The organism is Marinobacter segnicrescens, assembly GCF_900111555.1.
In the GTDB taxonomy this organism is placed as follows: domain Bacteria; phylum Pseudomonadota; class Gammaproteobacteria; order Pseudomonadales; family Oleiphilaceae; genus Marinobacter; species Marinobacter segnicrescens.
The window spans coordinates 1-57671 of record NZ_FOHZ01000018.1 but is presented as its reverse complement, the minus strand read 5'-3'; the positions used below and the strand labels follow the sequence as shown (position 1 = coordinate 57671).

Annotated in this window: 54 protein-coding genes, 3 tRNA genes and 1 pseudogene (1 of these 58 running past the window's edge); 16 read left to right on the top strand and 42 right to left on the bottom strand. The window is 57.8% G+C overall.

What is annotated here, in order from left to right; translation table 11 throughout:
* From tolB to aspS, 10 genes are all read right to left on the bottom strand, one after another.
* A protein-coding gene (tolB, locus tag BM036_RS15030; RefSeq protein WP_091853844.1) for a Tol-Pal system beta propeller repeat protein TolB crosses the window boundary here: on the bottom strand, positions 1-1125 show its 5' portion. 174 nt of this gene lie to the left of the window's left edge; 1125 of the gene's 1299 nt are visible here — the first part of the coding sequence; the start codon lies at positions 1123-1125; its stop codon lies off the left edge, out of view.
* Between the two features lie 85 nt (positions 1126-1210).
* Positions 1211-2308, bottom strand: coding sequence for a cell envelope integrity protein TolA (gene tolA, locus BM036_RS15025; RefSeq protein WP_245742665.1), 1098 nt, complete (start codon positions 2306-2308; stop codon positions 1211-1213).
* Positions 2309-2311: 3 nt separating this feature from the next.
* Positions 2312-2764, bottom strand: a complete 453-nt coding sequence (gene tolR, locus BM036_RS15020) for a protein TolR (protein ID WP_091853842.1) — start codon at positions 2762-2764, stop codon at positions 2312-2314.
* Between the two features lie 26 nt (positions 2765-2790).
* Positions 2791-3483 carry a protein TolQ gene (tolQ, locus tag BM036_RS15015; RefSeq protein WP_091853840.1) on the bottom strand — a complete coding sequence of 231 codons (693 nt, stop codon included), beginning with the start codon at positions 3481-3483 and terminating at the stop codon, positions 2791-2793.
* Positions 3484-3486: 3 nt separating this feature from the next.
* Positions 3487-3960 (bottom strand): YbgC/FadM family acyl-CoA thioesterase, encoded by a 474-nt coding sequence (locus BM036_RS15010; protein ID WP_245742663.1) that lies wholly within the window; start codon positions 3958-3960, stop codon positions 3487-3489.
* Positions 3944-4981, bottom strand: a complete 1038-nt coding sequence (gene ruvB / locus BM036_RS15005; RefSeq protein ID WP_091853838.1) for a Holliday junction branch migration DNA helicase RuvB — start codon at positions 4979-4981, stop codon at positions 3944-3946. Before ruvB ends, BM036_RS15010 begins: the two co-directional genes overlap by 17 nt.
* 194 nt (positions 4982-5175) lie before the next feature.
* Positions 5176-5793, bottom strand: a complete 618-nt coding sequence (gene ruvA / locus BM036_RS15000) for a Holliday junction branch migration protein RuvA (RefSeq protein ID WP_091853836.1) — start codon at positions 5791-5793, stop codon at positions 5176-5178.
* A 62-nt stretch (positions 5794-5855) separates the two neighbouring features.
* The gene (gene ruvC, locus BM036_RS14995; protein WP_091853834.1) at positions 5856-6419 is read right to left on the bottom strand and encodes a crossover junction endodeoxyribonuclease RuvC; all 564 of its coding nucleotides are present in this window, start codon (positions 6417-6419) and stop codon (positions 5856-5858) included.
* 44 nt (positions 6420-6463) lie between these two features.
* Positions 6464-7213, bottom strand: coding sequence for a YebC/PmpR family DNA-binding transcriptional regulator (locus BM036_RS14990; RefSeq protein ID WP_091853832.1), 750 nt, complete (start codon positions 7211-7213; stop codon positions 6464-6466).
* Positions 7214-7288: 75 nt separating this feature from the next.
* Positions 7289-9088 carry an aspartate--tRNA ligase gene (gene aspS / locus BM036_RS14985; RefSeq protein ID WP_091853830.1) on the bottom strand — a complete coding sequence of 600 codons (1800 nt, stop codon included), beginning with the start codon at positions 9086-9088 and terminating at the stop codon, positions 7289-7291.
* Positions 9089-9329: 241 nt separating this feature from the next.
* Between aspS and fabR the strand changes: the two genes are divergently transcribed.
* Positions 9330-9959, top strand: a complete 630-nt coding sequence (gene fabR / locus BM036_RS14980; RefSeq protein WP_091853828.1) for an HTH-type transcriptional repressor FabR — start codon at positions 9330-9332, stop codon at positions 9957-9959.
* Between the two features lie 19 nt (positions 9960-9978).
* On the opposite strand, the gene BM036_RS14975 is transcribed toward fabR, so the two are convergent.
* From BM036_RS14975 to traJ, 7 genes are all read right to left on the bottom strand, one after another.
* Positions 9979-10398, bottom strand: a complete 420-nt coding sequence (locus BM036_RS14975) for an HIT domain-containing protein (protein WP_091853826.1) — start codon at positions 10396-10398, stop codon at positions 9979-9981.
* Between the two features lie 8 nt (positions 10399-10406).
* Positions 10407-11750 (bottom strand): UDP-glucose dehydrogenase family protein, encoded by a 1344-nt coding sequence (locus BM036_RS14970; RefSeq protein WP_091853824.1) that lies wholly within the window; start codon positions 11748-11750, stop codon positions 10407-10409.
* 57 nt (positions 11751-11807) lie between these two features.
* Positions 11808-12809 (bottom strand): UDP-glucose 4-epimerase GalE, encoded by a 1002-nt coding sequence (gene galE / locus BM036_RS14965; protein WP_091853822.1) that lies wholly within the window; start codon positions 12807-12809, stop codon positions 11808-11810.
* 27 nt (positions 12810-12836) lie between these two features.
* Positions 12837-13328 (bottom strand): tRNA adenosine(34) deaminase TadA, encoded by a 492-nt coding sequence (gene tadA / locus BM036_RS14960; protein WP_091853820.1) that lies wholly within the window; start codon positions 13326-13328, stop codon positions 12837-12839.
* Between the two features lie 175 nt (positions 13329-13503).
* A complete protein-coding gene (locus BM036_RS14955) occupies positions 13504-16746 on the bottom strand; it encodes a DEAD/DEAH box helicase (RefSeq protein WP_091853818.1) in 3243 nt (1080 codons plus the stop codon).
* On the bottom strand, positions 16743-17540 hold the full coding sequence (locus tag BM036_RS14950) for a hypothetical protein (protein WP_091853816.1): 798 nt from the start codon (positions 17538-17540) through the stop codon (positions 16743-16745). Before BM036_RS14950 ends, BM036_RS14955 begins: the two co-directional genes overlap by 4 nt.
* 657 nt (positions 17541-18197) lie before the next feature.
* On the bottom strand, positions 18198-18575 hold the full coding sequence (gene traJ / locus BM036_RS14945; protein WP_218144819.1) for a conjugal transfer transcriptional regulator TraJ: 378 nt from the start codon (positions 18573-18575) through the stop codon (positions 18198-18200).
* Positions 18576-18683: 108 nt separating this feature from the next.
* Between traJ and BM036_RS14940 the strand changes: the two genes are divergently transcribed.
* Together BM036_RS14940 and BM036_RS14935 are read left to right on the top strand one after the other, a co-directional pair.
* On the top strand, positions 18684-19595 hold the full coding sequence (locus tag BM036_RS14940; protein WP_091853814.1) for a tyrosine-type recombinase/integrase: 912 nt from the start codon (positions 18684-18686) through the stop codon (positions 19593-19595).
* A complete protein-coding gene (locus tag BM036_RS14935; protein WP_091853812.1) occupies positions 19592-20665 on the top strand; it encodes an IS91 family transposase in 1074 nt (357 codons plus the stop codon). Before BM036_RS14940 ends, BM036_RS14935 begins: the two co-directional genes overlap by 4 nt.
* A 256-nt stretch (positions 20666-20921) precedes the next feature.
* Here the strand turns inward: BM036_RS14935 and BM036_RS14930 are convergent, their stop codons facing one another.
* The 3 genes from BM036_RS14930 to BM036_RS14920 form a co-directional block, all read right to left on the bottom strand.
* Positions 20922-21236, bottom strand: coding sequence for an HNH endonuclease (locus BM036_RS14930; protein ID WP_091853810.1), 315 nt, complete (start codon positions 21234-21236; stop codon positions 20922-20924).
* Between the two features lie 106 nt (positions 21237-21342).
* Positions 21343-21921 (bottom strand): hypothetical protein, encoded by a 579-nt coding sequence (locus tag BM036_RS14925; protein ID WP_143066620.1) that lies wholly within the window; start codon positions 21919-21921, stop codon positions 21343-21345.
* A gap of 175 nt (positions 21922-22096) precedes the next feature.
* Positions 22097-24058, bottom strand: a complete 1962-nt coding sequence (locus BM036_RS14920; protein ID WP_091853806.1) for an ATP-dependent nuclease — start codon at positions 24056-24058, stop codon at positions 22097-22099.
* A gap of 1787 nt (positions 24059-25845) precedes the next feature.
* Here BM036_RS14920 and BM036_RS14905 point away from each other — a divergent pair.
* From BM036_RS14905 to BM036_RS14895, 3 genes are all read left to right on the top strand, one after another.
* A complete protein-coding gene (locus BM036_RS14905) occupies positions 25846-26829 on the top strand; it encodes an integron integrase (RefSeq protein WP_091853802.1) in 984 nt (327 codons plus the stop codon).
* A 434-nt stretch (positions 26830-27263) separates the two neighbouring features.
* Positions 27264-27779, top strand: a complete 516-nt coding sequence (locus BM036_RS14900; RefSeq protein WP_177186073.1) for a type VI secretion system amidase effector protein Tae4 — start codon at positions 27264-27266, stop codon at positions 27777-27779.
* Positions 27776-27982 (top strand): hypothetical protein, encoded by a 207-nt coding sequence (locus BM036_RS14895; protein WP_091853798.1) that lies wholly within the window; start codon positions 27776-27778, stop codon positions 27980-27982. Before BM036_RS14900 ends, BM036_RS14895 begins: the two co-directional genes overlap by 4 nt.
* Before the next feature lie 101 nt (positions 27983-28083).
* On the opposite strand, the pseudogene BM036_RS19935 reads toward BM036_RS14895, so the two are convergent.
* Positions 28084-28226, bottom strand: a pseudogene (locus BM036_RS19935) (PrpF domain-containing protein); the annotation flags it as partial.
* 188 nt (positions 28227-28414) lie between these two features.
* Here BM036_RS19935 and BM036_RS14890 point away from each other — a divergent pair.
* Complete coding sequence (locus tag BM036_RS14890) at positions 28415-29416, top strand: hypothetical protein (protein ID WP_143066619.1); 1002 nt, start codon at positions 28415-28417, stop codon at positions 29414-29416.
* A gap of 3 nt (positions 29417-29419) precedes the next feature.
* Positions 29420-29773, top strand: coding sequence for a hypothetical protein (locus tag BM036_RS14885; RefSeq protein ID WP_091853793.1), 354 nt, complete (start codon positions 29420-29422; stop codon positions 29771-29773).
* A 103-nt stretch (positions 29774-29876) separates the two neighbouring features.
* Here the strand turns inward: BM036_RS14885 and prpF are convergent, their stop codons facing one another.
* The 5 genes from prpF to BM036_RS14860 all read right to left on the bottom strand — a co-directional run bounded on the left by prpF (position 29877) and on the right by BM036_RS14860 (position 36754).
* Positions 29877-31055 carry a 2-methylaconitate cis-trans isomerase PrpF gene (gene prpF, locus BM036_RS14880; protein ID WP_091853791.1) on the bottom strand — a complete coding sequence of 393 codons (1179 nt, stop codon included), beginning with the start codon at positions 31053-31055 and terminating at the stop codon, positions 29877-29879.
* A 116-nt stretch (positions 31056-31171) separates the two neighbouring features.
* Positions 31172-33769, bottom strand: coding sequence for a Fe/S-dependent 2-methylisocitrate dehydratase AcnD (gene acnD / locus BM036_RS14875; RefSeq protein WP_091853789.1), 2598 nt, complete (start codon positions 33767-33769; stop codon positions 31172-31174).
* Positions 33770-33981: 212 nt separating this feature from the next.
* A complete protein-coding gene (gene prpC / locus BM036_RS14870; RefSeq protein ID WP_091853787.1) occupies positions 33982-35112 on the bottom strand; it encodes a bifunctional 2-methylcitrate synthase/citrate synthase in 1131 nt (376 codons plus the stop codon).
* Positions 35113-35147: 35 nt separating this feature from the next.
* The gene (prpB, locus tag BM036_RS14865; RefSeq protein WP_091853785.1) at positions 35148-36035 is read right to left on the bottom strand and encodes a methylisocitrate lyase; all 888 of its coding nucleotides are present in this window, start codon (positions 36033-36035) and stop codon (positions 35148-35150) included.
* A gap of 38 nt (positions 36036-36073) precedes the next feature.
* Entirely contained in the window at positions 36074-36754 is a 681-nt protein-coding gene (locus BM036_RS14860) for a GntR family transcriptional regulator (protein WP_091853783.1), read from the bottom strand.
* 311 nt (positions 36755-37065) lie between these two features.
* Here BM036_RS14860 and galU point away from each other — a divergent pair, with 311 nt between their 5' ends.
* Entirely contained in the window at positions 37066-37914 is an 849-nt protein-coding gene (gene galU / locus BM036_RS14855; protein ID WP_091853781.1) for a UTP--glucose-1-phosphate uridylyltransferase GalU, read from the top strand.
* A gap of 19 nt (positions 37915-37933) precedes the next feature.
* Here the strand turns inward: galU and BM036_RS14850 are convergent, their stop codons facing one another.
* A complete protein-coding gene (locus tag BM036_RS14850; protein ID WP_091853779.1) occupies positions 37934-38350 on the bottom strand; it encodes a helix-turn-helix domain-containing protein in 417 nt (138 codons plus the stop codon).
* Positions 38351-38475: 125 nt separating this feature from the next.
* Positions 38476-39192 (bottom strand): enoyl-CoA hydratase-related protein, encoded by a 717-nt coding sequence (locus BM036_RS14845; protein ID WP_177186072.1) that lies wholly within the window; start codon positions 39190-39192, stop codon positions 38476-38478.
* A gap of 183 nt (positions 39193-39375) precedes the next feature.
* On the opposite strand from BM036_RS14845, the gene BM036_RS14840 reads away from it, so the two are divergent.
* Positions 39376-40197 carry a RibD family protein gene (locus tag BM036_RS14840; RefSeq protein ID WP_091853775.1) on the top strand — a complete coding sequence of 274 codons (822 nt, stop codon included), beginning with the start codon at positions 39376-39378 and terminating at the stop codon, positions 40195-40197.
* Here BM036_RS14840 and BM036_RS14835 read toward each other — a convergent pair.
* Genes BM036_RS14835 through BM036_RS14820 form a run of 4 tightly spaced genes read right to left on the bottom strand, consistent with a single transcriptional unit; the run spans position 40145 to position 44405 of the window.
* Positions 40145-41089 (bottom strand): lysylphosphatidylglycerol synthase transmembrane domain-containing protein, encoded by a 945-nt coding sequence (locus BM036_RS14835; RefSeq protein WP_091853772.1) that lies wholly within the window; start codon positions 41087-41089, stop codon positions 40145-40147. The two genes, BM036_RS14840 and BM036_RS14835, sit on opposite strands and share 53 nt — an antisense overlap.
* Complete coding sequence (locus BM036_RS14830; protein ID WP_091853770.1) at positions 41086-43011, bottom strand: glycosyltransferase family 4 protein; 1926 nt, start codon at positions 43009-43011, stop codon at positions 41086-41088. Before BM036_RS14830 ends, BM036_RS14835 begins: the two co-directional genes overlap by 4 nt.
* Entirely contained in the window at positions 42998-43396 is a 399-nt protein-coding gene (locus BM036_RS14825; RefSeq protein WP_091853768.1) for a 6-pyruvoyl trahydropterin synthase family protein, read from the bottom strand. The genes BM036_RS14830 and BM036_RS14825 overlap by 14 nt, the downstream gene beginning before the upstream one ends.
* A gap of 16 nt (positions 43397-43412) precedes the next feature.
* Entirely contained in the window at positions 43413-44405 is a 993-nt protein-coding gene (locus tag BM036_RS14820; protein WP_342714482.1) for a zinc-dependent alcohol dehydrogenase, read from the bottom strand.
* Positions 44406-44515: 110 nt separating this feature from the next.
* On the opposite strand from BM036_RS14820, the gene BM036_RS14815 reads away from it, so the two are divergent.
* From BM036_RS14815 to BM036_RS14800, 4 genes are all read left to right on the top strand, one after another.
* On the top strand, positions 44516-45247 hold the full coding sequence (locus tag BM036_RS14815) for a CDP-alcohol phosphatidyltransferase family protein (protein ID WP_091853766.1): 732 nt from the start codon (positions 44516-44518) through the stop codon (positions 45245-45247).
* Positions 45248-45249: 2 nt separating this feature from the next.
* Positions 45250-45870 (top strand): YceI family protein, encoded by a 621-nt coding sequence (locus BM036_RS14810; RefSeq protein ID WP_091853755.1) that lies wholly within the window; start codon positions 45250-45252, stop codon positions 45868-45870.
* Positions 45871-46018: 148 nt separating this feature from the next.
* Entirely contained in the window at positions 46019-47011 is a 993-nt protein-coding gene (locus tag BM036_RS14805; protein WP_091853753.1) for a DMT family transporter, read from the top strand.
* A gap of 76 nt (positions 47012-47087) precedes the next feature.
* Positions 47088-47164, top strand: a tRNA-Val gene (locus tag BM036_RS14800).
* Between the two features lie 822 nt (positions 47165-47986).
* On the opposite strand, the gene BM036_RS14790 is transcribed toward BM036_RS14800, so the two are convergent.
* From BM036_RS14790 to dapA, 5 genes are all read right to left on the bottom strand, one after another.
* Positions 47987-48994, bottom strand: coding sequence for an NAD-dependent epimerase (locus BM036_RS14790; protein ID WP_091853749.1), 1008 nt, complete (start codon positions 48992-48994; stop codon positions 47987-47989).
* Between the two features lie 102 nt (positions 48995-49096).
* A complete protein-coding gene (locus tag BM036_RS14785) occupies positions 49097-49828 on the bottom strand; it encodes a TIGR04219 family outer membrane beta-barrel protein (RefSeq protein ID WP_091853747.1) in 732 nt (243 codons plus the stop codon).
* 76 nt (positions 49829-49904) lie between these two features.
* Positions 49905-50621: a phosphoribosylaminoimidazolesuccinocarboxamide synthase gene (gene purC / locus BM036_RS14780; RefSeq protein ID WP_091853745.1), complete on the bottom strand. Its 717-nt coding sequence runs from the start codon at positions 50619-50621 to the stop codon at positions 49905-49907.
* A 73-nt stretch (positions 50622-50694) separates the two neighbouring features.
* The gene (gene bamC / locus BM036_RS14775; protein ID WP_091853743.1) at positions 50695-51771 is read right to left on the bottom strand and encodes an outer membrane protein assembly factor BamC; all 1077 of its coding nucleotides are present in this window, start codon (positions 51769-51771) and stop codon (positions 50695-50697) included.
* A complete protein-coding gene (gene dapA / locus BM036_RS14770; protein WP_091853741.1) occupies positions 51772-52650 on the bottom strand; it encodes a 4-hydroxy-tetrahydrodipicolinate synthase in 879 nt (292 codons plus the stop codon).
* Between the two features lie 74 nt (positions 52651-52724).
* Here dapA and BM036_RS14765 point away from each other — a divergent pair, with 74 nt between their 5' ends.
* Complete coding sequence (locus BM036_RS14765; RefSeq protein ID WP_091853850.1) at positions 52725-53195, top strand: peroxiredoxin; 471 nt, start codon at positions 52725-52727, stop codon at positions 53193-53195.
* A 48-nt stretch (positions 53196-53243) separates the two neighbouring features.
* On the opposite strand, the gene BM036_RS14760 is transcribed toward BM036_RS14765, so the two are convergent.
* Together BM036_RS14760 and BM036_RS14755 are read right to left on the bottom strand one after the other, a co-directional pair.
* Positions 53244-54320 carry an AI-2E family transporter gene (locus BM036_RS14760; protein WP_091853739.1) on the bottom strand — a complete coding sequence of 359 codons (1077 nt, stop codon included), beginning with the start codon at positions 54318-54320 and terminating at the stop codon, positions 53244-53246.
* A gap of 9 nt (positions 54321-54329) precedes the next feature.
* A complete protein-coding gene (locus BM036_RS14755; RefSeq protein WP_091853737.1) occupies positions 54330-54563 on the bottom strand; it encodes a sulfurtransferase TusA family protein in 234 nt (77 codons plus the stop codon).
* Between the two features lie 99 nt (positions 54564-54662).
* On the opposite strand from BM036_RS14755, the gene BM036_RS14750 reads away from it, so the two are divergent.
* Positions 54663-56135: a M48 family metalloprotease gene (locus BM036_RS14750; protein ID WP_091853735.1), complete on the top strand. Its 1473-nt coding sequence runs from the start codon at positions 54663-54665 to the stop codon at positions 56133-56135.
* Between the two features lie 70 nt (positions 56136-56205).
* On the opposite strand, the gene nadA is transcribed toward BM036_RS14750, so the two are convergent.
* From nadA to BM036_RS14735, 3 genes are all read right to left on the bottom strand, one after another.
* On the bottom strand, positions 56206-57267 hold the full coding sequence (gene nadA, locus BM036_RS14745; protein WP_091853733.1) for a quinolinate synthase NadA: 1062 nt from the start codon (positions 57265-57267) through the stop codon (positions 56206-56208).
* A 207-nt stretch (positions 57268-57474) separates the two neighbouring features.
* Positions 57475-57550: transfer RNA gene (locus tag BM036_RS14740), tRNA-Lys, on the bottom strand.
* Positions 57551-57595: 45 nt separating this feature from the next.
* Positions 57596-57671: transfer RNA gene (locus BM036_RS14735), tRNA-Lys, on the bottom strand.

Sequence of the window (57671 nt, the reverse complement as noted above, 5' to 3'; positions counted from 1 at the left end):
AGTGCGGGTCAGCACCTGTTCGTTGCCGGTATCCAGTTCCATGCGGGCGATATGAAAGGCGCCCTCACGTTGATGGACATAGTAGAGATACTCGCCATCCGGGCTGAACCTGGCGCCCGCGTTGTAGCGGCCGCCAAAGGTGACTCGCCGCGGCGATGCGTTTTCGCTGTCCTTGATATAGATTTGCGGCCCGCCGGACCGGTCCGAGGTGAAGGCCAGGCCTTCGCCGTCCGGATGCCAGGCACCCTCGGTATCAATGCCCCAGTGATCCGTCAAGCGCGTCAGCGACCGGGAATCAATGTCCAGTTTATATACCTCGGCATTACCGGAACGGGACAGGGTTACCAGCAGTGAACGCCCGTCCGGGGACCAGTCCGGCGCCGAGTTCAGGCCAGGGAATGAGGCGACGGCGCTCCGCTTGCCACTGGCAAGTTCGTGGACGAAGATTTGCGGCTTGCCACTTTCAAAAGAAACGTAGGCGAGTCGCTTGCCGTCCGGCGACCAGTCCGGGGAGAGGATCGGCTCACGACTCTCCAGACGCACACTCGCCCGGCGTCCATCCACATCGCTCACCTGCAGTCGGTAGCGGGGCTTGCCCCCCTGGTCATCCACGGTGACGTAGGCCAGCTTGGTGGAGAACACCCCGGGCTCGCCGGTCAGGGCCTCGTATACCTTGTCACTGATATGGTGCGCCAGCGAACGGATATTGTTCACCGACGTGCTCGATGACTCGCCGAGCAGTCGCCGCTCTCCGTTAACATCAAACAGCTCGTAGCGTGCACGGACCCGGTCCCCCTCCCGGCTGACATTACCCACCAGCAGATATCGCTGACCCAGCATGCGCCAGTCCCGGAAGAAGACATCGTCGCCGCTGGTGGGCAGGCTCAACATACGGTCAGCCGCCAGCGGATCGAATTCACCGGTCATCTCCAGGTTATTACGGATGATGTTGCTTACATTGTCACCCGCCGGAAGGTCACCGGACTGACCAAAGGGCACCACCGCCACCGGTACTGCCTCACCAGCGCCCTTGGTAACACGGATCATCAGCTCTGCCCGGGCGCTGGTGGCCAGCGCCACCAACAATGCCAGCGCCGCCGGTAATGCAATCAGCCTGCGCCACATAACAGGCACCTGTACTGGTTGTCTCATTCTGGCCTCACCATCCTGTCTGCGGTTTTCATTTCGGGGATCCGGCACATCAGCACCGTCAGACCTCCGGTTCAAAGCGGATTGTAAACTGGCGGAAATACCGGTCGAAGGTATCCCGGCTGTCCGGTATCGGGTACCGGTTGATTGCCCTGGCCGCGCTGATGGCCGAGTTGTCAAACGCCCGGTTGCCACTGCTTTCGACGACGTCTACCGACTGAAGTTCACCACTGGGCAAAAGCGTCAGCCTCAGTACCACGCCCATACCCTCACGGGCAGAGGACGGCGGGTACCAGGCGCCGTGCAGCGCGTCCCTGATCAGGGACTCATACCTGGACCTCTCATTGAGCATCTGGGTTTCCCTGGCCCGGGCTGCGGCAGCCTCCTGGCGACGACGTTCTTCCGCTATCCTTGCCTCCTCGGCTTCCCGGGCCATCTGCTCAAGCTGCTGTTCCCGCTGCTTCCTGGCCTCTTCCTGACGCTGGCGCTCAGCCTCTTCCTGTCGGCGACGTTCTTCTTCCTCGCGCTGGCGCTCGGCTTCCTGGCGGCGGCGCTCCTCTTCTTCCTTGCGCTGCTGTTCCTGGCGCTTGCGCTCTTCCTCGGCGCGCCGTTCCGCCTCTTCCCGGGCCTTGCGTTCTTCCTCGGCGCGGCGCTCCGCTTCTTCCTGTGCCTTGCGCTCCTGCTCCGCTTTCTGCCGTGCCTGCTCTTCAGCCTCCGCCTCGGCTTTTTGCCTGGCGGCCTCTTCGGCCTCAAGAGCCTTGCGTTCACGCTCCCGCGCCGCCGCCTCCTGCTGGCGCTGCTGTTCCTGGCGCTCCTGCTCACGCCGGCGAGCTTCTTCCTGCTCCTGCTGGCGCTGCTGTTCCGCAATTCTCCGTTGCTCGGCTTCCTGCTCCTGCTGCCTTTCTTCGGCCGGGTCAGGCTGCTGCTGTTCCGGCTCGGGCTGCGGCGGTGGCGATGTGTTCTCCGCAGGCGGCACAGCTTCCGGGGATACCAGCCGCGCCGAAATGCTGGGTTCCGGCGGCTCTTCCATTGGTGTTATCCAGTGCCAGCTCACCAATGTGATCACCACGATCACACCGTGCAGCAGCAAAGACAGGATGACCGGCGATGTCCACGCCGGACGGCTTTCCTTCAGCTCTTCGCGTCGTGGATCCGTCACTGATTACCCACCTGTCCCGTCAGTCTCTTCCGCTTCGGTTATCAGGCCTACGTTGGTTGCGCCAGCCCGCTGCAATACGGACATTAACCGCACCACGGTTCCGTACTGTACGTTCTGGTCACCCCGCACCAGTACTTCCCGGTTGCTGCGACCAGCCATGATCTTGCTGACCTGCTCCCGTAACCGCTCCAGGGGCATGGGATCGCTGCCCTCATCACCCACCTGAAGGAAATAGGCGCCATTGGCATCTACCGACACCACCACTGACTCGGTTTCCTTCTCGGCCTGTATCGGGTCCGACGTAGTTTCCGGCAAGTCCACCTTGACCCCCTGCGTCAGCATGGGCGCCGTGACCATAAAGATCACCAACAGCACCAGCATGACGTCAATGTACGGCACCACGTTGATCTCGGACATGGGCTTGCGGCGCACGGACTGCATCATTCCGCCTTTCATGTCATACCCTCCTGTCAGCCGGGCCTTCAGCCCTGAGCGGTGCCACCATTGCCGTGAACGCGACGATGAAGGATGCTTGAGAACTCTTCCGCAAAGGTTTCATAGTTCTTCAGTAGGGCGTCTGACATGGCCGAGAACCGGTTGTAGGCAATAACAGCTGGAATAGCAGCGAACAGCCCCATGGCAGTAGCAATCAGCGCCTCGGAAATACCCGGCGCAACCGTAGCCAGTGTGGCCTGCTGGACCGTTGCCAGCCCGCGGAACGAGTTCATGATGCCCCACACAGTACCGAACAGGCCGACATACGGACTGGTGGAACCCACCGTAGCCAGGAATGGCAGATGGGTTTCAAGACGTTCCTGTTCACGGGAGAACGCGACCCTCATGGCGCGCTGGGCACCTTCCATGACGGCGTCGGCATCCCGACTTTGCTGGCGCAGACGCGAGAATTCACGGAAACCGGCCCGGAAAACGGACTCCATGCCGGAATATGGAGTCGGGTTGGCATTCACCTCCCGGTAAAGCTGCCCAAGATCCATGCCGGACCAGAATTGTTCCTCGAACGCCAGCTGGGATCGCTTTGCCTTTCGGAACACCTGGACGCGCTGGAAAATCAGCGCCCAGGAAACCACTGATGCCAGTGCCAGCAACAGCATTACCAGCTGTACCAGCGGGCCCGCCTGGGCAATGAGGTGCCATACAGAGAGTTCTGAATCCACCGTTTACTCCTGATGTGTTTGCAATGATGGCTTTGATGCCAGGTGCTGCTGGAGCAGCTGGCCCAGATCTTCAGGCAACCGACGCGGTCGGCCGCTATCCAGGGCGACGCAGGCAACACGCACGGAAGCTCGGGCCAGTGGCCGTTCCTCACCTTTTCGAGTCACTTTCTGGTCAAACTCCATCCACACCCGGCCAGCGTTCACCAGATCCGCCGTGACCTCAAGCTCGTCATCCAGGTACGCCGGTGCGGCATAGTGAATGGACAGCTTCTGGACCACGTAGCTGATATTGTCGCCCAGCCCGGATCGCAGCCCCACACCACGGTGGCGGACCCACTCGGTACGGGCGCGCTCCATGTAGTGAAGGTACTTCGCGTGGAAGACGATGCCCCCTGCATCTGTGTCCTCAATATAGACACGAATGGGCAAGAAATAGGGTTCCAGTGCCTGTGCCGAGTCATTACTGCTGACCGTCAAGGAGATCCTCCTGGTGTGATGATCGGGGCGTGGTGCCAAAATGCAGATAGGCGCTGCTGGTAACCATCCGCCCGCGGGGCGTGCGCACCATGAACCCCTGCTGAATCAGGAACGGCTCAAGCACATCCTCGATCGTGCCCCGCTCCTCACTAATCGCAGCCGCCAGGCTGTCCACTCCTACCGGGCCGCCATCGAACTTCTCGATCATGGCCAGCAGCAGGCGCCGGTCCATATGGTCAAAGCCTTCGTTGTCCACTTTCAACATATTCAGCGCCTGGTCGGCGATATCGGCGCTGATGGTGCCGTCACCCTTCACCTCGGCGTAGTCCCTTACACGCCTCAACAACCGATTGGCGATGCGCGGCGTGCCACGGGAGCGACGGGCGATTTCATAGGCGCCGGCTTCCTCGATGGCAACCCGGGACAGGGCCGCCGAGCGTAGAACGATAGAGGTAAGGTCACGGGTATTGTAAAACTCCAGCCGCTGGACAATGCCAAAGCGGTCCCGCAAGGGAGAGGTCAACAGCCCCGCGCGGGTGGTGGCGCCCACCAGGGTGAAAGGCGGCAGGTCCAGCTTGATGGAACGGGCGGCAGGCCCCTCCCCGATCATGATATCGAGCTGGTAGTCTTCCATCGCCGGATAGAGCACTTCCTCCACCGCCGCATTCAGGCGATGGATTTCATCGATAAAGAGCACATCCCCCTGCTCCAGGTTGGTCAGGAGGGCGGCCAGGTCGCCAGCCTTTTCCAGCACCGGGCCCGAGGTGGTTTTGATGGCCACGCCCATTTCATTGGCAATAATGTTGGCAAGAGTGGTCTTGCCCAGACCGGGCGGACCGAAGATCAGGGTGTGGTCCAGGGCCTCATCCCGGGCCCGGGCAGCGGAGATAAAGATCTCCATTTGCTCCCGCACTGTGGGTTGGCCCACATAATCTTCCAGGCGATGGGGCCGGATGGCCCGGTCGTAGACTTCTTCCTGAAGTCCGGCCTGGGGAGAAATCAGTCGATCAGATTCAATCATGTAAAGACTCGTTACAGGTTTCCACCATCATACCTGTGTTCGGATGAATTGTTCATCCGCCCTGACCGTCACGTCCGGCGACCGGGACCGGATTCGGTCAACCGTTAACCCGGACACATTGTACGGTCAGTAGTATGCCTGTCACGTTACGCTCTTTACACATTCATTGCGGGGTGCAATCAGTTAGACGGTGGTCAACTGGCAGGAATCATGGCCTTCAGGGCCTGGCGTATCAGCTCTTCCCGGCTCATGCCCTCGGCAGCTACCCGATTGATAGCCCGGGAGGCTTCCTGGGGCTTGTAACCCAACGCAATGAGCGCTGCCTCGGCTTCTTCACCGGCATCCGGTTGCCGCGGCAATGACTTTTCAGCAACGGGGGCAGCACTATTGGGAACGAACTGCCCTTCCAACTGGCCGATCCGGTCGCCCATATCGATCAGCAGCCGCTCGGCGGTCTTTTTGCCCACACCCGGCAGTTTGACCAGGGCGCTGGCGTCCCGCTGCTCGACGCAGCGGATGAACTGGTCCGCTTCCAGGCCGGACAGAATGCCCACTGCCAGTTTGGGACCCACCCCGTTTACCTTGATCAGCAGCCGGAACAGGTCCCGGTCCAGTCGACTGGCAAAGCCATACAGGCTCTGGGCATCCTCACGCACTGCGAAATGGGTATGGAGGGTTACCTCCTGGCCGGACTCCGGCAACTGGAAGAAGGTGCTGTAGGGAATGTCCACTTCATAGCCCAGGCCTGCTGCTTCCACCAGGGCCTGGCCCGGCTGCTTTTCGATCAGGGTACCGCGCAGTCGTCCAATCACCGGTCGTGAACTCCGTTATCAATGTGGGTTAGCCGAATCAGGCGTCAGGGCCCTTGCCAAGGTTAACGCATCCGACCGCCGCGGACACGCCCCCGGGGCGCAACACCCTGTCCAGGCAGTTCGGAGAGTGAACGCCCCCCTCCTGCGAGTCGGGCGACACTCTGGCTCATGTGTGCATGGCACAAAGCGATGGCGAGCGCGTCCGCTGCATCAGCCTGGGGTTTGCGCTCCAGACCGAGGATGGCCTGGACCATGTGCTGAACCTGGGATTTATCCGCCCCACCCTTCCCCACCACCGCCTGTTTGACCTGGCGGGCGGAGTATTCATGCACTGGCAGGCCTGAATTGGCCGCACTCACAATGGCGACGCCCCGGGCCTGACCCAGTTTGAGGGCCGAATCAGGATTACGGGCCATGAAAACCTGCTCAATGGCAAACTCGTCGGGGCGGAATTCGGCAATGAGGGTGGCCAGGCCCTGGAAAATCACCTGCAGGCGTTCCGCCATGGGCCGTTCACCCATACGGATACAGCCGCTATCGAGGTAGTCGGTATGGCGACCGGTTACTCGTATGATGCCGTAACCGGTAATCCGGGACCCGGGATCCACACCGAGAATAATCGCCATCTGCCACTGCCTCTGTGTGTCAATTGAACCGGCTTGCTGCAGGTTCAGCCGTGGAGTTCCTGCAACACCTCATCGGAGAACTCGGCATTGGACCAGACGTTTTGCACGTCATCCAGGTCTTCCAGCAGGTCAATCAGCTTGAGGTTGGATTCGGTGCCACCCCGGTCCAGTTCCACCGAGGTACTCGGCACCATGGTCACTTCGGCATTGTCCGGCTCAAGTCCCGCTTCCACCAGGGCTTCTTTCACATCCAGGTAGTTTTCCGGTGTAGTTCGCACCTCAAAGGAGCCGTCGCCCTGCTCGACGATGTCCTCCGCACCGGCCTCCAGCGCCACTTCCATCAACTGCTCTTCACTGGTGCCCGGAGCGTAGCTGAGGATGCCCAGCTTGCTGAACAGGAAGGCCACCGAGCCATCGGTACCCAGATTACCACCAAACTTGTTGAACGCGTGGCGAACCTCTGCCACGGTGCGGTTGCGATTATCGGTCATGGCCTCCACGTAGATGGCGACGCCACCAGGGCCATAACCTTCATACGTGAGCTCTTCGTAGTTATCGTCATCCGCTCCACCTGCACCCCGCTCAATCGCGCGCTCGATGGTGTCTTTCTTCATATTGGCCGTCAGGGCCTTGTCCATCACCGCCCGCAGACGGGGGTTGTCGTTCGGATCCGGGCCGCCCTGCTTTGCAGCTACCACCAGTTCACGGATGATCTTGGTGAAGATCTTGCCACGCTTGGCATCCTGGGCCGCCTTGCGGTGTTTGATGTTGGCCCATTTACTATGCCCGGCCATAAACCACTCCTGTCTTTCCTGTTGGCCTATGATTTCGGAGTTGCCCCGGCAACTGTGGCCGGGGCTGAAACAACCTTACCCTTCGGAACCGTCCCCTTTTTCGGCCGCCTTTGCTGCCGGCTTGCGCAGACGGATATGCAGTTCACGCAACTGCTTCTCGTCTACCTCCCCCGGCGCCTGGGTCATCAGACAGGTGGCGCTCTGGGTTTTCGGGAAGGCAATAACGTCGCGGATAGAGCTCGCGCCGGTCATCAGCATCACCAGCCGGTCAAGGCCAAATGCCAGGCCGCCGTGGGGCGGGCACCCGAACTTGAGGGCATCGAGCAGGAAGCCGAACTTGGCGCGCGCCTCTTCCTCATCAATACCCAGCACGCGGAACACCCCCTGCTGGGTCTTTTCGTCATGGATACGGATGGAACCACCGCCCAGCTCGGTACCGTTCAGAACCATGTCGTAGGCCCGTGACAACGCGTTGACGGGGTCGGCTGCCAGCTCTTCCGGCGTGCAACTGGGCGCCGTGAACGGATGGTGGATGGCGGTCAGGCGGCCGTCATCGGTTTCCTCGAACATGGGGAAGTCCACCACCCAAAGCGGCGCCCACTCGCTGGTGAGCATATCCATGTCATGGCCTACCCGGATCCGCAGCGCACCCAGCGCTTCGTTTACCACAGTCGCCGTGTCTGCGCCGAAGAAGACGATATCGCCGTCCTGTGCGCCGGTACGTTCCATCACGGACATGGCGGTTTCGTCACCCAGGAACTTGACGATAGGTGACTGTAGCCCTTCCACACCCTTGGCCAGCTCATTGACCTTGATGTAGGCAAGCCCCTTGGCGCCGTAGATACCAACAAATTTCGTGTAATCGTCGATCTGCTTGCGGGTCAGGGTGCCACCACCGGGGACCCTCAGTGCGGCCACACGGCCCTTCGGGTCTTTCGCCGGGCCAGAGAACACCTTGAAGTCAACGCCTTCCACCAGGTCACCCACATCTACCAACTCCAGCGGGATACGCAGGTCCGGCTTGTCGGAACCGAAGCGCTGCATGGCCTCGGAGTAAGGCATACGCGGGAATTCCGGCAGGTCCACATCCAGCACATCCTTGAACAGGTTACGGGTCATCGACTCCGTCAGTTGCATCAGGTCTTCCTCGTTAACGAAGGAAGCCTCGATATCCACCTGGGTGAATTCCGGCTGGCGGTCAGCGCGCAGGTCCTCATCCCGGAAACACTTGGCAATCTGGTAGTAGCGATCCACGCCAGACACCATCAGCAGCTGCTTGAATAGCTGGGGCGACTGGGGCAGCGCAAAGAAGGAGCCCTCATGGGTACGGCTTGGCACCAGGTAGTCACGAGCGCCTTCCGGTGTGGCGCGGGTCAGGATCGGGGTCTCCACGTCCATGAAACCGTTGCCGTCCAGGAAGTTGCGCAGGTAGCTGGTCACCCGGGAACGGAACCGCAGGCGATTAAGCATCTCCGGACGACGCAGGTCCACAAAGCGATAGCGCAGACGCACATCCTCGCCAACATCGACGTGTTCATCGAGGGGGAACGGCGGTGTGGCTGCGGCATTGAGAATGGTCAGCTCGCGACCCAGCACTTCCACCTGCCCGGTCGGCATGTTGGCATTCTCGGTGCCCGCCGGACGACGACGTACCCGGCCGGTCACCTGGATGACGAACTCGCTGCGCACCTTTTCGGCCTTGGCGAAGCTTTCCTCGGTGTCCGGGTCAAACACCACCTGGGCCATGCCGTCACGGTCGCGAAGATCCAGGAAGATAACCCCTCCGTGGTCCCGTCGACGGTGGACCCAGCCGCAGAGTGTAACGTCCTGATCGATGTTTGATTCGTTGATTCCACCGCAATAATGACTGCGCATACCCGTTCCCATAGCTGTCGTGACAAGTGTGAATTCCGGATTGGCCACCGCTCAACCCACGGCTGACCCGGAGGTCATTGGCAGACCTCCCGAAAAAGCGGGTCATTATAAACACAATCGCGCATAAAATCAGGGCCTGGAAGGAATATCGCAGGCCCGGCCTGCGGGCCCGTTCCGGCCTACCATCCGGCGACACCTCTGACTACAATGATACGCTTTGAACCATGTACAAGGACTATCCGTGGCAGCCCGCGCCGAGCAGAAACTCCGTACCCGCCGTGCCCTCATGGATGCGGCCCTGTCGCAACTCAGCGCCGACCGCGGCTTTGGCAGTCTCAGCCTGCGAGAGGTTGCACGGGAAGCCGGCATTGCACCCACGTCCTTCTATCGCCACTTTGCCGACCTGGACGAACTCGGCCTCGCGCTGGTGGACGAAGGTGGCGTAGCTCTGCGGCAACTGATGCGCCAGGCCCGCAAGCGGATTGCCCGTAATGGCAGCGCCATCAGCACCTCGGTGGACACTTTCCTGGAATACCTCGGTAACAACGCTAACCTGTTCCGCCTGATGCTGCGGGAACGCACGGGCGTATCCAAACAGTTCAGGACAGCAGTCAAGGCCGAGATTGATCACTTTGTCACAGAACTGGCGGACGACCTGGACCGGTTTGGCGAAGAGCGGGGAAAGCCACTATACAACCCGCGCACGGTCGCAGAAGCCATGGTGACGCTGGTGTTCAATCAGGGAGCAGAAGCGCTGGACGGCACACGGCCGGAAAAGGAACGTCTGCGTCAGCGCCTGAAAATGGAACTAAGGATGGTGCTGCTGGGCTCCCAGGTGATGGCCAGGCACCAGAAGACAACCAGGTTCTGAGAGCTGGCCTCGAACCTGGTCAGCCAGCACCCAATGCCTGGAGTATGGGCGAGAGTCGCCCGCGAAGCTCTGCCAACTCCGCATCCGAATATGGGACAGGCGCTTGCACCCCCCAGACAGGCCCGGGCCAGGCAGCATCTCCCTCATGGCGGACGATATGGTGCAGGTGCAGTTGAGGCACCATATTGCCCAGTGCGGCAATATTGAGTTTGTCCCCGCTGAAGACCTCCATCAGGCCCTTCCCCAACACAGAGCTTTCCCGCAACAGTTGCTGCTGATCACCTTCGGACAACTCATGGATTTCCCGGATGCCCGGGCGCCTGGGCACCAGCAGTATCCAGGGCCAGGTCCGGTCATTCATCAACCGGACCTCGCAGAGCGCACTGCGACCGAGAGCGATGGTATCAGCCTCCAGACGCGGGTGAAGCTCGAACGCCATTGAGTACCTCAGTCCATCCGGAACTGGTTGCGGCCGCGACCAATGGCGTAATAGACCAGGCCATGACGATCCAGCATCTGGGGCTCGTACATATTACGCCCGTCGATGACCACCGGCTCCTTCAGTGCCTTGGCGATGCCCTCGAAGTCCGGGGACCGGAATTCCTTCCATTCCGTGCAGATCACCAAGGCATCTGCGCCGCGCAGGGCCTGCTCCTTGGTGCCGCAGAGTTGCAGGTCATCCCGGTCACCGTAAATGCGCTGGGTCTCTTCCATAGCCTCAGGATCGAAGGCCTGGACCCTCGCACCAGCCTGCCACAGGGATTCCATCAGGGTCCTTGAAGGGGCCTCGCGCATATCGTCGGTATTTGGCTTGAATGACAAACCCCAGACCGCAATGGTCTTGTTGGCCAGGTCACCCTGAAAGTAATGGCTGACCTTGTCGAACAGCACATGCTTCTGGGCGTAGTTGACGGTTTCCACCGCGTTCAGCAGCGTTGACTCGTAGCCACAACCATTGGCGGTGCGCGCCAGTGCCTGAACATCCTTGGGGAAACAGGAGCCGCCATAACCACATCCCGGATAGATGAAGTGGTAGCCAATGCGCGGGTCGGAACCGATGCCCCGGCGTACGTTCTCGATATCCGCACCGAGGCGCTCTGCCAGGTTGGCAATCTCGTTCATGAAGCTGATCTTGGTGGCCAGCATGGCGTTCGCCGCATACTTGGTGAGCTCAGCGGACCGGATATCCATGAAGATCATGCGATCATGGTTTCGGTTGAACGGGTAATAGACCTCCCGCAGTACTTCTTCGGCCCGGTCACTGCTGGTACCAACGATAATCCGGTCAGGCTTCATGAAGTCATTGACCGCAGCGCCTTCCTTCAGGAATTCCGGGTTGGAGACCACGTCGAAGTCCAGCTCGAGGTTACGGTGGTCAAGCTCAAGCCGAACGGCATCGCGTACCTTGTCTGCGGTTCCCACAGGCACGGTGGACTTGTCCACCACCACCTTGTAGTCGTCCATGTGCTTACCAATGGACCTGGCCACAGCCAGAACATACTGCAGGTCTGCGGAACCGTCTTCGTCCGGCGGCGTGCCGACCGCAATAAACTGCAGCAGGCCGTGGGCGACCGCCTCGGCGGTATCTGTAGTGAACTTCAGGCGCCCGGCGTCAGCGTTGTGGCGCACGATAGGCTCCAGGCCTGGCTCATAGATGGGAATCTGGCCGTTCTTGAGTCGCTCGATCTTTCCCTGATCCACGTCCATGCACAGCACGTCATGGCCTGAGTCTGCGAGGCAGGCTCCGGTAACAAGCCCGACATAGCCCGTGCCAAAAATCGTAATCTTCATGCTTTCATTCCCTGCTGTTGAATCAAGTTGGAAATCACCTCCAGAAGATACTGCAACTTATTGGTTTTTATTATTTTCTTTTTTTAATCGTTGCCACTTCTTCTCCCAGTCCAGCGCCGTCTGGACGATGGTGTCCAGGTCGTCGTAGTCCGGTTTCCAGCCCAGCGTTTCGGTAATTCGTTGGTTATCTGCCATCAATGCAGCAGGATCGCCTGCCCGGCGTCCCGTTTCTTGCACCGGGAAGTCTTCACCTGAACGGGCCTTCACCACATCGATGACTTCCCGCACGGTGAAGCCGCGACCGTAGCCACAGTTGAGTACCTGTGACTGGCCTCCATTGGCCATGTAATCCAGCGCCATCACGTGGGCCTTGGCAAGGTCTTCCACGTGGATGTAATCACGGATACAGGTGCCGTCCCGGGTATCATAGTCGGTGCCGAAAATACTCATACCTTCCCGGGCACCGGTCACGCACTCGCAGGCCACCTTGATCAGGTGCGTAGCCTCCGGTGTGGCCTGCCCCAGAAGCCCTTCAGGATTCGCACCAGCCACGTTGAAATAGCGCAGGATGACGTAGTTCAGGGGCGAGGCAGCGGCCAGGTCCATGATCATGCGCTCACTCATCATCTTGGACGCCCCATAGGGGTTGATGGGAGCCAGGGGCAGGTCTTCCGTGAGTACGGTCTGCTCTGGCATACCATAGACGGCGGCGGTCGACGAAAACACCATGTAGGGCACACCATGTTGCTCGATGGCCTTGAGCAGGTTCAGCGTGTTGCGGGTGTTATTGCTGTAATACTTGAGGGGGTTGGCGACGGACTCCGGCACCACGATATTGGCCGCAAAGTGCAGCACCGCATCGAAGGTGTGGGCGCTGAACAGCGACTCGATGGCTGATGCGTCCGCCAGGTCGCCCACCACCAGTTCGCCAGCCGTGACGGCCCAGGCATAGCCGGTGGAGAGGTTATCGAAGACGACGATATCATGCCCGGCTCGCCCCAACTGGCGCACCACATGACTTCCGATATAGCCGGCGCCGCCGGTCACCAGTACTTTCATGGTTTCGTTCCGTTTCGTCCCTGACTCTCAGGCTTCCGGTGATTGACGGGCCCGCCGCTTCTGTTCACGACGGGCCGCAAAGAAATCGCTGAGCAACTGCCCGCTCTGTCCCGCCAGTACACCCCCGGTCACAGCAACATCCCAGTTGAAATGAGGCTCATCCAGGGTTGCCCTGATCGATTGTACGGCGCCACCCTTGGGCTCAACTGCGCCATACACAATGCGGGATACACGGCTATGAACGGTCGCCCCGACACACATGGTACAGGGTTCGAGTGTTACGTAAAGCGTGGCGCCAACCAGCCGGTAGTTCCCCACCCTGGCCGCAGCATCTCGCAGCGCGCGGATCTCTGCATGGGCCGTAGGGTCACAGGCCGATATCGGGGCATTAAAACCGGAACCGATTTCACGCCCATCCAGTACTACAACCGCACCAACCGGGACCTCACCCTGACTGGCTGCATGGTGGGCCAGTTCCAGGGCCCGCTGCATCCACCGCTCGTCAGCACTACTCTCCATGGAGCCGACCACTGTTATTCCCACTCTATTGTAAATAGAAACATAAAACCCTGAGTTTTCAATCACTTAAAAACAAGCTATCGTTAAATACCATATTTTATGCCATGTCAAAAAAATAAATCAACCAATCATCAACTGAGCTTCTAACCTTACTATCAGTTGACTGCAGGAACTCCTAAGACTCCCCAGAAAGCTGCTTCCAGACTTTCTGGTAGTCCTCTCCTGAAAGCAATGAACTCTCTGGCTTCAACCGTGCCCAGTCTTCTGTTTTAAGCGACTTAAGATACTCTCCCGCTTTACGGGGGGACAACGCCACCTCTGCGTCACCATCTGTCTGTATCCTAAAGTCTTCTCCTACTCGCTCTGCAATACTTCTAGGTACGCTGTTCATACGCATCAAAACCGCTTCTTCAGTTTTAACACCGTGATATAGCATAGCTGGCAAATTATTTAATTTACGCTTGTCCTCATCTGACATGCTTTCAAAATCGAGTCCAGATGTTGGCATTTTACTCAATGCCGAAAGCCCCCAAGCACCGTTGTTGGCTAAATCTCTATATACAGCCCTACACGCTTTCGAGATTTGGTCAGTAAGAGAGTCGCCCTGAAAATAGGCTTTCGCAATAGACTCTATTGAGCTACCAGTTACCCATGCTTGAGTGATATCCGCTAGCTTTCGATGGCTATTACCCTCACCTTTACTGATCTCACGCAACCCATCCTGCAGTTGCGGGACTCGCAGCATGATACCCATCAAACTGGGCAACACGGATTGTGCTTTATCACCAAACAAGCTGGATGGTTCCCAATCCGTAAGGGTCAGCTTATTCTCAAGGTTATTCAAATCCAACAAGGTCGAACGAACTCCTTCTGGAGAAAAGCCTGTTACATCTGCCAAGGAAGCGTTTTCGGGATGCTCCGCTAGCTTGCGCACATACCCTTTGGTAGCTTCAAGCAAAGCATCTGCCTTATCTTGTGAGGCTCTGTCAGCCTTCGCGCGAAGGGAGCCAAAACCGTAAGTATTGCGCAATAGTTGTTCGGCCTCGCCAATCACCTCATCAAGGTTACGCTTTTCATTCCAGAGGTGAGCTATATAACTACGAAAGTCTGCCCATTGCTCTTCTTGAATAAATACCGATAAGTTTGCCAAATTTCCGGCAGCCTGAAGTTCATCGAGCATACCTTCAAGCCGAGATACGAGGGACACAGTAGCATCAGAAACATACTTCCTAATTTCATTAGGTTGAGAGCCTGCTGCAATACCAACAACACCAACACTATCATGACCAATACGTCCAGCCCGTCCAGCTAAGTTCCAAAATGCTCGATGGGACATTTCTTTACCGTAAGGAAGTTTCCGTGTCGCCAAGAAAACAGAGGAAACAGGAAAATTGAGGCCTTGAGCAATTGTTGTTGTGGCGCACATTACACGGATGTATCCCTTCTCAGTGAGCCACTCAATCAAAGAAAGTGCTTCAACAGGCAATCCGGCATGGTGTACAACGACGCCTTTTGACAGCATCTCGATCAACTCAAAATCGACACTTATTTCTGCCGCCAAAAAGCGCTGAACAAGCTTAACATCATCAGGAATTTGCACATACGGATCGAGTTCTGCTGCAACTTTCCGAGCAATACTCCAAGCGTCTGGAATTGTTTGAGCAACTGCGATACTCGTACCTCGCTTCGAAAAAGCCTTGGCCATGGCAACCGCCTGCGTTGCTAAACCATTCGCTTTTGAATAGGTGAGTTTTGGCAAGGGGCGATTCCCATCAACGACATGAGATCCTTTTAGGTGAATCGTTCGCTGAGTAGTTGTGAGTGTCTCAAAACTTAAGTTCCAATCTCCCCGCTTATCACCTTTGTGAATGTCGAAAAGCCCAACAATTCGCTCATTCGGCTGCCACGCCGAAGTCCCCAAACTGATGCTTCGCCCACGATCAGCTGCTAACCACTGAGCAAGATCATTCGCATTAGGAACAAAAGGCATCAACAATAAAAAATTAGCGCGAGGTGACTCTTGCTTGATCGTTGCCAGCAGTAACTCAATTCGCAATCCCCGGGACTCATCCTCAATGTTGTGCGCCTCATCCATTACAACCAAAGCCAAAGGCCTGGCAACCTTCTTATTCCGCATAACTAACTGAAGTTTTTCAGGTGTAGCAACTAACACCTGAAATGCCCGAGCCTCTCCTAACAGAGCTTCCTCAAAAGCGTCTACTTCGACAGCTCCCGTCAATGGTTCAACTTGTATTCCAAGCGGTCCAAAGTCTTCACGCAGACGCCGAGTGATTTGAGACACAAGAGCTCGAGTTGGAGCCACATAAGCTACCCAACCATCATCCTGATCAAACTGGTTAAGTGCCTGCAGTATTCGGAATTGGGCAAGTGCTGTTTTCCCACCCGATGTTGGCAAATCCACAATTACCGCACGGCTAGCCTGGTCCAACAAGCCCTGTTCTTGGAGAGCTGCCCGCTGTGGCGGCAGCAATTCAAACAGCCCTTTTTGCTTGGTTATATGAGAAACAAAGCGAGTCACACGTGAGTTCACTGTGTGAGCTACCCACCATAGGGAGCCAGCGACCATCTTCCGACTCGCGACATGCAACCAACGTAAAATCACCTCAAGCTGCATATCTTTGGATGCTTGAGCAGCCTTCAGAGCCGCTTCGAAGTGCTGATCCAATTGAGCATCTATCGCCACAGGTTCGCCCTGAAGCATATATACAGCTAGTCGCTCAGTCGCTTTGGCCCAATGGTAAAGAGCTACTAATCGCATCGCGATGGTCTGAGCCTCGGCACCCTGAACTCGGCCTAGAAGAGCTTTTTCATGATCGGCTTGGTCATTGCGAAGACCAAGCACTATCTCAGATATCTGATCAAGATCATCCCAGCGGTTTTTACGCAGCAAACGAAGCCAGCAATCAAAAATTCTGTACAGTAACCGTTTATCCCAAGACACAGACGCTACACTTGGGACTTCTAATGCACCCTTTTGCTCATCAAGCCAACGCCTTAAATCAGTCCAGCGATCACCACAATAAGCTAGTCCAGCCACATGCAATATATGGAATAATCTTTCCTCATCATGGCGAGGTACAGGCAATACACGAAACAGACTAAATGCTCGGTATGCACCAGCTTGTGCCAATTCGCGAAGGTGTTTATTTTCTTGATCTGATACTGGGTGCAGCAGTGGACCAATTCCCTCAATGGCAGCTAGTTCATAAGCAGTTGCTACCCTCTCCAACAAATCGGTATCAAATTCTGCCTGAGAGTGTTCAAGCAAATTACCTAATGAAATATCAACAAAACGCAATTCAGCCATCTCCATAGCTTGAACTCGAAGCTCATCGCTAATGGATTGCACAGCCCAGTGCTGATCGACCTGTATCAAGTGCTCTTGCGAAAGCGTCATGACGCCTCCTGCATAGCGGCTTGAGCACGCTCAGATAGAGTGCTAATTGCGTTAACGGGGAGGTATAATGCATACATTTCAATATCGGTGTGCGCTGGACAATTGGCAGCCAGCGACACTACGCGGGCGGAAATATCCGAAGCGTCTGGTGCAATATCGCGCACCAAAACACCATAAACCGCGACATCAGTACTATTAGAACTCAAATAGCGTTTGGTAGCACTCTTAAACATTGGCTCCCAATCTGCTCGTATAGCGTGATGTCCTAGATAACGACAAAGTGCATTTTTCACTTGGCGATTATCACGTAATCCGTGTAGCTGATTTCCTAAGCTGGTCATGACACTTGGGGGCGACTGGTTATGTTCAGAGGTTTTTACCTCTCCAAAGGCAAAACGATGGGGAAGCTCCTCATCATCTACAGGCTGGAATCCAGTTAAATCACAACCAGCTGGGCTCGCATTGGGATTCTTAAGGTCGCGACCGGTTGGCCAAGGGAAAATACAACTCCCTTTACCAGCTACGAATGCCTCTGCGATGGCTTCTCCAACACGCCAATTATTGGGCACCGTGTGGTCTGCAAGCAATTCACTGAGTCCTCCTTGCTCAAACTCAGTGCTTACGACGCTCGCCAGTAGCTCCTCCAGCTCATCTGTACCTGGCGTATCCTGCAAAATATCCTTTACTGGCCCTGCCAGAATTTCCTCCACTTGTGTCTCGTCATAGATCAAACCTTGACCAGTCACAGGTGCAGTGGTGGTATCATACGCAAGCTGCGGAATCGGCATAGGCATCACAACAACTTCCCATTGACAGCTTGGCCAAGTCCGGAGAACAGTAGAGCTGGATTTAACACCTTGCGTAAAAATTGAGCATCTTCGGCGCTAACGACGAGAACTTGGAGGTGCTTCAAAGAAAGCTCGTTATTCCAACCTAGAACAGCCCAGTTGTTTTTTTCCATATTTGAACACCATCGTCCTATCTTGGCCTGCCCCAAGCCGTCATCCGGTACCCCGCCGGTTGCCAGCTATTACTATGGTAGAAACCGCCTGCGTGAGCATTAGATGCGCCCAAGTCTAGTTACTGATGGTCTAGCGACCCGGTTGCTACCTTTTTTGTTGATGTAATGGCGCAATCAACACGCCAATATGCCTGCGCTAATGCTAACATTCATCGTCAGCTTCAGCGATCAAAATCAGGAAGCTAGGGCATGCAAAGGACATTGCTTCAGAACCGAGGGAGAGCGCATGGGTAAAAGGAAGCCTACCGAACCAGAAGGTGACTCCAAAAAAGCCTTGCCACCCGAAGGTGAGACCGAGAGCCGGGGCGTTCGGAGACTGACAGACCAAGAGATATTGGAGCTTCGGCGGGATATGCTGGAGTCTTCAGCTTGGGCAAAGGCGGAGCTGGCCCGCCGACGTAAAAAATAGGGGGGAGCGATCATAGCTTTGTCATGGCTCAGACCTCGGCATGACTACCTTGGTCATGACCTTACCCATTTCCTCCTGCGTCGCCTCGATCTTACTTAGAACAGCAAGGATCGTTGACTGGCCAAACTGGGCAGTTCGCACGTCATCGGTCAGCCATAGCTTCAATAGGCCACCCAAACGACCAAGATCGCCGTTGATTCGAGCCAACTCCCGTACCTGCTCACAATCGACCACACCCTTGATCTTGTAGCCCTGGCCAACCTCACGCAGATAACTCGCAGCGCTCATGCCTGCTCGCTTTGCTTGCGCCTCGATATGCTCCTTTTCCTCGGGTAAGCAGTACACCTTGATAGGCGTACTGCTCTTCCTCGTTATTCGTTTTGCCTTATCGTTCATCATCTTTTGCCTTACCTCCTTGTTGAACGAAGCCGCTACGCGGCAGAGGCGCAAATCGTCTGTACTTTCCTGACCCCTTCTATTTCGGAAGGGCCTGTCAGGAGACGCGTCATGAACACCCACGACCACGCTCGTTTTCAAGTTCTGCATCAACGCTACCATAACGAACTCACCCTGCGGGGCAAAAGCGCCAAGACCATCGACCTCTACACCCGCTGCCTGCGACAGGTGAGCGACCATTTCGATACCTGTCCCGACCAGCTTAGCACCGAGCAGCTCCAGCAGTATTTCATTCACCTGGTCGAGCATCGCTCCTGGAGCCTGGTCAAAATTGCCCGCAATGCTCTGCAGCGTTTCTATCAGTATGTCCTCGACAAACCCTGGGAGTATGTTCCCATCGTCAAGCCGCCCAAGGTTCAGACCCTGCAGGATGTACTCTCCCTGGATGAGATCGGGCGCCTGATCAGCCACACCCGCAAACTCAGCTACCAGGTCTACTTCCTCACCACCTACAGCCTGGGACTGCGGCTGAGCGAATCCCTGAGCCTGACCATCGCCGATGTCGACAGTCACCTGATGCGCGTCCACGTGCGCTGCGGCAAAGGCAAGAAGGATCGGTTCGTGCCTTTACCTCTGATGACGCTCAAGGCCTTGCGACGTTACTGGGCCACACATCGTCATCCGGATCTACTGTTTCCCGGTGGCCAGCCACCCTTCCAAACGGTGGTTGCTCCGGGGGAGGCCCGGATCATGGCCCGGGCCAGCGTTCAGAAAGCCATCAAGCAGGTCGCCCTGGACTGCGGCATTCGCAAGCGTGTCCACATTCACTCTCTACGCCACAGCTTTGCCACCCACTTGCTGGAGAATGGCGTCAATCTTCGCTCCATCCAGACCCTGCTCGGGCATGCCAGCCCGGTGACCACCGCACGTTATACCCGAATGACCCAGGAGGCCCAACAAAACAGTGCCCTGATGATCAACGCCCTGGTGGAGCGCCTGCAGGTCGACTGGGTGAACGAATGATCACGCTGGCGCAAATCCTGCGCGATCATCAGACCAGCCTGCAGCTCCGTTATGGCGGGCGGATGCGACCGGAGCATCACGCCGCCATCCGATCCATTCTTGCCTGTCATACGCCGGACTGCGGCGAGGTTCGCTATCAGTGCGCGCCCTGTCAGCAGCGACAACAGGCCTATCCGTCCTGCGGCCATCGCAGTTGCCCGGCCTGTCAGCACGGCACCAACCGCCAGTGGCTGGAGCGGCAACGACAGAAATTGCTGCCGGTGGACTATTTCCTGGTGACCTTCACCCTGCCAGTCCAGTTGCGGGGCTTTGCCTGGCATCATCTTCGGTGGACCTGTCACACCCTGTTCCAGGTTGCCCGGGAGACCCTGAACCAGTTTGCCCGCAACGATCAACGCCTGGGCAACCAACTCGGGCTGGTGGGGGTGTTGCACACCCACTCCCGGCGCTTGGCCTTCCACCCCCATGTCCACATCGTGATCCCCGGCGGCGGGCTGACCGGATCTCGCTGGCAACGCCGGGCCGGAAAGTACCTGTTCAATGGCCGGGCTCTGGCCCGGGTGTTCCGCGCCAAGTTCCTCGACCGAATGCGCAAGCAGGGCTTTGCCTTGCCGGACGCCATTCCCCAGGACTGGATCGCCCAGTGTGAGCAGGTCGGGCGCGGAGATCACGCGCTGACTTATCTGGCCCGTTACCTCTATCGCGGGGTGCTGCGGGAGCCGAATATCGTGGCCTACGATGGCGAACAGGTGACCTTCCGCTACCGGGACAGCCAGACCCAGTGTTGGCAGACCCTGACGGAACCGGCGGATCGATTCCTCTGGCGAGTCTTGCAGCACGTCTTGCCAAAGGGGCTGCGACGGGTGCGGGAATACGGTTTTCTGCACAGCGGGGCACGCAAAACGCTACACCGGTTGCAGTTGCTTCTCCGCGTGACGCTACCGTCGATGGCAACCGTAAGCCAACCCCGCAAGCAACGCGCTTGCCCCTGTTGTGGCCAGCCCATGAGCCTCACGGTCTGGCGCCAACCCTGCCGGTGGCCGGTCATTCGGCGACGATGGCCAGCATAAATTACCGACCATCCGACACGTACTCAAGCGGGAGGAGCCAACGCACCTTATGACACCACGACCAGGGCACACCGGCTGCCAGCTTCACCGGCGGCCCCGGGTAACTCTGGCCTGACAAAAGAGGCCGCCAAAAGCCAGGGCCAAAGCACCTCTGAGTTCTCCGCCGCTATTTCCTTAATAATGAAGCACCGGGCTCGTCCAACACCGGATCAGGTCGCGGCGGTGCGCGACCTATCCTTATTTGTTAAGCATAAAACTACAGGCCACGCTCAATAGCCTGCTTTATTACCGGAGCCACGTTTTCTGGTGTGATGCCACGGTCTTTGCAGTACTTGGTTTGCAGCCAGGCGGATAGTGATTTTTGGCCTTTGCTGGCATTGCAGCCACAGCAACAGAGAGCAATATTTTCCCGAGTAATAATGTTGGCATCGTTGATGATATGTTCCCAGCTAGCCGCAGACCTTCTCGATACTTTCGCAGGGGTAAACTCATTGCCGCAATAGACGCATACCGTATCGCGTACTCGGATCTCTTTTTCGAGCCAGTCCGGGATGTTCCAATTATTTGCCATTGCTCGTGCTTACCTTTTACTGCTTAACGCATGCCAGCATGCGCGCCTTTGTAGTGAAGGCGAAGCCGCAACGAAAAAGGCGTCGCCGTGCCTGGCCTGGTTATATTTAGTTGCGACCATCCTGAGACTTTACCTTTGGCAACTCCGGTAATTGGTTGCTTGAGAAAACCATCGCAATGTCTCTGATATCGCCCACAGAAAACTTTAGGGGCTTGGGCGGTTCTCCGTTCTCACCGAACAGAACAAAGCGAAATTCGCTTTGATATTGGTACTCCGAGAACTTGCGGAAAGGCCCCATTTGGCCATGATAGTCACGTTTATCGACGTAATCGACCGGACCGTGTAGCAGCCGCTTCCCGGCGTCTTGTGCTGCTGCCTTGTAGCGCCTCACAAACTCTTTTAAGTCGGTTATGATCACAGCCGCATCCCCGAAGCCAATATTTCGTTCATCGAAATGAAAGTCGGGCTTATCAGTAAACATGTACATACAGAGGATGTTTCGGCTTTCTTTTTCTCCGTACCGGTACATCAACGGGCTTTGCGCACCGCCAATCGGCGTCCAGTTACCGGAGCTGTCTCGAATGGAGATTTCTTTGAATTGCCACGCTTCATCCACTCCTTCATGAGTATCTGACCGGAGTGCATCAGACGATTCAACCGTAACGAAATACGCGTCCGTATTCATGTACAGGTTTCCGTCAAGGAAGTCAGCCACGTATTTTTGAGGAAGAATCTTGGCTAGTATGACTCCGTACGACATAGTCTCCTTCAAATATAACGCCCGGCTCACGCGCCAGTTTGTAGCCGCGAAGCGGCGGAAAACTGGTCGCTGTGCAGCCGATTGTTATGGCTTGCAATGGTTAGATGAGGTCATTGAGAGAGCCAAATGCCTGCCTGAATCGGTCAAGTTGTGAATCACTTAAATCTTTCTTCAGCTCGCCAATCTTTGATGCAAAATATTTGGCAGGACGATAGTGGTTGAATTTAACCCCATTTGGTAGAGGGTGCTTTTCTAGATACTCCTCTACTTTTTTTACTACTCGCCCTTTACCTTTTCTCAGATCAGACACAGATATGTTTATTCCATATTCCTTATTTACCAGTTTTAGGTAAAAACCTTCATTAAACATATCCTCCACATCGGCCTCGTCTCCATCAGTAAAATCCGCATAAGTAAGCACGGACTTCTTCTGAAGCAGCTTCTTCTTAAAAATATTATCAATGCTTTGCTTATCCTTTTTTTGGTAGTCGATCAGAACCGCAACATTCAATTTTCTTTGGGAGCCAATCAGCGAAACAAAGGTCGATACTTTATCTGAGCCGCCTACGGGAGTAATTGTCCAATGATCACTGAGCCCATCTTCTCCGCTCTCTTGGAGTAATGACGAAACTGTTTGCAAATACAAAAGATCAGAAACACCCTCCACTACAAGATTATTTGGCCCTACAAATAATGTTTGGTGAATCTCATAACCTAGAGCACCTTGTAGCGGAAATAGGCTATCCTCAGTCGCTTCCAAAATTTCCGTAGTGACCTTGGTTCCTTCTTTCTCTTTAGGCACCATTTCGTCAGATGTTTCGACACTGATATCTTGCACAATGCGAACTCGATCAAATCGAGTCGAATCCACTAGAAACGGAGAGTGTGTCGAGTAAATAACCTGATGATGGGGGCGCAATTCACGCTCAAAATACTCCAGAAGATCTGCTTGTGCCTTCGCATGCAGGGATAATCCTGGCTCATCCAGAAGTAGGATTAGATTCTCCTTATTCCTTTTCAGTTCGGAATACCAAGCCAGAAAAGAGAAGAACCATACAAAACCTCTAGACCGGGTCCGCAAAGGCGTACTGACCATGTGCTTAGTGTCTACTACACGACCCCAGATATTGGTTCCTGACCTCATCCCTTCAGGGTCCTCTGGCTGCGCAGGCCTAATATCAAACTTGAGCCGTATGTGCTTATTCTGCGACCAATACTTGAGCACTCTTGAGGTAAGCTGGTTTTCAGCTGCCTCTAACTTTGATAATAGCGCTTCGGTGCGCTTTGGATCTGACAGCTCGTCTAATTTTAGCTTTGCAAGAGACAGCAAGCCAAGCAAGGGGTGATCTGACTCAATTAACTTACCCTCTGCACGTCTTTTTTGAAGGGCTTCTACATTATCTTGACCTTTCATCTGGTAATAGTCGTCGAAGTATAAGAACTTCGGGATTCTACTTCTTAATATCTCGTTATAAACGACGTACCTAAGTCCGTTTTCCTTTATTGGTTCAATCTTGCGTAACAACGATTGTGCAGCGTCTGTTTGCTCAGCCTCTTCGATAATAGTGTAAACCTCAGAAACAGAGCCAGCTGCCAGCGCTTGCTCACTTACTGTAGCGGATAAATCAGTCGATCTGATCAGGTGCTGCACTGCTTTTTCTTGGTTAAGCTTAAGCTCGCCGAATGTTCGCTTATTATCGTAATCTTTTGAAAGTGAAACTATCGGATTGCTTGAGGCGAAGCACTCGTCACCATAGATTGCCTGGACTGCAAAAATGTCCTCGTTTTCTAACTCATAAGTAGCAGTGACGACTACTGCAGGCTCGCGCTCCCCCTCTTCTACAGCCTCTTCGTAGTCGGAAACATCTCTTCTAGGATAGTCATCCGTAACATCGAAATAACCATGTTCTTCAATTATGGGGTTGAGCTTATACAGGGCTCGTAAAATTGCCGTTTTCCCTGACTCATTCTTCCCCACGAGGCAAGTGATATCATTAATTTCGAACTCCGTGGAATCGTTGATACTACGGAACTCTTTGATATGTGCTTTCGCTAACTTCATCTTGCCTCCAGTTGATTGATATTGCTTCCCGCTCTAGAGTGAGCATCTCCATAACGCTTGCAGCATGCGCGCCCATGGAATGGAGCCGAAGGCGCAATGTAATGGGCGTCGCCGTGCCTGCACTGGTTATGTGCTGATGGATAAAGCACAGGTGCCTCCCGCTATCTCGACAGAGCCAAAATCTCCGATGATTTGAGCGCTCCCAGGCCGAATCACTAATGTATCAATGTTGCCGTAGTCAGCCTCACCCGAGGCGTCGTTGGAACTTCTCGCCTCAGCCATCGGTAGCAATCCCTTTACGGATTTAAACCCCTCGAATATCAAAGTGCCTCTCCGGTAGCAGGTGTATTCCCGCTCCTTGGGTGCATGGTAATACTCCGATTCTGGCCAAATACTCATTTCCAGGTCGAAAACCAAGCGATCGTCCTCGGAATGCCACCCGAGTACGAACGAGTCATTCAGATCAATTCCCCGGAATAGGTCCATCTCTCTCCAGTTCATCGGCACCTACACATAACGCTGAAGCTCAGCCGACGACAAGCCGCGCAGCGGGTTGACGGTCGGCTGGAGCGCATTGTTGGGCGTCATCTACACGTTGTATTTCCAAAGTAATCAGTGGAGCACCGAGTCGTATTGCCCCGGTTATCCCTATACGTCCGATTCCCAAAGTAATCTGTCGTTCCACGAGTTGTATTGCCGCGATTATCTCGCCACGTCTCGTTGCCAAAATAGTCGGTTGTCCCACGCATTGTGTTTCCCCGATTGTCTCTGTATGTCTTATTTCCAAAGTAATCGGTATTGCCTCGTATGGTGTTTCCCCGGTTGTCTCTCCAAGTCTCGTTCCCGAAATAATCTGTTGTTCCCCGCATCGTTGTACCATCGCTACTTCTACATGTTGTATTTCCAAAGTAGTCGGTACTGCACCGTGTCTGTGCATGAACGACCGTAGTCAGACCAAAAATTGCGATCAATACCCATAAAATCGGTTTCATAGCCTTTATCCTATTCCATCGGTTCCAAAAATAGCACACCCGCCCATGACGCCCAACGCCAGCCAGCATGCGCGGCTACGGAATGAAGGCGAAGCCGCAATGTAGTAGACGTCGCCGTGACTGGCCTTGTTATGCATTTACCATTGGACCAAAACGTCTTGAACTTTCAGTGTCTCCGAGTCGAATCCAATCGCCCAAAACACTTTGATATCACTTTTGCTGTACTTCGCCTTCCACAACGTCAACTTGGACTCATTTCTCGGTAGGCAATCTATAGACTCGATGCTTTCCAACGCACCCATTTCGTTCTCTATATCCCGACACATATCCAGATACATGTCTTCAGTGATCTTCCCATCGTCATTCGGGTCCTTAGGTAGCGCCGACATTTCTTGGAGTTCCCGATAGCTCCTTCCGTCATGTAGCTTGATTAGTCGCTCAGCCAGTTCAGTTTCTCGGTCAGTGATCACGTAACTTGTCCTCCTTGATTGCATAACAGTTTATTCTACGTCAATAATGGCAATATTTCTGGGCATGCCCGTTGCCGGGAATGAAATTTAATGTCTATTATATCAAGGGGTTGTCATCACAAAGCAATTTTAAACCCTGCATATCCATTCCGAAAAAAACGACAAAAATGACGGTATATTTCGAATATAACGCCAGAAGTGGCTGAATATCCCCCGGATATCCGTAAAAAACATCAAATTCGAGCATAAATGTGACCTAAATCACGCCCTCGCCATGCCGGATACTGTACACCTATACAGTAATGTTTCAGGAACTATTGTCGCCATGGACGTGCCACCACCAGTATCCTCTCAATCACCTCGTTTTCTGGATCGACTTCGTACATTCATCCGTGCTCGCGGTCTGGCCTACCGAACGGAGAAAACCTACTGCGCCTGGATCCGGAGGTTTATTCGTTTCAGCCAGTATCGATCCCACGATCAGCTTGATGCTCATGATATCCAGGCTTTCCTCAGCTACCTGGCGGTTGATCAGCATTGTTCAATCAATACGCAGAAAACCGCACTGAACGCGCTGGTGTTTCTGTTCCGCGAGTTTCTGAAGCAGGACATACCCGACCTGAACTTCCGGAAAGCAGCGGGCGGGCGCAAGCTGCCGACAGTGCTTTCAGGTGCCGAAGTCGCCCGCGTGCTTTTGCACCTCTCTGGTACCCACGGCTTGATGGTTCAACTAATGTATGGCTGTGGGTTACGACTCATGGAGGTGGTTCGGCTGCGGGTCAAAGACATCGACATCGAGAACCAGGCCCTCTGGGTGCAGGAAGCCAAAGGGGGAAAAGCCCGAAGAACACTGTTGCCGGAGCGGGTACAAAGTAAGCTGGCTGAGCAAATTCGATGGGTAACGGAGCTTCATCGATGCGACCTGAAGGCCGGTTACGGCAGTGTCTATCTACCGGACGCGCTGGCCAGAAAATACCCGAATGCGCCTTTTGAGCTCGGGTGGCAGTATCTGTTTCCGGCTCGGCATTACTCCACTGACCCGCGCAGCGGTACGAAGCGCAGACACCATGTGGACGAGCGTCAGCTTCAACGGGCAGTCAAGCGGGCAAGTGAAAGGGCGGGTATTAACAAGCGGGTCTCGTGCCACACTTTCAGGCACTCTTTCGCGACAGAGCTACTTCGGCAGGGGACTGACCTTCGTGCTATTCAGGAGATCCTGGGCCATAACTCCATCGAAACAACGCAGATCTATACGCACGTTGTTGGTCTGCACGAACGTGGAATGGTTAGCCCCATAGACCGGCTTTAACTGTCGCACAGGCCCCACCAGGCACGCTACCGCCCCGCCGGTTACCTGACACCCAATCCCTGGCTGCATTTAAAACCCCCGTCGAGCTGATGCCTGACCTGCGATTTCGCAGGCGAATGGTCGCCGTTCCACCCGGGATGGCCTTTGCACTCGGGGTGAAAGTACCGCGGCATTCTGTGGAATTCGCCCAAGGAGACATTAACAAACGGTTAGATGCAACACTATCCCGTCAAGTCACACTCCGCAAACAACAAAGACCATCCGCAAAGGAAAAACCAAAAGGCCCACTTCGAACTAATACACCCGCTGAAGAAGCTCGAAACCAGAACATCGAAAACCTCCAAAGTCGAGCAACTCGGGTCTCATACTCCAGCCATTTTTAATAGTATTATCTTCTGGTCATCAGGAACCCAATGCCCACAAGGACCGTGCTCATGATCAAATTCGACGACCTATGGTCAAACCACGCCACCGTCAGCGGTGTCGATAGTCCCTGCATCGTAGAAAACAAACCGGCTTTCTCTAACCAGTGCGCTATTCGTGTCGGTAATGCCCTCGCACTTTGCGGCTTTGACACCACCACCCTACCTGGTGCTGAACATTGCTGGCATCACGCGAATTCCCATGGGCATGTTCTACGCGCTGAGCAGATGGCCCAGGCTCTGAAGAAAGTACGTCCAGCGGGCCTTGCTGCAGCACAGAGCATCCCCGTAGATGGCTTCAAAAAGCACATTTCAGGTAACAAGGGGATCATTTTCTTCAAGGATTACTGGTTGAGAACGAGCGATCCCGAGAACAATCCAACTGGCGATCATATTGACCTATGGAATGGCTCCCGGTTGACCGACTGGAGTTCGTGGTTCCGCATCGCAACTGGCCTATCAATTGATGGTGTCTGGTCAGACTATGAGAAATCGAAGGAAATTTTGTTCTGGAGGGCTGAAGCGTGAGAGCCGTATTCCTTACCGTCCTGTTTGCCATCATCGGCCTCCTGCTCAGCATAGCCCTATTCTACCTCGCCGGTTCAATCTGGGGTCCGCTCTACCAGGGTGAAGATGAAGCGACTCGCAATTTCAAAATCTTCCTGCTTGTTAGCCTTGGATTTATTGTAGTCGGGGGCTTTGCGGGATACAGGGTGGCTGGCAAGGCCTGAGTGATTACACGGGCCTCAGAAGCAAAAAAGCCGCCAGGCCCATAGGGCACTGGCGGCCATCAGTCAGGAGACCAATCCTGCTTTGAGTCTGGACAAGGCGCCTAGAACGAGTCCCCAGGCACCCTCACCCAACCTTCCATAAGCACCCGGGCGCTACGGCTCATCACAGCCTTGGTCGCAGTCCACTGCCCGTTAACCTGGGAGGCCTCAGCCCAGAGCTACAAGGTCCCGACGGATACCCAAATTCGTATACCGCTACCTGTTGCTGGACCGGGGACGGTATGGAATACTATTCCTTAGCTCGTAGATTGAGCGCATGACGTTGTCCCTTGTTCGACAAAGAACACACGATATAAGGAAGCTCCTGCTATCCCGATGAACACTGGTTTGTTGGGGAGGGGCAATTTCAAGGACAGATACAGGAACCGCACCATGACAGATATTGTCATTCCCCGACATTCGTCGACCCTTTCCGATTTTTGTGAACCGTCAGCCTCTTTCGATGACTATGCCAGAGCTCGTCAGGCCATGTTCGGCTGCCAGTCGGTTGCCAAAGACTATGCCTATTGCCTGGCGGTCGACCCTAATCCGCAGGATCTGGCGATTAGCAACATGCTTAACAGCCTCACCGAGAAGTCCAGGGAGCGGCTCGGTTGTTGTGTCGACCAGCATGGTCAGGACACAGTCCGCCTGGCGTTATTCATTGATTGGGTTCAAAGCCAGTTGAATCCAGACAGTGCCAGCAAGAGCAACTCTGTCGCTGGTATGGGAGCCACAGTGCTTGGCGCAAGGACAGACAGCTTTATGAACGCGCTCAGCCAATATCAGGATGCGCTCGTTAAGCTGAATAACTTCACGCGTGTGGGACGAGGCCCTTCCCGGACAAAAGCCCAACTTAGGCAAAACGTTCGCTCAGCTTACGAGCGTCTAAATCGGTATTTCCAGCAGGAACTGCGCCGACTGGCACCCCGTTCCGACTTTGGCCTAAATAAAGGCAGCGCGATCACGGGAGCTGACAGGGGCGTCAGATTGGCTGAGAGACATAAGGGACGCGGTATCCATGTGGCAGACATGAATGAGGGGCGGGCTGTCAGTCGCTTTTCTCAAGGCCTGCAGTATGCCGGGCGAGGCATCATAGTGGCGGATGTAGGTTTGCGCGCGAACGCAGTATACCGAAGCTATCGGAATGAGGATGAGTGGGAACGTGAACTGGTCGCGCAAACGGGCGGACTGGCTGGAGCTACCTCAGCAGGTTTCGTCACTGGTAAGACCGTTGCGATGACCATGGCACGAGTCGCGCTGGCAGCCACACCCTGGGGATGGGGCTTGATGATCGGTTCCGCCGTTGCTATCGGAGCCTATGCGGCTTATCAAGCCGACGAACGTGGACAAAACCTATTCGGAAAAATCTACGACTACTTTACGGGCGACTGACGGGTGGACGGAGAGCTGATTTTTGCATTTGTTTTCGCCGGCTGTCTGCTGACGGCGATGGTTTCCTGGCTGGTATTCGGCCGGTTGTCCATGGCGAAGATCGAGAAAGCGATCATGGCTGAAGGTAAGCCTCGCCCCTGCCCCTGGGACGGCGTCGGGGGCCGGCTGGTCTGGTACGCATACGCTGTCGCGTTACCAGAGTCCTTTTTTAACGAGATAGACAATCGACAGCTCAATACCTCAGATGTAAAACGGTATACAACACGGGCTGACCAGCTCCGGGCATGGGTGTTTATGATTGCCGGGCATGGCTTTGTATTGCTCGTGTTTGCCGCTGTCGTCTTTGATTTCGGATAACCGGACGGGCCTGGATCGTGAACACGAAAAAAGCCGCCATGCCCAAGGGCACTGGCGGCAATCAGTCAGGAGACCAATCCTGCTTCGAGTCTGATCAGAGCGCCTAGAACGAGTCCCCTGGCACCCTCACCCAACCTTCCATAAGCACCCGGGCACTACGACTCATCACCGCCTTGGTCGCCGTCCACTGCCCGTTCACTTGGGAGGCCTCAGCCCCCACCTGCAAGGTCCCGGACGGGTGTCCAAAGGTGACGGAGGTGCGGTCCCCGCCCCCGGCCGCCAGGTTCACCAGCGTGCCGGGTACCGCAGCGGCCGTTGCAATAGCCACCGCAGCGGTGCCCATCATGGCGTGGTGCAGTTTGCCCATGGACAGGGCGCGGACCAGTACATCAACATCGCCGGCCTTGATATCTTTACCTGATGAGCTGACGTAATCCTTTGGCGGCGCTACAAAAGCTACCTTGGGCGTGTGGCCACGGTTTGCGGCTTCCTCCGGGGTCTTTATCAGCCCCATCTTCACCGCGCCGTGGGCACGGATCAGTTCGAAACGGGCCAGGGCTTCCGGGTCGCCGTTGATGGCCGGCTGCAGCTCGGTGCCTTCGTACCCGATGTCTTCGGCATTAACGAAGATGGTGGGGATGCCGGCATTGATCATGGTGGCCTTGAGGGTGCCCACGCCGGGCACTTCCAGGTCGTCCACGACATTGCCGGTGGGGAACATGGCGCCCTCACCGTCGGCCGGGTCCATGAATTCCACGGCGACTTCTGCCGCCGGGAAGGTCACGCCATCCAGCTCGAAGTCACCGGTTTCCTGCACTTCACCGTTGGTCATGGGGACCCTGGCAACAATGGTCTTGCCGATATTGGCCTGCCAGATGCGAACCGTGGCGATGCCGTTGTCCGGTATCCGGCTCTTGTCCACCAGGCCGTTGGTGATGGCGAAGGGCCCCACCGCCGCGGACAGGTTGCCGCAGTTGCCGCTCCAGTCCACGAAGGCCTTGTCGATGCCGACCTGGCCAAAGAGGTAGTCCACGTCGTGGTCTTCGCTCTGGCTTTTGGCCAGCAGCACGGTCTTGCTGGTGCTGGAGGTGGCGCCACCCATGCCGTCGATCTGTTTTTCGTAGGGATCGGGGCTGCCGATGACGCGCATCAGCAGTTTGTCACGGGCCTCACCGGGTTGCTGGCAGCGCTCGGGCAGGTCTTCGATGTTGAAGAACACGCCCTTGCTGGTGCCGCCACGCATGTAGGTGGCGGGGATTTTTACCTGGGGTACGTTACTCATTCTGGTACCTGTGTTTGGTTCTGGCTTGTGGAGTCGCCTGCTTCACCCTCTCCCTGACCCTCTCCCGTCTAGGGAGAGGGAACATTGGGCGGAGGTGTAGGAACTTGGCTGAGGCCTCAGGCAGCGCCTTCGGATTCCAGGAAATCCTGGGCGAAGCGCTGCAGCACACCGCCGGCCTTGTAGATCTCTACTTCCTCCGCGGTATCCAGGCGGCAGATCACCGCGACGTGCTCGGTGCTGCCGTTCTTGCGGTGGATAACCAGGGTCAGTTCCGCGCCCGGTGCGGCGGTGCCTTCCACGTCGTAGGTTTCCGTACCGTCCAGTGCCAGGGTGTCACGGGTGGTGCCTTCCTCAAACTGCAGGGGCATCACACCCATGCCGATGAGGTTGGTCCGGTGGATGCGCTCGAAACCTTCCGCCACGATGGCTTCGACGCCCGCCAGCGCCACGCCCTTGGCGGCCCAGTCACGGGAAGAGCCCTGGCCGTAGTCGGCGCCGGCGATGATGATCAGCGGCTGCTTGCGATCCATGTAGGTTTCGATGGCTTCCCACATACGGGTGACCTTGCCTTCCGGCTCGATGCGGGCCAGGGAGCCCTGCTTCACGTTGCCATTCTCGTCCCGCACCATTTCGTTGAACAGCTTCGGGTTGGCGAAGGTGGCACGCTGGGCGGTCAGGTGGTCGCCCCGGTGGGTGGCGTAGGAGTTAAAGTCTTCCTCCGGCAGGCCCATCTTGTGCAGGTATTCACCGGCGGCGCTGTCCATCAGGATCGCATTGGACGGCGACAGGTGGTCGGTGGTGATGTTGTCCGGCAGGATCGCCAGCGGACGCATGCCCTTGAGGGACTTCTCCCCCACCATGCCACCTTCCCAGTACGGCGGACGACGGATGTAGGTGCTCTGGGGCCGCCACTCGTACAGCGGGCTGACCAGGTTGCGGGCATCCTTGGACACGTCGAACATGGGGATGTAGGTCTGACGGAACTGCTCCGGCTTCACCGCTGTCTTGACGATGGCGTCGATTTCTTCATCGCTGGGCCAGATGTCTTTCAGGGTGATGGGGTTGCCGTCCTTGTCGTAGCCCAGGGCGTCCTTCTCGATATCAAAGCGGATGGTACCGGCGATGGCGTAGGCCACCACCAGCGGCGGTGAGGCCAGGAAGGCCTGCTTGGCGTAGGGGTGGATACGGCCATCGAAGTTACGGTTACCAGACAGCACCGCCGTGGAGTACAGGTCACGGTCGATGATTTCCTGCTGGATTTTCGGATCCAGGGCGCCGCTCATGCCGTTACAGGTGGTGCAGGCAAACGCCACCACGCCAAAACCGAGGTTTTCCAGTTCCGGCAGCAGGTTGGCTTCTTCCAGGTACATCTTGACGGTCTTGGAGCCCGGCGCCAGGGAGGACTTCACCCACGGCTTGCGGGTCAGGCCCAGTTTATTGGCGTTCCGGGCAATCAGGCCGGCAGCCACCATGTTGCGGGGGTTGCTGGTGTTGGTGCAGCTGGTGATGGCGGCGATGATCACCGCGCCATCCGGCATCTTGCCCTCTTCCTGCTCCCATTCACCGGCAATGCCGCGCTTGGCCAGCTCGCTGGTGGGCAGGTGGGCGTGGGGGTTGGACGGGCCCGCCAGGGTGCGCTCTACCTTGCTCAGGTCAAACGTCAGTACCCGCTCGTACTCGGCGGTTTTCAGGTCATCCGCCCACAGGCCGGTGTGTTTTGCGTACTTCTCGACCAGGGCCACCTGCTCGTCTTCACGACCGGTGAGCTTGAGGTAGTCGATGGTCTGGCCGTCGATGTAGAACATGGCGGCGGTGGCGCCGTACTCCGGGGTCATGTTGGAGATGGTCGCCCGGTCGCCCACGGTCAGGCTGTCGGCGCCTTCGCCATAGAACTCCAGGTAGGCACCCACTACCCGCTCCTTGCGCAGGAACTCGGTCAGGGCCAGTACCATGTCGGTACCGGTAATACCCGGGCGCAGCTTGCCCTTGAGTTCCACGCCCACGATGTCCGGCAGGCGCATCATGGAGGCACGGCCAAGCATGACGCTTTCCGCTTCCAGGCCGCCAACACCGACCGAGATAACGCCGAGGGCATCGACCATCGGAGTATGGCTGTCGGTGCCCACGCAGGTGTCCGGGAAAGCCACATTGTCCCGAACCTGAACCACCGGAGACATCTTCTCCAGGTTGATCTGGTGCATGATGCCGTTGCCCGGCGGGATCACGTCCACGTTCTCGAAGGCGGTCTTGGTCCAGTTGATGAAGTGGAAGCGATCGTCGTTACGGCGGTTCTCGATCTCACGGTTCTTCTCGAAGGCGTCCTTCTCGAAGCCGGCGTGTTCAACCGCCAGGGAGTGGTCAACGATCAGCTGTGTCGGTACCACCGGGTTAACCTTGGCGGGATCGCCGCCCTTCTCTGCGATAGCGTCGCGCAGACCGGCCAGGTCCACCAGGGCAGTCTGGCCCAGGATGTCATGGCACACGACCCGCGCCGGGTACCAGGGGAAGTCCAGGTCCCGCTTGCGTTCGATAAGCTGCTTCAGCGAATCGGTCAGCGCGGCCGGCTCGCAGCGGCGAACCAGCTGCTCGGCCAGGATACGGGAGGTGTAGGGCAGCTTGGCCCAGGCGCCGGGCTGGATGTCTTCTACCGCCTGGCGAGTGTCGAAATAGTCCAGGTCTGAGCCTGGGAGGTTCTTGCGATATTGGGTGTTCATGATTCTTGGCTCTCTCGGGGGCGTCTGGTTGGCGTGCATCAGGCCTGGGGGGCTGGCCCTATGGTGGAGGTCTTTTTCCGCCGCAATTCACGGTCGTCCCTTGACCGACCTTGCTACCGCGCCATCCCTGGCGCTGCTCCAAAAGACCTCCATCACAGTGCCGATCCATCAGTGTGCTGGCCCGCCCTGGTTAGCGGGCGATGACAGATCTTTTACGGGCGCTCGTCAATGGGCACCCACTTGGCGTCCGCCGGGCCGGTGTAGTCGGCGCTGGGGCGGATAATCCGGTTGTTGGCGCGCTGCTCTTTCACGTGGGCCGTCCAGCCGGATACCCGGGACATCACGAAGATGGGGGTAAACAGCTCGGTGGGAATGCCCATGAAGTGATAGGCAGACGCATGGAAGAAGTCAGCGTTACAGAACAGCTTCTTCTCGCGCCACATGACTTCTTCGCAGCGAACGGATACCGGGTACAGCACGGTGTCGCCCACTTCGTCCGCCAGCTTCTTCGACCACTGTTTGATGATCGCGTTGCGGGGATCGGATTCCTTGTAGATGGCGTGACCAAAGCCCATGATCTTTTCCTTGCGCTCCAGCATACCCATCAGGCCCTCTTCGGCCTCATCCGGGGTCTGGAACTTCTGGATCAGTTCCATGGCGGCCTCGTTGGCACCGCCGTGCAGCGGACCACGCAGGGAGCCGATGGCGCCGGTAACACAGCTGTGAATATCAGACAGGGTCGACGCACACACACGGGCCGTGAAGGTGGAGGCGTTGAACTCGTGCTCTGCATACAGGATCAGGGAAACGTTCATCACCCGCTCGTGCAGCTCGCTGGGCTTCTTGCCGTGCAGCAGCTCCAGGAAGTGGCCACCGATGGAGTCCACGTCGCTCTCGGTCTCAATACGCACGCCTTCGTGGGCGAAGCGGTACCAGTAGGTGATGATGGACGGGAACACCGCCAGCATGCGGTCAATCTTGTCGTCCTGCTCGGAGAAGTCCTGCTCGGTTTCCAGGTTGCCCAGCATGGAACAGCCGGTACGCATGACATCCATCGGGTGGGCGTCTTTGGGGATCTGCTCCAGCACAGTCTTCAGGGCGTCCGGCAGGCCACGCAGGCTTTGCAGCTTCTGCGTGTACTCGTCCAGCTCCTTGCGGTTGGGCAGTTTGCCACGCAGCAGCAGGTACGCGATTTCCTCGAACTGGGCTTTCTCCGCCAGGTCGGCAATGTCGTAGCCACGGTAGGTCAGGCCGGCACCGGACTTGCCCACGGTACACAGGGCGGTTTCACCAGCGACCTGCCCGCGCAGGCCGGCACCACCGAGTTTCTTTGCTTCAGCCATGAGTCATCTCCCTCACATCTCTTGTTGGATTCGGTTCAGTTCTTTTTCTGGGCGAAGAGCTCGTCCAGTTTCTGTTCGAAGTCGTGGTAGTTCAGGAAGTCGTAGAGTTCGGCACGGGTCTGCATGCTGTCCACCACGTCTTTCTGGTCGCCCTTCTCCAGGATATTTTCATACACCATCAGCGCTGCCTTGTTCATGGCGCGGAAGGCACTGAGCGGATAGAGCACCATACCGGCACCGGCTTCTGCAAGCTCGCTCTTGTTATAGAGCGGTGTAGCGCCGAACTCGGTGATATTGGCCAGCAGGGGTGCATCGATGGCGTCCGCGAAGGCCCGGTAGTCAGACAGCTCATGCACGGCTTCAGCGAAGATACCGTCGGCACCGGCTTCAATGCAGGCCTTGGCGCGGTCAATGGCCGCTTCCAGTCCTTCCTTCTGGAAGGCGTCGGTGCGGGCCATGATAAAGAAGTCCTTGTCCTGGCGCGCATCGGCCGCAGCCTTGATACGGTCCACCATTTCCTCCTTGGAGACAATTTCCTTGTTGGGGCGGTGGCCGCAGCGCTTCTGGGCGACCTGGTCTTCAATGTGGATAGCGGCGACGCCGGCACGCTCCATCTCACGAATGGTGCGAGCAATGTTGAAGGCGCCACCCCAGCCGGTGTCGATGTCGACCAGCAGCGGCAGGTCGGTGGCGGCGGTGATGCGACGGGCGTCTTCCACCACGTCGTTCATGGTGGTCATGCCCAGGTCCGGCAGGCCGAAGGAAGCGTTGGCTACGCCACCACCGGACAGGTAAATGGCCTGGTGCCCTACCCGCTCTGCCATCATGGCGGAATAGGCGTTGATGGTGCCGACGATCTGCAGCGGCTTGTTCTCTTTCAGCGCCTTGCGGAAGCGTGCGCCCGGGCTCAGTTGCTGTGACATGGGGATTTCCTTCTTGTTCATGAATGTTGGGTTCGGGATCAGAACGAGATCTCGCCCTGTTCAATCTTGCGTTCGATATTCTGTCGGGCAGCGTTGATGTGGCGTTTCATCAGGAACTCCGCCAGCTCGCCATCCCGCTGGGCAATGGCCTCCACGATGCGTCGGTGTTCACCCAGTGCCCGGTGTGGCCGGCCGCTGGAGGTACTCAGCCGGTAGCGATACATGCGCACCATGTAGTAAAGATCACCCAGCAGCATTTGCGCGAGCTTGGTGTTGCGGCTGCCGGTGGCGATGCGGTGGTGAAAGTCGTAATCGCCTTCAGCCTGGTAGTAGGCCTGACCGAGGGCTTCCTCAATCATGGCTTCGTGGCTGTCTAGGGTAGCTTGCAGGTCTGCGATTTCCTGGTCTGTCATCCGCTCCGCTGCCTGGCGAGCCGCCAGCCCTTCCATCACTTCACGGATGCGGTACAGCTCCAGCAATTCGGCGGCACTGACAGACACCACCCGCACTCCGGCGTGGGGGCGACGAACGAGCAGACCCCGGGACTCCAGTCGGCCGAGGGCTTCACGCACCGGGCCGCGGGTCAGGTTGAAACGCTCGCACAGGTCCAGCTCACCAATTTTTTCACCGGGGGCCAACTCGCCTTTTACGATGGCCGTTTGCAGACAATCGAAGGCTTCATCGGCGCGAGTCTGAGTGATCGTTACGGGTGCGTTCATAGTGTTTGTCAACAATATTAAAATTAACAGCGTGAAAGTTACGCCCATCCTCTCATATTGTCAACAATCCAAGGGATTGACGCCCCTTTCATTGTTAACATTCGGCAGGCGCACCAATTTAGTGCGCTTAAGCAATGTCGGGGGCTGTGAAAAAACCGTAAAAAAGACGCAACCTCCCGGTGTTTCCCTTTATGGCGATACCTTGGTTACACTTGGCATGCTTTCTGATTGCCCGACTACCAAGCGTTCCGGAGGCGCCAGGCCCGTGCTGGCAGCCCCAATCAGGAAAACCACATAAAAGGACGATATTGATGATCAAGAAATGCCTGTTCCCCGTTGCCGGCTACGGCACCCGCTTCCTCCCCGCCACCAAGGCCATGCCCAAGGAAATCCTTCCCATTGTTAACAAACCCCTGGTGCAGTACGGGGTTGAGGAAGCGTCCGAGGCTGGCATGAACGAATTCGGGTTTGTGACCGGTCGGGGTAAGCGGGCCATTGAGGATCACTTCGATATCAGTTACGAGCTGGAGCACCAGATTGCCGGCACCGGCAAGGAAGACCTGCTCACCTCCATCCGGGACCTGATCAACAACAACACCTTTGCCTTTACCCGCCAGAACGAAATGAAAGGCCTGGGCCACGCCATTCTCACTGGCCGCAACCTGATGGGTGACAACCCGTTTGCGGTGGTGCTGGCCGATGACTTCTGCGTCGTTCCTGAAGGCGAAGACGGCGTACTGACCCAGATGGCCAAGCTGTACAAGCAGTTCCGTTGCTCCATCGTGGCCATTGAGGAAGTGCCCAAGGACCAGACCCACAAGTACGGTGTCATCGCCGGCGAGCCCATGAAGGACGGCCTGTACCGCATAACGGACATGGTAGAGAAGCCCTCACCAGACAAGGCGCCGTCCAACCTGGCGATTATTGGCCGCTACATCCTGACACCGGATATTTTTGAGATTATCGAGAACACCAAGCCGGGCAAGAACGGCGAAGTCCAGATTACTGATGCCTTGCTGGAGCAGGCGAAGAACGGCTGCGTGCTGGCCTATCAGTTCAAGGGCAAGCGGTTTGACTGCGGTTCCATTGAAGGGTTTGTGGAAGCCACCAACTATGTGTACGAGAACATCTACAAAAAGAACCGGGACAAGAAGAAGTGAGTTAAGCGCACGGGCCGCATCAGCGACCCAGTAACTGCAGGATCATGCGCCGGTTTTCTTCCGTGCTCTTGCGGAACCGGCGCAGCAATTCCGCTTCCTCCTCATTGGGCTGAACCCGCTGCACCTGCCGCTCAAGCTCTTCCAGTGCCCCGGCAAGCTCATCACTGTTGGAAAACGCCAGCCCCGGCAGTTCCAGTTGACCGGGATCATCGAGTTGTGACGTATCCAACAAGGACTCCAGGGGGACTGACAGGTGACGGCACAGGTCAATGAGCTCATCTACCGCCGGATATAGTCGCTGACGGGCGTCTACCTGTTCCCAGCGGGTAACAATGTCCGGCGTCACGCCCACCAGTTCTGCCACGTCACGACGGGACAATTGTCGCGCCTCGCGGGTGTCCTTCAGCCTTTGCCAGAATGTTTCCAGGTAACGCATGGGGTGACTCCTGCCGACTATGGGCTGTTATTCCGGACAGATACTCAGAACCACGATCCGGGAGCATGCATCCTACTGTATCCGTAAAGCGGTATTCGCGCGACAGCGTCTCTTCGAGAGGGTCGCTACTCGCCCAGGGTGGCCTGCCAATCGCGCTCGGCGGCAAACCCGGTTTCCAGCGGCCGCATGCGGGCGTGCTCTACCAACTGGCGAATGCCCTGAACCACCAATGGGTTAAGCCCTTCGGTGCTGGCCGCCAGCGTAATGGCCGCGGCCACCGGCGAGTCATTCACCTCATCCACCAGACCACCTTCAAGCGCCTGCGCCGAACCCCACTCCAGGCCGCAGAGCAACATCCGTTTGCTGACGGACTCTCCCAGCAAACGAGGCAATAACTGGGTACTCCCACCCATGGGAAAGCGCCCACTCCGGGGTGCGTCAAACCCGAAACCAGCATGGCCGGACGCCACCCGGAAGTCACAACTAAGGGCCAGTGCCACGCCTTCGTCACGGGCCTGCCCGTTAATGGCGGCAACCGTCAACGCCGGATATTTCCTCAGGGTGGCGTAGGCCTGGGAGTATAGCCTGGCCAGCTGACTCAACGGCACACGGGCGTCTGTCAGGGCTGACTCCAGTGTACCCCCGCAGAACCAGTCAGACCCGGACCCGGTTATCACCAGCGAAGGACAGGGGGTCTGGCGGGCAAGGTTGCCCAGCACCCGGTGCAACTGCTCCAGGCTGTCACCGTGCCAGCGGTTTTCCGGCGGTGCATCCAGGGTGAGCACCCAGAGGGTTTCCGGTGCATCGGATTGGTATTCCGTTGCGGGGGTCAGCTTGATCAAATCGAATTCCCGTGTCGTTGCAAACAAAGTAGGTGCTGCGTGAATTACAACCGATTCACCGGGGACATTTCCACTGGCAGGGTCTACTTTATGACTTTAGAGTGAATCAATCGGGGATTTTTACGTAACTGTTATGGCAGTACCGCAAACACCCGGGATCCACCCCACAAACTTGAGGCAGTGATGACACCCGAGCAGGCCTGGCAGATAATTCTTCGGCAATGCCACCAGCCCGATACGACCAGCGACCGCTGGCCTTCTGAAGTCCCCCTGTCTGACGATGACCATGCGCGACAACTGCTGCAGCTTTTTCAGCCCCTGATAGAGCCGGCATTCGCCAACCAGAAACAGGGGATGTATGTGGTTGCCCAGATGGGCCAGAGTCTGGACGGGCGGATCGCCACGGTCACCGGCAAGTCCCGCTATATTAATGGCGAGGACGGCCTGGTTCACCTGCACCGCCTGCGGGCGGTATCCGACGCAGTGCTGGTGGGCTCCGGAACCGCCAGCGCAGACAACCCACGGCTGACGGTTCGTATGACCAGCGGACCCAACCCGGTGCGGGTTGTGGTGGACCGCAACCGTCGCGTGCCAGAAAGCCACCACCTGTTTACCGATGGCACTGCGCCAACCTTGCGACTGGTGGCGAAGGATGGCCACTCACCGTCACTTCCGGATGCCCTCACTGGCGGTGTACAGGACATTCCCTGTCTGACTGGCGGTAACGGGCCGATCGCCCCCCGGGAGGTACTCGCAGTTCTGGAACGGCTTGGCCTGAGGCGAATTTTTGTGGAAGGCGGCGGCCAGACGGTCTCCACGTTTCTGACCGCAGGATTGGTTGACCGCCTGCACGTGCTGGTAGCGCCTATGATCATTGGCAGCGGTCAGCCTGCATTCTCGCTGCCGGAAATCGACAGCCTGGGCGATGCGCTACGCCCGACGGCACGCATGGTCAATCTTGGCACGGATATGCTGTTTGACCTGGCGTTTGACACCGGCCGTTGAACAGGAAAAACACACCCGGTAACGCGGATACCAGCACCAGCACCCCGTAGCACACCGCCAGGGCCACGCCCTGTTCGGCGTCCATGCCCACCAGCGGCCACAGTACCGCCGCTGCACTTTCCCGAATGCCCCAGCCTGACACCGTCAGGGGAATGACCATGGCCATCAGCAGGACCGTGCACAGAGCCAGCAATAGCCCCGGCGCATCCACCGCCACGGAAAACCCAAGACCCATGGCCAGGCACCAGAACGCTGCCAGGTAGGAGGCGATAACCGCCAGGGAAGAGGCAAGCTGCAGCGGCAGGGATCGCCTGCTGAGAAGTGCCCGCCATACATCGGCTTGAAAACCGGCCCACCAGTTCGCCAAAGGCGGTGCCCGGAACAATGACCAGGTCAGTAGTACGGCAACCAGGATTCCGGGCAACAGGAACAGCCCCGGCATGGGCGGCGTCGGCAGCGGTAACCAGGCCACGGCCAGCACTGCGGCAAGGAGAAACAGTACCAGTTGCCCGGAGAGTCGCTCGATCATGACGCCATGGACCGCCAGCGTTGTGGTCTGCACCCGGTGCCGATGCCGCAACGCCCGCCCCGCGTCGCCAACCACGCCCCCTGGTACCAACTGGTTCACCAGTGTGCCCAGGTAATACTCGCCAATGGCGTAACCCAGCGGCAGCTGCCCACCCAGCCGACGCACCGTGAACTGCCAGCGCCAGGCGGAGATAACGACCTGTAATGGCGTGATAGCCAGTGCCGTTAACAGCCAGGGCCAGCGCACAGTCTGCAACTGCGCGCCGACGGCTGCCGGATCCACCAGCCAGAGCACCGTCACCAGCAACAACAGGGTCAGTCCCCAGCGCAGTACTGGCGAAACACGACGAACCCGGAGGGTCACAACCCCGGTGCTCCGAACAGGTCGATATGGTCCACTTCAATGCCCAGCACCCCCTGTTTGGCCTGTTCCAGCCGGCTGTCCAGCCAGTCTTCCAGCCAATCGGCCGGCGCGTCGCCCTCGCCGGGCAGTCGTTCAATCTGCGCCTGGGCCGCCGCCACCCAGCCTTCCATAAGGGCTGCCTGCAGCGCCGGGCAGCGTTGGTCCAGGTGCCAGGTGCTGGGTGCCAGCTGAACCTGGTAGCCATTGGACCTGAGTGCATCGGCCAGGGCCTCGCTGGCCCTGGGGCCACAAGCTGCACCGGTACCCTTGTCGCCGTGCTGATGCTGGTTGACCATCGCCCTCAATACATCGTCGCAGGGATGCGCCGGAAACAGGCGGAAGCGACCCGCATAGGAAAGCGTCACCAGAACCGCTGAGGAACGTGCTGCGGCAGCACTCGCTAACGCCTCCAGCCAGGGTTGTGATACCAGGTCGATCAGCGCCGAGGCGGTGACCAGGTGTAACGGCGCCGGCAAGGCCGCATCGAGGTCGCCGGCTTCAAGCCGACGAGGGTGAAGGGTGGTCGACACGTCGTCTACGGCCACCGTGTTCAGCAGCGTCTCATCCTGGTCATAGAGGTGCCATTGGCAGCGCGCGTTCAGCCCGGCAGGAAAGGACTGGCGGAGATAACGCCAGTTGGATCCGCGGCCAGCGCCGATATCGGCCACGACCAGGGCCTGGTCGGATCGCTGCTCCAGCCAGTTGACCGTTTCCGCGCAAAGCTGGCGGTCACGGGCCTGGTGGTCCGCCGGTTCCCGCAACCGCAGCCAGTCTTCGGCAAAGTCACTGCCGTGCGGGAGGCTTGCACCGGTGGTTCCTGCCACACGGTCAAACTCACGCGCGCACTGGTCCCAGCTACGCAGGGCGTTTGCACTCTCGCGGGCCGCGGCCCGTTGGTCCTGCAACAACGCCCGGTCCTGTAATCGCTCGCTGACCAGCCGTGCAAGCGCCTCAGTTTCGCCGGCAACGTAGGTGACGCAACCGGGGCGATTGGCGGTCGCCGCCAACGCACCACCATCGGAGGATATGACCGGCAAACCGTGGGCCAGCGCCTCATCGATCACCATGCCGTAGCCTTCATAGTGAGAGGGCAGCACAAACAGGTCAGCCTGGGCGAACGCACGGGTCAGCTCCGGACCAGAGAGCTCGCCGTCTAACCGGATGCGCCCTGTCAGACCCAGCCCGGCGATCCTGGCCCTTACACGGCTGGCGTAGTCCGGGTTCCGGTCCACGGAGCCCACCAGTTCACAGGTCCACCCGCCCCCATCCAGCCTGGCCAGGGCATCCACCAGGTCCAGTTGCGCTTTTCGCGGAGACAGGTGGGCGACACAGAGGAGCCTGACCTCCCCTCGCCCAGCCCCCTGACGGCGAGACCCGGGACTTTCCGGGTCCCCCGGTCGGTGAACGCCCGGGAGCACCACCTGGACCTTCGACGACGGCACGCCAAATCGTCCCAGACCAAGGGCTGTGGTTTCGCTGGTTGTGATTACCCGGGTGACTGCTGCCAGGGCCCGGCGTTCGGTCTCCAGGAAATGGGCGCGCTCGTCGTCACCGAGGCCGGTCTCGTCCGCCAGCGGATGGTGCACCAGTGCCACCAGGTTGAGGCGAGGGCCGTGGACCTCTGCCGCTTCCGGGTAACCACACAGGGCGAGGCCGTCGACGACAACGGTGCCGTCGTCAGGCACCGACGCCAAGGCGTTATCGAGCGCAGCCCGCGCGGTGTCATCCACCTTTGGAAACTGGCCCTCCAGCCCCTGAAGACTGACTTCACGGCCCATCCGGCGGAGCCCGGCCACCACCTCCCGGACATAGCCATAGCCGCCGGTCCGTTGGTCCGGGTCACCGGGAACCAGGAACCGGTAACGGCACTCAGAGTTCGCCACGATAGCTGGCCCAGGCGATGTGGGATTCAGACAGGGTGACTTTCAGTGCTGTCAGGGCCCGTGCGCCCTCCCCCAGTTCGCCATTGCGAACTGCCTGGGCCACCGAGTCGAAGACATACCGAGCCATGAATTCCGTGGTCGTGTTATGGCCCGAGAACTGGGGCAGCTCGTCCAGGTTCTGCATATTGATGGGCGCCAGGACCTTGCCCAGGACCTCGCTGGCCAGGCCGATGTCCACAACCAGGTCATGGTCGTCCAGCTCCGGGCGTTCGAAACTGACATCCACCACATAGGTGGCACCATGGAGCTTCTGGGCCGGGCCAAAGACCTCGCCGGTAAAGCTGTGGGCAATCATTACGTTGTCGCGGACGGTGAGTGTATACATGGATTGTCCTTCTGGTTCAGGAATAACGGATGCGGTGACAGAGGGTGTCAGAAGCCCCACAGGCCAGTTCCGCCATAACGTCGGGTAACTGTTCGAAGTCGCTCTCGCCGGTAATCAGGGCATCCAGCGCAGGGTCTGCCATTAACCGGATCGCCAGCGCCATGCGGTCGCGGTAGGACCAACGCGGTAGCTGGCGAGGATTCAGCTGACCCACCTGGCTGGAACGCAAGGTCAGGCGGCGGGAATGAAAGCTGCCCCCGAGACTGGCTGGTACGACTTGCTCGCCATACCAGCTCATTTCGATTATGCGAGCTTCGTTGCCCGCCAGGCCCAGGGCCGTCTCCAGCCCCGAGGGCTGGCCGCTGGTGTGGAACACCAGGTCATGGTCATCCTGGGCCAGCTCAGGCGCCCACTCAACACCCAGCATCGCCAGCACGGCCTGACGGTTAGCGTTGGGGTCAACGGCGGTAACCCGGGTGCCAGCAATACGCCCCGCCAGCCAGGCGACCAGGCAGCCAACGACACCGCAGCCAACGACCGCAATACGGTCCCCTACCAATGGCTCGCCATCCCAGAGGCCATTGATGGCGGTTTCCAGGTTGGCCGCCAACACCGCTCGGCCCGGGGGTATGTCTTGCGGAAGTATCGTCACCGTATTGGCGGGCACCCGATAGCGGCGCTGATGCGGGAACAGGCAGAAGCCGTAACGACCCACCAGCCTGGATGGCCCGTCCACCACACGCCCCACATTCATATAGCCATAGCGAATCGGCCCCGGAAACTCTCCCTGCTGGAACGGCGCCCGCATCCGCTGGTACTCAGATTCCGGCACCTGGCCATTGTAGACCAGGGCCTCGGTTCCACGGCTTATGGCGCTGTAGACTGTCTCCAGCTCCAGCATCGGTCCGAGGTTGTCACTGCTGTGATCCACCTGGCCCGGGGCAATCTCGCTATAACCGTTACCGAAAGACCAGAAGGCCGGTGACATTTCCGTTGACGGGGAATTCATACACACTCCATGCTGAGGGCAGTACCCGCTAAGCGGCTGTCGCTGTGAACCAATCGCTGCAGGCGCGGGTATAAACAGCATGACAGTATAGATTACGACAGGTTACGGCTATGGATTCCTCGCCAGCACATCGTGCACCGCAACCGCTTCCGTTGGCGGACCTGTCACTGGGTGCGGCCGCCCTGGCCGGACTGTTGTTGCTCACGACCCGGATCGCGCCCCTGTCGCCAGTCACCACGATTCTGGCCGTTGCCCTGTACAGCGGTTTTGCGCTGGCCATTGTCGTGGGCCTGGGCCTCTCAGGCGGCCGCTTCGGTCCCGCAGATCGGGTAACCCTGGTGCGCGCTGTACTGGTCCTGTTTCTTGCCAGCCTGGCCGGAACCCCGGTGCTGCTGCAAACCCTGGCCTGGCCCTATGCCCTGCTCTGCCTGCTGGCACTGATCATGGACGGCGCGGATGGCTATGTTGCCCGACGTACCAATACGGCGAGTCCGTTCGGCGCCCGCTTCGATATGGAGCTGGACGCCTTCTTTATTTTGGTGCTTTGCGTCGCCCTGATGTTACTGGGAAAAGCCGGCGCCTGGGTGTTGCTGATTGGCCTGATGCGTTACGGCTTTGTCATGGCGGGAATGCACTGGACATGGCTCAATGAACCCTTACCGGAGAGTTTTCGCAGAAAGACCATCTGTGTCTGGCAGCTGGTTACCCTGATGGTCGCCCTGCTGCCCCCCGTACCCGATTGGTTTGCCCATGCTACGCTTATAATGGCACTGGTCCTCCTGGCAGCGTCCTTTGCCCTCGACATCCGCTATCTATACCGGCACAGCACAACAAGGAGCTAGTGATGACTATTCGAAGGAACCCTTTAAATCCCATTGTCGCTGGCGTTGCTGCGCTCAGTCTCGCGCTGTCCGCAAACAGCACGCTTGCCGAACCGAAGAGCTACAAGATCGATGAAGAGCACCTGTCCATCACCTTCGAGGTCAATCACCTGGGCTATGCGTCGGTGATCGGCTTGTTCCTTGAGGGCAAGGGCCAGTTCGAGTATGACGAGGAAACCAACGAGGTACCGTCTGGCAAGGTGGTCATTCAGAGTGCCAGCGTATTCTCCAACCATGACAAGCGGGACGAACACCTGCGCAAGGAGGACTTCCTCCATAGCGATCGTTATCCCGAGATCACCTTTGAGGTGACTGACTTTGAAACCACCGGCGAGCGTACGGGCAACCTGACCGGTGACCTGACCCTGCTGGGCCAGACACGGCCGGTAACACTGGACGTCACCCTGAACAAGGCCGCGGAATACCCGATTGGTCACAAGGAATACACGCTTGGCATCTCTGCCAGCACCACCATCAAGCGCAGTGACTGGGGCATGACCTACGCCCTCGATCCCCTGATGGTAGCGGATGATGTGCATTTGCGCTTCGAGTTCGAGGCTATCCAGGACGAAGGCTGGTTCTGACGTTTCACCAGCAAGGCAAACCTGGTGACATCGGTTATACCCGGGCAACACCGACCCGGGATGGGCACCCCTGTAGCCGGGCAAGGATTAGGCCGGACGTGGTGAGCATGCTAAACTCCGCGGCCTGATTTCCGGACACGTTCTTGCCATGGCCCTCTCTGACTCCCATAAAGCTGACCTGCTTCTCGTCTTTGTGACCTTGCTGGCCGCCGTCAGCTGGGCTTTCTCCAAAGAGGCGGTGCTGCTGATGCCGCCGTTGCTGTTCATGGCCATGCGATTCCTGATGGCTGGTGCCATCCTGGCATTCTTTGCGCGCCATCAGCTACCGCGCCTGGGTGTCCGACAAATGCTCCGTGGTGCCCGGGTAGGCCTGGTGTTCGGCTCTGCCATGAGTTGCTGGGTGATGGGTATCTGGCTGGGCGTAAACCTGGGTGAGGCCGCGTTTATTACCAGCCTGGCGGTGGTGATTGTTCCCGCCATTGCCCGCATTTTCTTCCGCGAACCCCAGCCCCTGAACACCTGGCTGGCGATCCCGGTGGCCATTTCTGGCCTGGCCCTGCTCTCCCTTGAAAATGGCTTCCGCCCGGAGCCCGGGCAAATGCTGTTTGTGGTGGCAGCGCTGATCTTCGCCATGTCGTATATTCTTACGTCCCGTACCGCCAATACCCGTACTGTGGTGAACGCCAGCGGTGAGCAGGTTGTCAAACAAAAAGTACCTGCCCTGCCCCTGACGGCCCTGAGCATGACCACGGCCGGGGTACTTACCGGACTGGTATCGCTGATCTTCGAGGAGTGGCAACCAACCTTCGATAACTTCACCGGTCCCATGTTCTGGTGGCTGGTGGGCAGCGCGACCATCGGAACTGCCTTTCGCTTCTTGCTGCAGACCTACGCCCAGAGTCTGTCCTTCAACAGCCATGGCGTGGTGATACTGATCCTGGAGCCGGTGTGGGTGGCGTTGCTGGCCTGGGTATGGTTCAGCCAGACCATGAGCCCCACGCAACTTGCCGGTTGCTGCGTGATCCTGCTGGCGCTGCTGATTAACCGCTGGACGGTGCTGGCCCGGGCTATCAGGAACTGGCTGCGCAAGTCCGCCCGGGCACGCCGTATTGCCCGTATCCGCGCCGCCAACCGGGGATAACCGGCAACATAAAAAAGTCAGGGAAAACGGTTGACCATCCCGGTCCGGATCAGTATATTTCCTCCCCGTTGAACACAGGACCATAGCTCAGTTGGTTAGAGCGCTGCCTTGACATGGCAGAGGTCGGCAGTTCAAATCTGCCTGGTCCTACCAGATTCCTGAAAGCCCCCGCTCCTCACGGACGGGGGCTTTTTTGTCCGAGTAGCGTTCGGTTCGCGAATGGTTTGGCCCCCAACCGGGCTTGCGCCCCCGTTTCATTTGACCTATTCCAGGGCACCGACCACACTTCTTCTGCATGATGTTTTAAACGCGATTGAATTTGCCCACCTTTTCATCAGGAGGATGTCATGGCGCACAAGCAGATCCAGACTCCATCAGCCCAGACGGCTGGCATCGCCACGCTGATACTAGGGCTTATCGGACTTGCCGCAGGGATATGGTATTACCGGGAGCACACCGCCACGAGATCGCAACGGCTGAGACGCCAAGCCAACCGCCAGCTTCGCAGGGCGGAAAGGAAACTGCGCCGCTGACGGCCGGGGCCCTGGCTTACCAAGGCTCAAAGACGCTGTTCTCTGACTGTTTTAACAGCAGTTACCCGAAGACTTTCCACCTAAATACCTGACCTGCTCATGCCTGAGCCCAACCCGGCCCAGGGTCTTCCCGCCAGAGGGCCTGGGGACCTTTCTTCGAAACAGTCAGAAAACAGGGTTTTCGTTTCGAAGAAAGGTCCCCGGGCCCGGTCTGCCAGAATCGCACCCGTTGCGAACCTTCAGACATATTATCTGGAGTTGGTGCAAAACGCCGAAGGCCCGGCACCCCCTTCCGAAACGAGAACCCTGTTCTCTGACTGTTTCGGAAGGGGGTGCCGGGCCTCCGGCTATCAGGCTTCCTGCTTGCCTGCTTTTTACATCAGGTTGTGGATGAATACGGCAAGTACGGCGATTGGCATTACATAACTCAGGAGGTTGCCCGCTACACGCCGTAGAACGCACGATACCAGTCGACGAAACGACCAAGGCCTTCTTCAAGGGAGGTTTCCGGTTTATAGCCGACGTCGGCAATCAGTGAGTCGACATCGGCGTAAGTCGCGGGAACATCGCCAGGCTGCATTGGCAGGTAGTTCTTTTCGGCGGTCTTGCCGGTCTTTTCCTCGATGATTTCGATAAACCGGGACAGCTCTGCCGGGTTGTTGCTGCCGATGTTGTAAAGCCTGTACGGCCCCTTACTGCTGGCGGCGTCCGGGTGCAGGCCGCTCCAGTGGGGGTTGGGCTGGGCCACATGGTCAAGGGTTCTGACCACACCTTCGACGATGTCATCGATGTAAGTGAAGTCGCGCTTGTGGTGGCCAAAGTTAAAGACGTCGATGGGCTCCCCCGCCAGGATCTTGCGGGTGAAGATAAACGGCGCCATATCCGGCCGCCCCCAGGGACCATAAACGGTAAAAAACCGCAGGCCGGTGGTAGGCAACTGGTACAGGTGGCTGTAGGTATGAGCCATCAGTTCATTGGCTTTCTTGGAGGCTGCGTACAGGCTCACCGGATGGTCCACGTTGTCCTGCACCGAGAACGGCATGGTCTCGTTGGCTCCGTAGACGGAGCTGCTCGAGGCATAGACCAGGTGCTCTACCCGGTTATGGCGACAGCCTTCAAGGATGTTCATGAATCCCACCAGGTTGGAATCCACATAGGCATTGGGGTTCTCGATGGAGTACCGCACACCGGCCTGGGCAGCCATGTGAGCGACCCGCTGCGGCTGGTGTAGCCGGAACAGCGCCGCCATTGCCTCCCGGTCGGCAATATCCTGACGGACCTCGGTAAACCCCTGGAAGTCACGCAGACCTTCGAGTCGGGCTTCCTTCAGCCGGGTATCATAGTAGTTATTGACGTTATCGACGCCAATGACTTCGTCGCCCCGCTCCAGCAAACGCCGAGCGAGGTGGAATCCGATAAATCCGGCGGTGCCGGTGACAAGAATTTTCAAGGCGTTGACCCTGTTCCCTGATGACTCTTTCGCCAGCGGGCTGCTCCCGTCCTTCGCGGCGATGGCAGGCTTCGCTGGCTCTCCTTATTTAACTGACCGGGATCAGAAGCTGAACCCGACGCTGGCAAACGGACCACCGATGTCGATATCGAGGCGGTCGTCGCCGTCTTCGTAATCAACGGCCATCTCCCGGTAGCCCGCCCGGAGCTGGAGACCGGCAACAGCATACTGGCCGTAAATGTCATAATCGTACACGGAATCACCGCTGTAACTAATGACATTACCATTAACACCGACAGATACGCCGGTGAGGGGAAGGTCAAACCTGGCGGCGGCGTAAACCATGGGAATAACCGCGTCCACCTCAGTGGTACTGCGGGTCAGATCAGCCACATCCACGATCTCCAGTTTCGCATCCAGGTCGCGGGCGGTCAGCCCCAGGTCCAGGTTGACCCAGTTGTCCAGCACTTCGTAGTACAGCGTAAGGTCGGTCTGACGCCAGTCGAGGCTGGAGTCCACCGAGGCCCCGGCAGGAATATTGTCATAGCCGTTATCCAGTTCACCGCGCCCGGTCTGGTCAACTTTTACATAGCTGAGGCGGACATTTGGCAAAAGCGGAACCGGGTGCTCCAGAAATGCGCTAAGGTTGGCCTCGGTGTTGTTGCTGAGGTCCAGCTCGTTCTCAACGTTAACCCGGTCACCACCTTTGGAGGACTTACCTGAAAGGTCAGAATCCCAGTAGCCGATGCTGGCCCCAAAGCCCAGCACGTCAGACTGGGCGGCTGGAACCACTGCAATGGCGGACAGCATCACGGCAGATCGGATCAGTTTCATAAGCGGGTCTCCCCTGCGTGGAATGCGTTACAGATACGGTGTAAAACAAAGGGGCCCGGTGGCCCCTCTATTGTGATTATTCGTCGAAGTTGATGCCGAGACGCCGGCCAACCTCTTCGTAGGTCTCGATGACCTCGCCGAGCCCCTGGCGGAAGCGGTCCTTGTCCATCTTCTTGCGGGTTTCCCGGTCCCAGATACGACAACCATCCGGACTGAACTCGTCCCCCAGCACGATGCGGCCTTCACTGCGGCCAAATTCAAGCTTGTAGTCCACCAGCAGCATGCCGGCATCTGCGAACAGGGCCTTGAGGACGTCGTTTACCTGGTAGGTCAGGCGCTTCATTTCCGCCAACTCTTCGGCGGTGGCCCAGCCAAAGGTTATCGCCAGCGACTCGTTCACCATGGGGTCATGGAGCTCATCGTTCTTGAGGAACAGCTCGTAGGTAGGCGGATTCAGGTCCTGCCCTTCTTCCACGCCCAGGCGACGACACAGGCTACCGGCGGACACATTACGTACCACGCACTCTACCGGAATCATTTCCAGCTTCTTGACCAGGGACTCCGTCGGCGACAGCAGTCCCTCGAAATGGGTGGGGATGCCAGCGGCTTCGAGCTTTTCCATAACAAAGGCGTTGAACCGGTTGTTCACCATACCCTTGCGGTTCAGCTGCTCTTTTTTCTGGCCATCAAAGGCCGAGGTGTCATCCCGGAACACCAGGACGAAGCGGTTCGGATCGTCTGTGGTAAAAACAGACTTGGCCTTGCCCGCGTAGAGTTCTTTGCGCTTTTCCATATCGGTCTCCGGCAGCCGACGCCCGTGGGGCGATCGGCTAGCGTCTTTGTTCATGCCAGCGTCACGCCGGCCATCAATAGAGGTAATCGTAAAGCCGCGTAATCAGTGAGCGGGAATAGTTGCCGCCGTTATAGTCATTGGCCCGCTCCGCGGTCACCACAACTGATCCGTCCTGTTCGCTGAGCAGGATACGGTTGGTCGCTTCCGGCGCCACTTCGTCACCGGCGAACCAGCTGGTCAGCCAGCCACGACGGCGATCCTCTTCCGGGCGTCCATCCACCAGGAAATAACCAGCGCTCTGGTCCAGATCCAGCACCGGGATATTCTCGTCTTGCAGGACCCGGCGAATCTCGCTCCACACCCGCCCGAAAGGCAGGTCAACGGCAATGGCCTGGTCCCGCTCGGCCGTGGCTTCGAGCAGGGTCACCCTCGGCTCACTACCCATGGCCAGGGCGGCCCGGGAGTATGAACGGCTGTCCTCGCGGGACTGCAGGAACGACGACAGGTTCTCCAGCAGGTCTTCTTCCAACCCCTGGTCCAGGGATTCGTCCTGCCAGGGCATTAACCCACCCGGCGCGCCGGCTACCGTGCGGGGCCGAACCTGCACTTCGGTAGTCTTGCGACGGACGCCGGGGGCCAGGCGAACCTGCACCACGATTCTTGACTCGTCTTCGGTGGCTTCGCCGAGGCCGACCAGGTCACGGGCGCGACGGCTGAAATTAACGATCTCGCTCTGCATCAACCCAAGCTGGGTACTCTCTTCCGCCACAGCCAGTCCGGTTTCATTCATCCATGTCGCCACGGCAGGCCAGATACGACCGGGCACATCGTTGACCAGCAACCATGACTGGTCATCGACGGATTCAACAACATAGTTCTCGTCAAGGATTTCGGCCGTCAGGTCCGGCGGCTGAGGCACCTGATTGGCGAGGGTGGCAGAACCTTCCACATCGCGAATCGGGAATTCGGCGCGCTGCCGGGGGAGCGGCTGACCGTCGATGCCCTTCAGTGCACGGGACTGCTCGGCGGTCGCATAATCGTCCGACCGGTCATTGATCAGGCTGCAGCCACTGAACAGCAAGCCGGTCATGGCAACGGCCAGCATGGCCGCCCGGGGACGGAAGTCTATTGTGCTGGAACGCTCGGTCATTCAGATTACGCCTGCCGCCTGTAGAGCTTCTTCGACCTCACCATGGAACTTTTCGCTGAGGGGCGTCAGAGGTAGCCGGATACCGGTGTCAATCTGTCCCATGCGCTGAAGGGCCCACTTGACAGGAATCGGATTGGCTTCCAGGAACAGTTTACGGTTCAGCGGCTCAAGGATGCCGTTGAGTCGCTCGGTTTCCTCACGGTTGCCGCCTATGGCCGCCTCGCATAACTGGGACATCAGCCGGGGGGCCACATTGGCCGTTACCGAAACGTTACCCTTGCCACCGGCCAGCATGAGCTCTGCCGCCGTGGCATCATCACCAGAGTACACAGCCAGCCTGCCCTCGACGGCCTTGATCAGCTCGACACCCCGGGGGATGTTGCCGGTAGCATCCTTGATGCCCACGATATTGGGAATGTCCGCGAGCCGCTCTACCGTCTCATTAAGCATGTCACAGGCCGTGCGCCCGGGAACGTTGTAGAGAATCTGGCTGACGCCGGGCACCGACTCGGCAATGGTCTTGAAGTGCCGGTACAGACCTTCCTGGGTCGGCTTGTTGTAGTACGGAACCACCAACAGGCAGGCATCAGCGCCGAGCTTTTCTGCCTCCGATGTCAGTGCGATGGCCTCGTGGGTAGAGTTGCCGCCTGTGCCGGCAATCACCGGAATCCTGCCCGCCGTCCGTTTGATGATCTTCTCGATCACCTTGAGATGCTCTTCAGGGGTCAGGGTGGCTGACTCGCCAGTGGTACCGACAGCAACAATGCCGTGGGTGCCGTTTTCAAGGTGAAAGTCCACCAGGGCGTCCAGTTGCTCCCAGTGGATGCTGCCATCCGGGTGCATGGGCGTCACCAGAGCGACAAGGCTTCCAGTAATCATAAGGACTCCGTGCAGATAAAACGGTTATGGTAATCTTGGGTGTCAACCGACACAAGGGAAACAAGGGAGAAGCCATGGCAAAGCCAGAACTTGACCAGATTGTTCAGGATTTCGAAGCACCGGCCACCGGGGACCAGACAATACGGCTGTCAGACTTCCGCGATAGCCACAATGTTGTCATCTATTTCTATCCCAAGGACAACACCCCCGGCTGCACCTCTGAAGGCCAGGATTTCCGTGATCTCCACGACCAGTTCCAGGCCCACGACACCGTCATTTTCGGCGTTTCCCGGGACGGGCTCAAGGCCCACGAGAACTTTCGGGCAAAATACGAGTTCCCGTTCCACCTGATCTGTGACAAGGACGAATCTGTCTGTGGCCTGTTCGATGTCATCAAGCTCAAAAAGCTCTACGGGAAGGAGTACATGGGCATCGATCGCAGCACTTTCCTGATCGACAAGGAAGGACGCCTGCGCAAGGAATGGCGGGGCGTTAAGGTGAAGGGGCACGCCCAGGAAGTACTTGAGGCGGTCAAGGCCTTGTAACCGTCACGGCCCGGCTTGCCACAAGGCTGGCCGGGCCTTCGCCGCAACTTACTGGCCACGGCGGCCTGGCAAGGGTTCCGGATGGACCGGCCAGGCAGCAAACACGGCCTTGACCATCGTCGCCAGGGGTATCGCGAAAAACACCCCCCATAGGCCCCAGATACCCCCGAAGAACAGAACCGCGATAATAATCACCACCGGGTGCAGATTATTGACCTCCGAGAACAGCAGCGGCACCAGCACGTTTCCGTCGAGGGCCTGGATAATACCGTAAGCCACCATCACCCAGATGAAGTGCGATCCCCAGCCGAAGGCAAACAACGCAATCATGGCAACCGGCAGCGTAACGACCGCCGCGCCAATGTATGGAATGACAACGCTCAACCCAACCAGCAGTGAAAGCAGTGCCGCGTAGGGAACCCCGAGAATCTTGAACGTCACGAACGTAACCCCGCCCACGATCAGGATCTCCACGGCCTTGCCGCGCACATAGTTGGCACACTGCTGATTCACTTCCTGCCAGATCTGGCTCATCATCGGGCGCTGGCTTGGCAGCAACCGGGCGATCGCCCTGAGGATCTGCCGACGGTCCTTGAGGAAGAAGAACACCAGGATGGGCACCAGAACCAGGTAAATGAGCAGCCCCAGAAGGTCAGGGATACTGCCAAGGGAAAAAGACACCAGCCACTGGGTCAGGTTGCCCGCCTCGGCAGCCACCTGGTGGTAGAAGTCGTTCACCGCCTCAATGGAAATCAGGTTCGGATACTGTTCAGGCAAAAGCTCAAGATATGTGCGCATCTCCCTGAAAATTCTGGGAGCTTCTGTGGCAAGGGAGGCGAGCTGGGTCCACACCAGCGGCATCAGGCCAAACAGGAAACCCGCCAGGGTCCCCATGAAGACCACAAAAACACCGGTAATTGACAGCAGCTCCGGAACGCCCCACTGGGTCAGACGGGTTACCAGGCCCTGCAGGATAAAGGCGATAATGACAGAGGCGATAACCGGTGCCAGCATGGCCCCGAAGAAAATAATGGCGAGAACGCCACCTACCAGCAGCAGGAACAGGATGACCGCTTCGTCATCTGAAAAATATTTATGGGCTATGCCACGGAGAATACGAACCATTATCCTGTCTTACTCCTGTCCACCAACACGAATCACGAAACGATAACGCCCCCCGGAATCGTCACTGCTGACCAGCGAGTGGGGCGTGTGGGACAACCAGGCGGGAATATCCCGAGCCGAGCCCGGATCGGTCGCCAACACCTCAAGCTGCTGCCCTGGCGCCATGGTGCCAATCTGCAACTTGGCCTTCAGCAATGGCATTGGGCATCGCAGCCCGGTAGCATCAAGGGTAATATCAACCATGGGCGCGAATGAACCTTCCTGACATGGATTACAGGGACACCATTATGCCCATGCACCCTGTTACTTGCATCGTTTTATGCGGAGTTTAACGACCAAGGTATGACTTTCGATTGCTCTTGCCATAACCGCCCAGGAAAACGCCTGCTGGCGCTGGCCATGATCCTGGTCATGGTACTCGCCCCCCTTTCGGCCTCAAGGGCACAGCAGCGAGATCTGCCGTCTATTGGCGGCCTGGGAGGCGGGCTGTTGTCTGACCGCATGGAGGAGGATATCGGTCGTCAGGTCATGGCTTCCATACGCCGCTCTGCCAGTCAGATACACGATCCCCTGGTGGCCGAATACCTCACCTCCGTTGTCTATCGCCTGGTGCCTTACACACCGGTCAGTAACCGCGAGCTCACGATCGTGGTCATTGATAATCCGGCCATCAATGCTTTTGCGGTGCCGGGCAATATCGTTGGTGTTAACGGCGGACTGTTTCTCCATGCCCGCACTGAGCAGCAGTTCGGATCTGTAATGGCCCACGAACTGGCCCACCTCAGTCAACGCCATTTTGCACGCCGCCTCGAGCAGCAGGAACGCTCGGCCCCCCTTACCGCAGCCGGCATTATTGCCGGCATTGTACTTACCGCGGTCACCGGCTCTGATGCAGGCATTGCGGCTATCATGGGTACCCAGGCCCTCTCGGTACAGAACATGCTCGCCTACAGCCGCGCCCACGAACAGGAAGCGGACCGGGTCGGCCTGGACATCATGGCGGACGCTGGCCTTGATCCGAGGGGCATGCCTGAGATGTTCGAGGTAATGATGCGTCAGAGCCGGCTGCAGGGAAATCGGCCACCAGAATACCTTTCAACCCACCCGCTGACGGAGTCCCGGGTATCCGATACGCGCAGCCGTGCAGAACAGTACGCAGCAAGTGGTGCCAGCGACACCCTTGAGTACCACCTGGTCCGGTCGCGTCTGCAGGTTCGCTATGCACGCAATCTCGGCGAGGCCATTGAAGCTTTCGAGGCTTACCTGAAAGAACCGAATGCCGGCCAGAAGGACGCCGCACGCTATGGCCTGGCCGTTGCCCTGCTGGCGGACGGGCAACACGCCCGCGCACGGACGCTACTGGAAGATCTTCTGGAACAAAGTCCTCACCGCATCACTTACCAGGTAACACTGGCAGAGGCTCTCCAGGCCCAGGGCAACCTGGCGGAGGCACGGCAACTGATGGAGAGAGCCCTGCAGCGCAACCCGGGCAACTACCCGATCATGGACCGGTTGGCTCTCATCGAGATCGAGGCAGGCAACGGCAGCCAGGCCGCTGACTACCTGCGGACCCTGACCCGGGACCACCCACAGCGGGAAAATCTCTGGTTACGGCTGGCCGAAGCGGAAGGCATGGCCCGGAACATTGTGGGTGTGCATCGGGCCAGGGCCGAGTACGACATACTGACGGGAGACCTGGAAGCGGCACAGCGCCAGCTACGCCAGGCCCAGGAACGGGTGCCAGCTACAGCCCCGCTGCGCCAGGTAATATCCGAACGACTGACAGAAGTCAGTCGCCGGCTCAGCCAGTCATAGCGCTGCCTGGTCCATGACACTCAGCGCAGGAAGGCCCTGCGCGGAACATGGATTACGTCGAGGTCGTGAATCAGGCGTTTCCAGCCGCCTTCAGGTTCATGTTGGCGGTAAAGTCCAGCATGCGACGCAAGGGCCGCAGGGCGTCTTCACGCAGGGTCTCATCCACATGGACTTCCTGGGTACCCTGCTCCAGCACCTGCAACAGGTTTTCCAGCCCATTCATCGCCATCCAGGGGCAATGGGCGCAGCTGCGGCAGGTAGCCCCGTTACCCGCGGTAGGGGCCTCGATGAGCGTCTTGTTAGGGGCCAGCTGCTGCATCTTGTAGAAGATGCCGTTATCAGTCGCCACGATAAAACGCTCATTCGGAAGTGACTGTACCGCATGGATCAGCTGCGAGGTGGAGCCGACCACATCTGCCATGTCCACCACGGCTTCCGGTGATTCCGGATGCACCAGGACGGCAGCATCGGGGTACAGGGCCTTGAGGTCCTCAAGGCCACGATACTTGAATTCCTCGTGGACAATGCAGGAGCCATCCCATAGCAGCATGTCGGCACCCGTGGTGCGCTGGATGTAGTTGCCCAGGTGCTTGTCTGGCGCCCACAGGATTTTCTCACCCCGGGCATCCAGGTCCTCCACGATGGCCTGGGCGCAACTGGAGGTAACCACCCAGTCTGCCCTCGCCTTTACCGCAGCAGAGGTATTGGCATAAACCACCACGGTACGGTCCGGATGCTGATCGCAGAACTCTGCGAACTCATCCGCCGGACAACCGATATCCAGCGAGCAGGTAGCCTCCAGGGTGGGCATCAGCACCCGCTTTTCCGGGTTCAGGATCTTGGCGGTTTCACCCATGAAGCGCACACCTGCCACCACCACGGTGGAAGCCGGGTGACGGTTACCAAACCGTGCCATTTCCAGGGAGTCCGCGACACAGCCGCCTGTCTCTTCAGCGAGGCGCTGGATATCCGGATCCGTGTAATAGTGCGCGACGAGTACCGCATCCTGCTCCTTGAGTGCCTCGCGGATGCGGGATTCCAGCTCGGCCTTTTCCTCGTCGCTGAGGGGCTTGGGCTCCGCCTTGTGGGCCAGGTATTCCTGGACCAGGATACGATCTTCAAGTCGAGTCATGGTTGTGTCTCTGTTGTTACGCCTGATGCTGGCAGTATATCACCCTTGCCGGGTTGTCACCCTCCTGCCACAGACCTGCAATCTGCCTCATGGATCATTGGAGGGTTGCCAGTACCTACCTTGTTTTATGAGGTTTTTCGGGCAAAAAAAAAGAGCCCGAAGGCTCTTTTTTACAGCAGGCGGATGATCCGGATCAACCTGCCCTATTGGTGGGTCGTGAAGGATTCGAACCTTCGACCAATTGGTTAAAAGCCAACTGCTCTACCAACTGAGCTAACGACCCGTAACCGGGAAATACAAGCCAGCGTTCCGTGCCAACCGTTATGTTTGGTGGGTCGTGAAGGATTCGAACCTTCGACCAATTGGTTAAAAGCCAACTGCTCTACCAACTGAGCTAACGACCC

What these genes read in the sequence shown, in the direction of transcription:
- tolR (WP_091853842.1), bottom strand. Translation starts at nt 2,764, where the DNA reads ATGAAAGGCGGAATGATGCAGTCCGTGCGCCGCAAGCCCATGTCCGAG.
- ruvB (WP_091853838.1), bottom strand. Translation starts at nt 4,981, where the DNA reads ATGATTGAATCTGATCGACTGATTTCTCCCCAGGCCGGACTTCAGGAA.
- ruvC (WP_091853834.1), bottom strand. Translation starts at nt 6,419, where the DNA reads ATGGCGATTATTCTCGGTGTGGATCCCGGGTCCCGGATTACCGGTTAC.
- BM036_RS14990 (WP_091853832.1), bottom strand. Translation starts at nt 7,213, where the DNA reads ATGGCCGGGCATAGTAAATGGGCCAACATCAAACACCGCAAGGCGGCC.
- aspS (WP_091853830.1), bottom strand. Translation starts at nt 9,088, where the DNA reads ATGCGCAGTCATTATTGCGGTGGAATCAACGAATCAAACATCGATCAG.
- BM036_RS14975 (WP_091853826.1), bottom strand. Translation starts at nt 10,398, where the DNA reads ATGGCGTTCGAGCTTCACCCGCGTCTGGAGGCTGATACCATCGCTCTC.
- BM036_RS14970 (WP_091853824.1), bottom strand. Translation starts at nt 11,750, where the DNA reads ATGAAGATTACGATTTTTGGCACGGGCTATGTCGGGCTTGTTACCGGA.
- galE (WP_091853822.1), bottom strand. Translation starts at nt 12,809, where the DNA reads ATGAAAGTACTGGTGACCGGCGGCGCCGGCTATATCGGAAGTCATGTG.
- tadA (WP_091853820.1), bottom strand. Translation starts at nt 13,328, where the DNA reads ATGGAGAGTAGTGCTGACGAGCGGTGGATGCAGCGGGCCCTGGAACTG.
- BM036_RS14955 (WP_091853818.1), bottom strand. Translation starts at nt 16,746, where the DNA reads ATGACGCTTTCGCAAGAGCACTTGATACAGGTCGATCAGCACTGGGCT.
- BM036_RS14950 (WP_091853816.1), bottom strand. Translation starts at nt 17,540, where the DNA reads ATGCCTATGCCGATTCCGCAGCTTGCGTATGATACCACCACTGCACCT.
- traJ (WP_218144819.1), bottom strand. Translation starts at nt 18,575, where the DNA reads ATGATGAACGATAAGGCAAAACGAATAACGAGGAAGAGCAGTACGCCT.
- BM036_RS14940 (WP_091853814.1), top strand. Translation starts at nt 18,684, where the DNA reads ATGAACACCCACGACCACGCTCGTTTTCAAGTTCTGCATCAACGCTAC.
- BM036_RS14935 (WP_091853812.1), top strand. Translation starts at nt 19,592, where the DNA reads ATGATCACGCTGGCGCAAATCCTGCGCGATCATCAGACCAGCCTGCAG.
- BM036_RS14930 (WP_091853810.1), bottom strand. Translation starts at nt 21,236, where the DNA reads ATGGCAAATAATTGGAACATCCCGGACTGGCTCGAAAAAGAGATCCGA.
- BM036_RS14925 (WP_143066620.1), bottom strand. Translation starts at nt 21,921, where the DNA reads ATGAATACGGACGCGTATTTCGTTACGGTTGAATCGTCTGATGCACTC.
- BM036_RS14920 (WP_091853806.1), bottom strand. Translation starts at nt 24,058, where the DNA reads ATGAAGTTAGCGAAAGCACATATCAAAGAGTTCCGTAGTATCAACGAT.
- BM036_RS14905 (WP_091853802.1), top strand. Translation starts at nt 25,846, where the DNA reads ATGGACGTGCCACCACCAGTATCCTCTCAATCACCTCGTTTTCTGGAT.
- BM036_RS14900 (WP_177186073.1), top strand. Translation starts at nt 27,264, where the DNA reads ATGATCAAATTCGACGACCTATGGTCAAACCACGCCACCGTCAGCGGT.
- BM036_RS14890 (WP_143066619.1), top strand. Translation starts at nt 28,415, where the DNA reads ATGACAGATATTGTCATTCCCCGACATTCGTCGACCCTTTCCGATTTT.
- prpF (WP_091853791.1), bottom strand. Translation starts at nt 31,055, where the DNA reads ATGAGTAACGTACCCCAGGTAAAAATCCCCGCCACCTACATGCGTGGC.
- acnD (WP_091853789.1), bottom strand. Translation starts at nt 33,769, where the DNA reads ATGAACACCCAATATCGCAAGAACCTCCCAGGCTCAGACCTGGACTAT.
- prpC (WP_091853787.1), bottom strand. Translation starts at nt 35,112, where the DNA reads ATGGCTGAAGCAAAGAAACTCGGTGGTGCCGGCCTGCGCGGGCAGGTC.
- prpB (WP_091853785.1), bottom strand. Translation starts at nt 36,035, where the DNA reads ATGTCACAGCAACTGAGCCCGGGCGCACGCTTCCGCAAGGCGCTGAAA.
- BM036_RS14860 (WP_091853783.1), bottom strand. Translation starts at nt 36,754, where the DNA reads ATGAACGCACCCGTAACGATCACTCAGACTCGCGCCGATGAAGCCTTC.
- galU (WP_091853781.1), top strand. Translation starts at nt 37,066, where the DNA reads ATGATCAAGAAATGCCTGTTCCCCGTTGCCGGCTACGGCACCCGCTTC.
- BM036_RS14850 (WP_091853779.1), bottom strand. Translation starts at nt 38,350, where the DNA reads ATGCGTTACCTGGAAACATTCTGGCAAAGGCTGAAGGACACCCGCGAG.
- BM036_RS14840 (WP_091853775.1), top strand. Translation starts at nt 39,376, where the DNA reads ATGACACCCGAGCAGGCCTGGCAGATAATTCTTCGGCAATGCCACCAG.
- BM036_RS14825 (WP_091853768.1), bottom strand. Translation starts at nt 43,396, where the DNA reads ATGTATACACTCACCGTCCGCGACAACGTAATGATTGCCCACAGCTTT.
- BM036_RS14820 (WP_342714482.1), bottom strand. Translation starts at nt 44,405, where the DNA reads ATGAATTCCCCGTCAACGGAAATGTCACCGGCCTTCTGGTCTTTCGGT.
- BM036_RS14815 (WP_091853766.1), top strand. Translation starts at nt 44,516, where the DNA reads ATGGATTCCTCGCCAGCACATCGTGCACCGCAACCGCTTCCGTTGGCG.
- BM036_RS14810 (WP_091853755.1), top strand. Translation starts at nt 45,250, where the DNA reads ATGACTATTCGAAGGAACCCTTTAAATCCCATTGTCGCTGGCGTTGCT.
- BM036_RS14805 (WP_091853753.1), top strand. Translation starts at nt 46,019, where the DNA reads ATGGCCCTCTCTGACTCCCATAAAGCTGACCTGCTTCTCGTCTTTGTG.
- BM036_RS14785 (WP_091853747.1), bottom strand. Translation starts at nt 49,828, where the DNA reads ATGAAACTGATCCGATCTGCCGTGATGCTGTCCGCCATTGCAGTGGTT.
- purC (WP_091853745.1), bottom strand. Translation starts at nt 50,621, where the DNA reads ATGGAAAAGCGCAAAGAACTCTACGCGGGCAAGGCCAAGTCTGTTTTT.
- bamC (WP_091853743.1), bottom strand. Translation starts at nt 51,771, where the DNA reads ATGACCGAGCGTTCCAGCACAATAGACTTCCGTCCCCGGGCGGCCATG.
- dapA (WP_091853741.1), bottom strand. Translation starts at nt 52,650, where the DNA reads ATGATTACTGGAAGCCTTGTCGCTCTGGTGACGCCCATGCACCCGGAT.
- BM036_RS14765 (WP_091853850.1), top strand. Translation starts at nt 52,725, where the DNA reads ATGGCAAAGCCAGAACTTGACCAGATTGTTCAGGATTTCGAAGCACCG.
- BM036_RS14760 (WP_091853739.1), bottom strand. Translation starts at nt 54,320, where the DNA reads ATGGTTCGTATTCTCCGTGGCATAGCCCATAAATATTTTTCAGATGAC.
- BM036_RS14755 (WP_091853737.1), bottom strand. Translation starts at nt 54,563, where the DNA reads ATGGTTGATATTACCCTTGATGCTACCGGGCTGCGATGCCCAATGCCA.
- BM036_RS14750 (WP_091853735.1), top strand. Translation starts at nt 54,663, where the DNA reads ATGACTTTCGATTGCTCTTGCCATAACCGCCCAGGAAAACGCCTGCTG.
- nadA (WP_091853733.1), bottom strand. Translation starts at nt 57,267, where the DNA reads ATGACTCGACTTGAAGATCGTATCCTGGTCCAGGAATACCTGGCCCAC.